The sequence below is a fragment of the Paenibacillus sp. B2(2019) genome, from assembly GCF_008370385.1.
GTDB lineage: Bacteria > Bacillota > Bacilli > Paenibacillales > Paenibacillaceae > Paenibacillus_AQ.
Genome location: NZ_VTZR01000001.1, coordinates 1 through 57671 on the forward strand (window position 1 = coordinate 1; position 57671 = coordinate 57671).

58 protein-coding genes and 1 riboswitch (1 of these 59 running past the window's edge) are annotated in these 57671 nt (G+C 45.5%); of the genes, 2 read left to right on the top strand and 56 right to left on the bottom strand.

Annotated elements, in window-relative coordinates; translation table 11 throughout:
- Nucleotides 1-452: 452 nt before the first annotated feature.
- The 36 genes from lysS to pth all read right to left on the bottom strand — a co-directional run bounded on the left by lysS (nucleotide 453) and on the right by pth (nucleotide 38570).
- Nucleotides 453-1973: a lysine--tRNA ligase gene (gene lysS, locus PAENI_RS00005; protein WP_149643854.1), complete on the bottom strand. Its 1521-nt coding sequence runs from the start codon at nucleotides 1971-1973 to the stop codon at nucleotides 453-455.
- 156 nt (nucleotides 1974-2129) lie between these two features.
- A complete protein-coding gene (gene greA / locus PAENI_RS00010; RefSeq protein WP_042183910.1) occupies nucleotides 2130-2609 on the bottom strand; it encodes a transcription elongation factor GreA in 480 nt (159 codons plus the stop codon).
- A 201-nt stretch (nucleotides 2610-2810) separates the two neighbouring features.
- Entirely contained in the window at nucleotides 2811-3827 is a 1017-nt protein-coding gene (gene dusB, locus PAENI_RS00015) for a tRNA dihydrouridine synthase DusB (RefSeq protein WP_149643855.1), read from the bottom strand.
- 40 nt (nucleotides 3828-3867) lie between these two features.
- Nucleotides 3868-4062: a helix-turn-helix domain-containing protein gene (locus PAENI_RS00020; RefSeq protein ID WP_234540301.1), complete on the bottom strand. Its 195-nt coding sequence runs from the start codon at nucleotides 4060-4062 to the stop codon at nucleotides 3868-3870.
- Nucleotides 4029-4580, bottom strand: coding sequence for a 2-amino-4-hydroxy-6-hydroxymethyldihydropteridine diphosphokinase (gene folK, locus PAENI_RS00025; RefSeq protein ID WP_076286864.1), 552 nt, complete (start codon nucleotides 4578-4580; stop codon nucleotides 4029-4031). The genes PAENI_RS00020 and folK overlap by 34 nt, the downstream gene beginning before the upstream one ends.
- An 11-nt stretch (nucleotides 4581-4591) precedes the next feature.
- A complete protein-coding gene (folB, locus tag PAENI_RS00030) occupies nucleotides 4592-4954 on the bottom strand; it encodes a dihydroneopterin aldolase (RefSeq protein WP_042183904.1) in 363 nt (120 codons plus the stop codon).
- A 30-nt stretch (nucleotides 4955-4984) separates the two neighbouring features.
- A complete protein-coding gene (gene folP / locus PAENI_RS00035; RefSeq protein WP_149643856.1) occupies nucleotides 4985-5842 on the bottom strand; it encodes a dihydropteroate synthase in 858 nt (285 codons plus the stop codon).
- Nucleotides 5839-6720 carry an aminotransferase class IV gene (locus PAENI_RS00040; RefSeq protein ID WP_149643857.1) on the bottom strand — a complete coding sequence of 294 codons (882 nt, stop codon included), beginning with the start codon at nucleotides 6718-6720 and terminating at the stop codon, nucleotides 5839-5841. The genes folP and PAENI_RS00040 overlap by 4 nt, the downstream gene beginning before the upstream one ends.
- Nucleotides 6717-7298 (bottom strand): aminodeoxychorismate/anthranilate synthase component II, encoded by a 582-nt coding sequence (pabA, locus tag PAENI_RS00045; RefSeq protein ID WP_042123170.1) that lies wholly within the window; start codon nucleotides 7296-7298, stop codon nucleotides 6717-6719. Before pabA ends, PAENI_RS00040 begins: the two co-directional genes overlap by 4 nt.
- Complete coding sequence (locus tag PAENI_RS00050) at nucleotides 7295-8902, bottom strand: anthranilate synthase component I family protein (RefSeq protein WP_149643858.1); 1608 nt, start codon at nucleotides 8900-8902, stop codon at nucleotides 7295-7297. Before PAENI_RS00050 ends, pabA begins: the two co-directional genes overlap by 4 nt.
- Before the next feature lie 421 nt (nucleotides 8903-9323).
- On the bottom strand, nucleotides 9324-10262 hold the full coding sequence (gene cysK / locus PAENI_RS00055) for a cysteine synthase A (protein ID WP_042123166.1): 939 nt from the start codon (nucleotides 10260-10262) through the stop codon (nucleotides 9324-9326).
- A 174-nt stretch (nucleotides 10263-10436) separates the two neighbouring features.
- Nucleotides 10437-11381 carry a peptidylprolyl isomerase gene (locus PAENI_RS00060; RefSeq protein WP_149643859.1) on the bottom strand — a complete coding sequence of 315 codons (945 nt, stop codon included), beginning with the start codon at nucleotides 11379-11381 and terminating at the stop codon, nucleotides 10437-10439.
- An 8-nt stretch (nucleotides 11382-11389) separates the two neighbouring features.
- Nucleotides 11390-12274, bottom strand: coding sequence for an Hsp33 family molecular chaperone HslO (gene hslO / locus PAENI_RS00065; RefSeq protein ID WP_042183894.1), 885 nt, complete (start codon nucleotides 12272-12274; stop codon nucleotides 11390-11392).
- A gap of 47 nt (nucleotides 12275-12321) precedes the next feature.
- On the bottom strand, nucleotides 12322-13089 hold the full coding sequence (locus tag PAENI_RS00070; protein ID WP_042183892.1) for a type III pantothenate kinase: 768 nt from the start codon (nucleotides 13087-13089) through the stop codon (nucleotides 12322-12324).
- Entirely contained in the window at nucleotides 13086-13961 is an 876-nt protein-coding gene (nadC, locus tag PAENI_RS00075; protein WP_042183890.1) for a carboxylating nicotinate-nucleotide diphosphorylase, read from the bottom strand. The genes PAENI_RS00070 and nadC overlap by 4 nt, the downstream gene beginning before the upstream one ends.
- Nucleotides 13951-15567 (bottom strand): L-aspartate oxidase, encoded by a 1617-nt coding sequence (gene nadB / locus PAENI_RS00080; RefSeq protein ID WP_076286871.1) that lies wholly within the window; start codon nucleotides 15565-15567, stop codon nucleotides 13951-13953. Before nadB ends, nadC begins: the two co-directional genes overlap by 11 nt.
- A 39-nt stretch (nucleotides 15568-15606) precedes the next feature.
- A complete protein-coding gene (gene nadA, locus PAENI_RS00085; protein ID WP_042183878.1) occupies nucleotides 15607-16545 on the bottom strand; it encodes a quinolinate synthase NadA in 939 nt (312 codons plus the stop codon).
- A gap of 258 nt (nucleotides 16546-16803) precedes the next feature.
- On the bottom strand, nucleotides 16804-18858 hold the full coding sequence (gene ftsH, locus PAENI_RS00090; RefSeq protein WP_149643860.1) for an ATP-dependent zinc metalloprotease FtsH: 2055 nt from the start codon (nucleotides 18856-18858) through the stop codon (nucleotides 16804-16806).
- Nucleotides 18859-18967: 109 nt separating this feature from the next.
- Nucleotides 18968-19507 (bottom strand): hypoxanthine phosphoribosyltransferase, encoded by a 540-nt coding sequence (hpt, locus tag PAENI_RS00095; protein ID WP_042183870.1) that lies wholly within the window; start codon nucleotides 19505-19507, stop codon nucleotides 18968-18970.
- 46 nt (nucleotides 19508-19553) lie between these two features.
- On the bottom strand, nucleotides 19554-20996 hold the full coding sequence (gene tilS, locus PAENI_RS00100) for a tRNA lysidine(34) synthetase TilS (protein ID WP_149643861.1): 1443 nt from the start codon (nucleotides 20994-20996) through the stop codon (nucleotides 19554-19556).
- Between the two features lie 36 nt (nucleotides 20997-21032).
- Nucleotides 21033-21971 carry a serine/threonine protein kinase gene (locus tag PAENI_RS00105; protein ID WP_188114442.1) on the bottom strand — a complete coding sequence of 313 codons (939 nt, stop codon included), beginning with the start codon at nucleotides 21969-21971 and terminating at the stop codon, nucleotides 21033-21035.
- On the bottom strand, nucleotides 21961-22707 hold the full coding sequence (locus PAENI_RS00110) for a vWA domain-containing protein (RefSeq protein ID WP_042183866.1): 747 nt from the start codon (nucleotides 22705-22707) through the stop codon (nucleotides 21961-21963). Before PAENI_RS00110 ends, PAENI_RS00105 begins: the two co-directional genes overlap by 11 nt.
- A 444-nt stretch (nucleotides 22708-23151) precedes the next feature.
- A complete protein-coding gene (gene spoIIE / locus PAENI_RS00115) occupies nucleotides 23152-25659 on the bottom strand; it encodes a stage II sporulation protein E (RefSeq protein ID WP_149643863.1) in 2508 nt (835 codons plus the stop codon).
- 343 nt (nucleotides 25660-26002) lie between these two features.
- On the bottom strand, nucleotides 26003-26503 hold the full coding sequence (locus tag PAENI_RS00120; protein ID WP_036678766.1) for a S1 domain-containing RNA-binding protein: 501 nt from the start codon (nucleotides 26501-26503) through the stop codon (nucleotides 26003-26005).
- 124 nt (nucleotides 26504-26627) lie between these two features.
- The gene (locus PAENI_RS00125) at nucleotides 26628-26963 is read right to left on the bottom strand and encodes an FtsB family cell division protein (protein ID WP_042183861.1); all 336 of its coding nucleotides are present in this window, start codon (nucleotides 26961-26963) and stop codon (nucleotides 26628-26630) included.
- Between the two features lie 23 nt (nucleotides 26964-26986).
- On the bottom strand, nucleotides 26987-27550 hold the full coding sequence (gene yabQ / locus PAENI_RS00130) for a spore cortex biosynthesis protein YabQ (RefSeq protein WP_076286874.1): 564 nt from the start codon (nucleotides 27548-27550) through the stop codon (nucleotides 26987-26989).
- On the bottom strand, nucleotides 27547-27831 hold the full coding sequence (yabP, locus tag PAENI_RS00135) for a sporulation protein YabP (protein ID WP_042123140.1): 285 nt from the start codon (nucleotides 27829-27831) through the stop codon (nucleotides 27547-27549). The genes yabQ and yabP overlap by 4 nt, the downstream gene beginning before the upstream one ends.
- Nucleotides 27832-27975: 144 nt before the next feature.
- A complete protein-coding gene (locus PAENI_RS00140; protein WP_042183857.1) occupies nucleotides 27976-28254 on the bottom strand; it encodes an RNA-binding S4 domain-containing protein in 279 nt (92 codons plus the stop codon).
- Nucleotides 28254-28526 carry an HU family DNA-binding protein gene (locus tag PAENI_RS00145; RefSeq protein WP_036678778.1) on the bottom strand — a complete coding sequence of 91 codons (273 nt, stop codon included), beginning with the start codon at nucleotides 28524-28526 and terminating at the stop codon, nucleotides 28254-28256. The genes PAENI_RS00140 and PAENI_RS00145 overlap by 1 nt, the downstream gene beginning before the upstream one ends.
- A 287-nt stretch (nucleotides 28527-28813) precedes the next feature.
- The gene (gene yabN, locus PAENI_RS00150) at nucleotides 28814-30313 is read right to left on the bottom strand and encodes a bifunctional methyltransferase/pyrophosphohydrolase YabN (RefSeq protein WP_149643864.1); all 1500 of its coding nucleotides are present in this window, start codon (nucleotides 30311-30313) and stop codon (nucleotides 28814-28816) included.
- A gap of 66 nt (nucleotides 30314-30379) precedes the next feature.
- Nucleotides 30380-32062: a putative polysaccharide biosynthesis protein gene (locus PAENI_RS00155; protein ID WP_149643865.1), complete on the bottom strand. Its 1683-nt coding sequence runs from the start codon at nucleotides 32060-32062 to the stop codon at nucleotides 30380-30382.
- Nucleotides 32063-32210: 148 nt separating this feature from the next.
- A complete protein-coding gene (gene spoVT, locus PAENI_RS00160) occupies nucleotides 32211-32753 on the bottom strand; it encodes a stage V sporulation protein T (protein ID WP_076286877.1) in 543 nt (180 codons plus the stop codon).
- A gap of 255 nt (nucleotides 32754-33008) precedes the next feature.
- Nucleotides 33009-34052, bottom strand: a complete 1044-nt coding sequence (locus PAENI_RS00165; RefSeq protein WP_042183851.1) for a peptidylprolyl isomerase — start codon at nucleotides 34050-34052, stop codon at nucleotides 33009-33011.
- Nucleotides 34039-37563, bottom strand: a complete 3525-nt coding sequence (gene mfd / locus PAENI_RS00170; RefSeq protein WP_149643866.1) for a transcription-repair coupling factor — start codon at nucleotides 37561-37563, stop codon at nucleotides 34039-34041. Before mfd ends, PAENI_RS00165 begins: the two co-directional genes overlap by 14 nt.
- Nucleotides 37564-37694: 131 nt before the next feature.
- Nucleotides 37695-37925 carry an anti-sigma-F factor Fin gene (gene fin, locus PAENI_RS00175; protein WP_042123127.1) on the bottom strand — a complete coding sequence of 77 codons (231 nt, stop codon included), beginning with the start codon at nucleotides 37923-37925 and terminating at the stop codon, nucleotides 37695-37697.
- Between the two features lie 84 nt (nucleotides 37926-38009).
- Entirely contained in the window at nucleotides 38010-38570 is a 561-nt protein-coding gene (gene pth, locus PAENI_RS00180; protein ID WP_042183849.1) for an aminoacyl-tRNA hydrolase, read from the bottom strand.
- Nucleotides 38571-38695: 125 nt separating this feature from the next.
- On the opposite strand from pth, the gene PAENI_RS00185 reads away from it, so the two are divergent.
- Nucleotides 38696-38896, top strand: a complete 201-nt coding sequence (locus PAENI_RS00185) for a hypothetical protein (RefSeq protein WP_042183847.1) — start codon at nucleotides 38696-38698, stop codon at nucleotides 38894-38896.
- Between the two features lie 185 nt (nucleotides 38897-39081).
- On the opposite strand, the gene PAENI_RS00190 is transcribed toward PAENI_RS00185, so the two are convergent.
- The 13 genes from PAENI_RS00190 to PAENI_RS00250 form a co-directional block, all read right to left on the bottom strand.
- Nucleotides 39082-40035 carry a ribose-phosphate diphosphokinase gene (locus PAENI_RS00190; protein WP_036678796.1) on the bottom strand — a complete coding sequence of 318 codons (954 nt, stop codon included), beginning with the start codon at nucleotides 40033-40035 and terminating at the stop codon, nucleotides 39082-39084.
- 87 nt (nucleotides 40036-40122) lie between these two features.
- Complete coding sequence (gene glmU, locus PAENI_RS00195; protein ID WP_042183845.1) at nucleotides 40123-41523, bottom strand: bifunctional UDP-N-acetylglucosamine diphosphorylase/glucosamine-1-phosphate N-acetyltransferase GlmU; 1401 nt, start codon at nucleotides 41521-41523, stop codon at nucleotides 40123-40125.
- Nucleotides 41524-41795: 272 nt separating this feature from the next.
- Complete coding sequence (gene spoVG / locus PAENI_RS00200) at nucleotides 41796-42086, bottom strand: septation regulator SpoVG (RefSeq protein ID WP_042123119.1); 291 nt, start codon at nucleotides 42084-42086, stop codon at nucleotides 41796-41798.
- Between the two features lie 210 nt (nucleotides 42087-42296).
- Nucleotides 42297-43124: a pur operon repressor gene (gene purR, locus PAENI_RS00205; RefSeq protein ID WP_042183840.1), complete on the bottom strand. Its 828-nt coding sequence runs from the start codon at nucleotides 43122-43124 to the stop codon at nucleotides 42297-42299.
- Nucleotides 43125-43200: 76 nt separating this feature from the next.
- Nucleotides 43201-44055, bottom strand: coding sequence for a 4-(cytidine 5'-diphospho)-2-C-methyl-D-erythritol kinase (ispE, locus tag PAENI_RS00210; protein WP_042183839.1), 855 nt, complete (start codon nucleotides 44053-44055; stop codon nucleotides 43201-43203).
- A 140-nt stretch (nucleotides 44056-44195) separates the two neighbouring features.
- Nucleotides 44196-44372: a small, acid-soluble spore protein, alpha/beta type gene (locus tag PAENI_RS00215; protein WP_042183837.1), complete on the bottom strand. Its 177-nt coding sequence runs from the start codon at nucleotides 44370-44372 to the stop codon at nucleotides 44196-44198.
- Between the two features lie 181 nt (nucleotides 44373-44553).
- Nucleotides 44554-44829, bottom strand: a complete 276-nt coding sequence (veg, locus tag PAENI_RS00220; protein WP_019914493.1) for a biofilm formation stimulator Veg — start codon at nucleotides 44827-44829, stop codon at nucleotides 44554-44556.
- A gap of 410 nt (nucleotides 44830-45239) precedes the next feature.
- Complete coding sequence (gene yabG / locus PAENI_RS00225) at nucleotides 45240-46142, bottom strand: sporulation peptidase YabG (protein ID WP_042183835.1); 903 nt, start codon at nucleotides 46140-46142, stop codon at nucleotides 45240-45242.
- 71 nt (nucleotides 46143-46213) lie between these two features.
- Complete coding sequence (rsmA, locus tag PAENI_RS00230; RefSeq protein ID WP_042183833.1) at nucleotides 46214-47098, bottom strand: 16S rRNA (adenine(1518)-N(6)/adenine(1519)-N(6))-dimethyltransferase RsmA; 885 nt, start codon at nucleotides 47096-47098, stop codon at nucleotides 46214-46216.
- Entirely contained in the window at nucleotides 47095-47646 is a 552-nt protein-coding gene (gene rnmV / locus PAENI_RS00235) for a ribonuclease M5 (protein WP_042183831.1), read from the bottom strand. The genes rsmA and rnmV overlap by 4 nt, the downstream gene beginning before the upstream one ends.
- 176 nt (nucleotides 47647-47822) lie before the next feature.
- Nucleotides 47823-48986 (bottom strand): resuscitation-promoting factor, encoded by a 1164-nt coding sequence (locus PAENI_RS00240; protein ID WP_149643867.1) that lies wholly within the window; start codon nucleotides 48984-48986, stop codon nucleotides 47823-47825.
- Nucleotides 48987-49267: 281 nt separating this feature from the next.
- A riboswitch (cyclic di-AMP (ydaO/yuaA leader) is annotated at nucleotides 49268-49497 on the bottom strand.
- 197 nt (nucleotides 49498-49694) lie between these two features.
- Nucleotides 49695-50465: a TatD family hydrolase gene (locus PAENI_RS00245; RefSeq protein WP_042183828.1), complete on the bottom strand. Its 771-nt coding sequence runs from the start codon at nucleotides 50463-50465 to the stop codon at nucleotides 49695-49697.
- A 111-nt stretch (nucleotides 50466-50576) separates the two neighbouring features.
- Entirely contained in the window at nucleotides 50577-51860 is a 1284-nt protein-coding gene (locus PAENI_RS00250) for an HD domain-containing protein (protein WP_042183826.1), read from the bottom strand.
- A gap of 304 nt (nucleotides 51861-52164) precedes the next feature.
- Here PAENI_RS00250 and PAENI_RS00255 point away from each other — a divergent pair, with 304 nt between their 5' ends.
- Nucleotides 52165-52419 (top strand): AbrB/MazE/SpoVT family DNA-binding domain-containing protein, encoded by a 255-nt coding sequence (locus tag PAENI_RS00255; protein ID WP_042123095.1) that lies wholly within the window; start codon nucleotides 52165-52167, stop codon nucleotides 52417-52419.
- Between the two features lie 324 nt (nucleotides 52420-52743).
- Here PAENI_RS00255 and rsmI read toward each other — a convergent pair whose 3' ends face one another.
- From rsmI to PAENI_RS00290, 7 genes are all read right to left on the bottom strand, one after another.
- A complete protein-coding gene (gene rsmI, locus PAENI_RS00260; RefSeq protein ID WP_094872031.1) occupies nucleotides 52744-53658 on the bottom strand; it encodes a 16S rRNA (cytidine(1402)-2'-O)-methyltransferase in 915 nt (304 codons plus the stop codon).
- Nucleotides 53655-54428 (bottom strand): tRNA1(Val) (adenine(37)-N6)-methyltransferase, encoded by a 774-nt coding sequence (locus tag PAENI_RS00265; RefSeq protein ID WP_042183822.1) that lies wholly within the window; start codon nucleotides 54426-54428, stop codon nucleotides 53655-53657. The genes rsmI and PAENI_RS00265 overlap by 4 nt, the downstream gene beginning before the upstream one ends.
- A gap of 77 nt (nucleotides 54429-54505) precedes the next feature.
- Nucleotides 54506-54871, bottom strand: coding sequence for a DNA replication initiation control protein YabA (yabA, locus tag PAENI_RS00270; RefSeq protein WP_042123089.1), 366 nt, complete (start codon nucleotides 54869-54871; stop codon nucleotides 54506-54508).
- Between the two features lie 31 nt (nucleotides 54872-54902).
- A complete protein-coding gene (locus tag PAENI_RS00275; RefSeq protein ID WP_042123087.1) occupies nucleotides 54903-55703 on the bottom strand; it encodes a PSP1 domain-containing protein in 801 nt (266 codons plus the stop codon).
- Between the two features lie 139 nt (nucleotides 55704-55842).
- Nucleotides 55843-56817, bottom strand: a complete 975-nt coding sequence (gene holB / locus PAENI_RS00280; RefSeq protein WP_042123085.1) for a DNA polymerase III subunit delta' — start codon at nucleotides 56815-56817, stop codon at nucleotides 55843-55845.
- 117 nt (nucleotides 56818-56934) lie between these two features.
- On the bottom strand, nucleotides 56935-57378 hold the full coding sequence (locus tag PAENI_RS00285) for a YaaR family protein (protein ID WP_042183820.1): 444 nt from the start codon (nucleotides 57376-57378) through the stop codon (nucleotides 56935-56937).
- Between the two features lie 49 nt (nucleotides 57379-57427).
- Nucleotides 57428-57671: the 3' portion of a cyclic-di-AMP receptor gene (locus PAENI_RS00290; RefSeq protein WP_042183817.1), read on the bottom strand. 86 nt of this gene lie beyond the right edge of the window; the window shows 244 of its 330 coding nt (coding positions 87-330); the start codon falls outside the window, past its right edge — the gene reads right to left on this strand; the stop codon is at nucleotides 57428-57430.

A 57671-nucleotide genomic window follows, 5' to 3' on the forward strand; every position in this document is an offset into this window, starting at 1 on the left:
CGCCGCCAGCGTTCGTCCTGAGCCAGGATCAAACTCTCCAATTAGTATTGAAAAGAGCGATATGCTCATTTTGAAACATCTGACGAGAAAATTAATTCTCTAATTTTGGATTTCACTTTCGTGATTTCCTACTCACTCGTTGTTCAGTTTTCAAAGATCAAGTTCTCGTTGGCGCCGTTTAATGTCTCAGCAGCAACTCTTATACTATATCATGTTCAGCCGTTTAATGTCAAGCTCTTTTTTTAACTTCTTTTTCGAGCTCGGCATGTGTGTTTCTCGGCCAGAAATAGAATATATCATGTATAGAGATTCATTGCAACACTTTTTTTTCAAACAAATTAGTATTAAGCTATATATCCTCATAACGATACCAGAATCTTTACTTTCTGATCAACAGTAGCCAAGGAGAACCGCCGCTAGACAGCTCCCCTGTGCTCATTGTTGTATAAATACTATTCGTTTGTACGGTTGCGCATATGCGGGAATAGCAGTACGTCACGAATAGATGCAGAATTGGTAAGCAACATGATCAAACGGTCTACACCGATTCCCAGTCCACCTGTAGGAGGCATACCATATTCCAAAGCACGGATAAAGTCATCGTCCATTTCATGGGCTTCGTCATTACCTTGCTCTTTCTCCTGGATTTGCGCTTCAAAGCGTTGACGCTGGTCGATCGGATCATTCAATTCACTAAATGCATTCGCATGTTCACGACCCACAATAAACAATTCAAAACGATCGGTGAAGCGTGGATCCTCATCGTTTTTCTTCGCGAGTGGTGAGATTTCAACCGGATGTCCCATTACAAAGGTAGGCTGAATCAGAGTTTCCTCTACAAATTGCTCGAAGAAAGCATTAAGGATATGACCGAAAGACATGTGCTTCTCTACAGGTACACGGTGCTCTTTTGCCAGAGCCTGTGCTTCCTCATCTGTCATATGAACACTGAAATCAACACCGGTTACTTCTTTAACGGCATCAACCATAGTTACACGACGCCATCCTGGTGACAGATCTACCGGCTTGCCTTGATAGTCGACCTGTTGAGTTCCTAATACCTCTTGGGCAATATGAGCGATCATATTCTCCGTAAGGTTCATGATGTCCTTGTAATCAGCATAAGCTTCATACAGCTCAATCATAGTAAACTCAGGATTGTGACGAGTCGAAATTCCTTCATTACGGTATACACGACCGATTTCGTATACTTTTTCCAGTCCACCAACAATAAGACGTTTCAAATGAAGCTCAATAGCAATACGCATATAAAGCTGCATTTCAAGCGTGTTGTGGTAAGTAATGAACGGACGCGCTGCAGCTCCACCGGCAATCGCATGAAGTGTAGGTGTCTCAACTTCAAGATAGCCAAGTGAATCTAAATAACGACGCATAGATTGAATGATTCTTGAACGAGCAATAAAGGTCTGTTGAACTTCTGGATTAATAATCAAATCAACATAGCGCTGACGGTAACGCAGCTCTACATCTTTAAGACCATGATATTTCTCAGGAAGTGGCAACAAGGACTTGGACAAGACTTCGAGATTATGCACTTTGATGGAGGTCTCGCCTGTTTTGGTTTTGAATACTGTTCCGCGAACGCCGATAATGTCTCCTAGATCGAGAACATTGAACGCTGCGTATTGCGTTTCAGGAATGCTGTCTTGACGAACATAAAGCTGAATTCTTCCACTGAGATCTTGGATATGCGCAAAACTGGCTTTACCCATAACACGTTTTGCCATAATGCGACCTGCTATGCTGACTTCAACAGATAACTCGTCCAATTCTTCTTTAGAAAGTCCATCATACTTCGATACTAGGTCGCCAGCGTTAGCTGTACGCTCATACTTTTTGCCGAAAGGATCGATACCAAGTCCTCTTAGCTCGTCCAATTTGGCACGGCGGATTTGCAAAAGCTCACTAAGTTCGTTCTCTGCATTCTCCACATTATTCGTTTCCTCGGTCATGCTATTCATCCCCTTGCAGATATAAATCCCTTATATTTTGAAAAAAAGCTTCCCTAAGGAAGCTTTCCCAAACAATGTTCCCTTATCTGCCTGCGTACAACAAAACTACTTATACATTCGGCAGCACATCTATTTACAGACTATAAGATCTGTACACTACTTCATTCTGATATCGAGAATTTTATATTGAATAACGCCTGCAGGTGTATTAACGTCAACAATCGTGCCTATTTTCTTGCCGATGATGGCTTTGCCTACTGGACTTTCGTTGGAGATCTTATTATTCAGTGGATCGGACTCCGCTGTACCTACGATCGTGTATTCCATAGTGTCACCATATTCCAAGTCTTCAACACTTACAGTAACACCGATACTTACCACATCAGTAACGATCTCGTCGCTATTAATGATGCGCGCGTTGCGAAGCATCTTCTCCAAGGTGATAACGCGTCCTTCGATAAAAGCCTGCTCATTCTTCGCGTCTTCATACTCCGAGTTCTCACTGATATCTCCGTAGCCAATCGCTACCTTAATCCGTTCAGCAACCTCGCGGCGTTTCACAGATTTGAGGAATTCCAGCTCATCTTCCAGACGCTTTAGCCCGTCCGGCGTAAGGATGACTTCTTTATCGCTCATCTCAACCGATTCTCCTGTCGTATACATTTATTGAAAACACCATACTATATGCTAATCTAGGAGGATAAGAACCCTCCCTGCTGCATTGCTCTTACTGTAACGGCGATTTTATACTGTGAAATTATATTGGAACCGCTACAAAATGTCAATGACACCACATATAAAGTGGGATGTGTTCAAAAAGCGTAAGGAAAACAACGTTTATACTGCGGGAGCAGACATTTCATTACCCTTATTCTCTTCTTCATGCTTTAGCTGAACGACAAAATCATTCAAAATCTTCACCATTCCATCACGTTCTGTCTCTAACATGAGCACATCCTTCACTCGTGCAGCAGACTTCAGGCCTTTTAAATACCAAGCCATATGCTTACGCATCTCCCGAACGGCTACTGCTTCTCCCTTAAGTGCAACCAGCCGATCCATATGAAGAATGGCAACCTTAATCTTCTCATCCAATCCAGGTTCAGGCATCAGTTCCCCGGTGCTTAAATACTGAATCGTACGATACAGCATCCATGGGTTACCTAGCGCACCACGCCCGATCATCACGCCATCACAACCGGTCTGATCAAGCATAGCCCGAGCATCTTCAGGTGTATTGACATCACCATTGCCGATAACCGGAATGGAGACCGCTTCTTTTGCCATCTTGATATAATTCCAATCCGCACGCCCCGTGTAGAGTTGCTCCCGTGTTCGTCCATGTACACTGACAGCCTTGCCACCGGCACGTTCTACTGCACGTGCATTATCTTCGACAAAAATATGCTCGCTATCCCAGCCAATCCGCATTTTCACGGTTACGGGTTTATCGACAACATCGACAACCGCAGAGACCATTTCATAGATTTTATCGGGATTCAAAAGCCAGCGGGCTCCCGCATCACATTTAGTTACTTTAGGCACTGGGCATCCCATATTGATATCGATAATATCAGCATTGGTTTCTTTATCAACCACTTTAGCTGCTTGCACCAGTGATTCTCTATCCCCGCCAAAAATCTGCAAACTAAGCGGTTTCTCCCGTTCATCTACAAACAACATTTCGCGAGTACGCGTATTCCCGTGAATAATAGCCTTGTCGCTCACCATTTCCGCACAGACTAAACCTGTACCAAACTCTTTAGCGATTAGACGAAAGGCCGGATTGCACACCCCAGCCATAGGTGCCAGAACAACTTGATTTTTCATCTCAATGTCGCCAATCTTCAGCATTCGTATCACTTCCATTATTCCTATTTAAATTGCTTAAAAATTATGAGTCAGGGTTTACCAATTCTTCGGTTGTAACCCCTAGGACATTCGCAATTTTATCTAAAATTTGATCTTCCAAACGTCTATTGCCCCTCTCGACTGCGCCAAGCACAGCCAAGGAAATCCCAGTGAGATCCGCAAGTTCCTGCTGAGTATAGCCTTTTAGCTTGCGGAATGCCCTGACCCTCCGTCCCATACGCTTGTTGTCCACAACCGAATTCCTTCCTTCCCGTCTATGTCTTGAAGCGCTGCTGTAATCAACTTGCGGAGTCCGGAAGACTGTTCATTCTGTGGAACGATATCACTGAGCGGAAGCATTACAAATGCACGCTCAAACATACGCGGATGCGGTAACGTTAAATGCGGAGTATCAAGTGTCTGGCCCTCTACCCACAATAAATCTAGATCTACCGTTCTCGGTCCATAGCGAATATCCCGGATACGACCCAGCTGCGTTTCGATCCCCAGCATTACTTCCAGCAAGGTCTCTGGCGCAAGCGTCGTGCGCAAAGCTGCTGCCATATTAAGAAACTGCGGCTGATCTAAATAACCTACTGGCTCTGTCTCGTAGACTTTGGAGCAGCGAACTACCGATATTTCATCATGATTATTCAGTCTGTTCAAAGCCTCTGACAGCGTGCCCTCACGGTCGCCCAAATTAGCCCCTAAAGCAATATAAGCCTCTGATTCTTCAGAGGTGGAATGTATATTCATGGACTTTGTTCTCACTTTCTAGTTCTGCGCAGCTCCACAGTCACTCCCTGAAAATGAATGTCGAATGGCGGATGCGGTTTAGTTACCTTTACCGTTACTGCATTGATAACAGTATAAGTGTCCAGTACGGAGGATGCAATATATTCTGCCAGAGCTTCAATTAACTTAAAGGACTTTATTTCGACAATGTTTTTGACCAGTTCATGCACTTCAGCATAGTTTACGGTTTGGTTCAAATCATCGTTCTGGCCCGCTCCCTGTAGATCAAGTTCCAGCTCCAAATCAATGTAAAAACGTTGGCCCAGCTTACGCTCTTCTTCAAACACACCATGATATCCGTAATATTCCATTCGATGCAGTGTCATTTTATCCATCTTTAAACCCGCCCTTTTTATAAAATATCTTTATTCACGCACCAATGGAGGTGCAGCATACAACATCGCATCACACATCTTGACCGTTCGTTTTATTAGGGACACATCATGCACTCGTACGATCTGGCAGCCCTGAGCAATACCAAAGGCTACTGTAGCTGCGGTACCTTCCACAATATCATCAGCGGGTAAATTAAGTACGGTCCGGATGAATTTTTTGCGTGAAGTCGCCAGTAACAGTGGATAGCCAAACTCAGTCAACCCATCCAAAAGCATCATCGCCTGCAAATTTTCATTAAAATCCTTCGCAAAGCCGATCCCTGGATCTAAGATGATATTTGCTGGCTTCACTCCTGCGGCTAAAGCAAGATCAATACTTTCCTTAAGGTCTGCCGACATATCCGCACTTAGATTCATATAATTACGGTCCTGCCGGTTATGCATCAAAATAATGGGACAGTCTGCAGCAGCTGCCACTGCCGCCATTTCCGGATCAGCTTTACAGCCCCATATATCATTAATGATATGGGCACCAGCAGCAATAGCTTGGCGTGCCACTTCAGCTTTGTAGGTATCTATAGATAACGGAATATGCGGTGCCGCTCGATGAATACTCTCGATGACAGGCAATACACGAGCTAATTCCTCTTCAAGCCCCACTGGTTTATGACCAGGACGGGTAGATTCTCCACCAATATCTATAATATCAGCACCGTCTGCGGCCATTTGTAGCGCATGTTCTACTGCTTTGTCCGGATCATCCCAAAGTCCTCCATCTGAAAAAGAATCCGGGGTTACATTCAGGATGCCCATAATCAGCGTTCGATTTCCCAATTCCAAATCAGTATTTCCACAGCGGTATGTCCGCTTGAATATGGCTGGTCTCATTTCGGTATTCCCGTCCTTTCTCTATAGAATGAAATCAAATCCGAAGTCATTCTGCCGAAAAGGCCATCGCCAACGGTAAATTTTTTATCTTTTTCCCAAAGCGTTGTGACCGGGACAATTTCTTGTACGGAATTAGTAAGAAATACTTCGTCGGCTATTTTTAACTGCTCCCAATGATATGCGCCCTCTTCTACCCTAATCCCAGCACTACGAGCCAGCTCCATTACCATTTCCCGGGTAATTCCCGGTAGAATTCCAGTTGAGATATCTGGAGTGTGGAGAATATTGTTTTTTATAAAAAAGATGTTGCTGACAATGCCCTCTGCTATGATCTCTTGTGCAGTCAACATCAGTCCTTCAGCACCATTCGCCGCAGAGGCATAGCCCCTAAGCTCACGCTTGGCCAAAATATTATTCATATAATGCAGAGACTTGAATCGCACTGCTCCCTCCGGAGTGTTACGCCGTAAGGACAACAGTTGCAGGTCTTTGCCTTCGCTATATATCTTTTCGGATACTTTCGGCAGCGCTTTGATGTACAGCAAATGATTGGGTTCGCAATAGTCGCCCGCAGGTAATCCGAGAATATCCTCACCAGCGGTCACGGTATAGCGTATATAAGCTTCTTTTAATTCATTTTTGTCCATAACACGCTGGATCCACTCCTGCAGCTGTTCAACATCCTGCGCAAATGGAATACCAAGCTCCTTGCAGCCCTCTGCCATACGCTTCAAATGACGCTCCAGCAGAAAAGGCACTCCCCCATACGTCCGAAAGGTCTCAAACAATCCTATGCCGTATAAAAAACCGTGATCCAGCGCGGAAACCACGGCTTGTCTTGCATCAATGACACCATTGTTAAATCCTATATATTTCATGCCGTTTCTCCGGCTCTCCGTTTCAAGAAATTACGCAGCATCGTATGACCATGATCCGTAATAATCGATTCCGGATGGAATTGCACACCTTCGATAGGGTATTCTTTATGGCGCAGTGCCATAATCTCCCCTTCTTCAGTCTCCGCTGTAATCTCCAGACAATCCGGCAGACTCTCGCGCTCTACAATCAAAGAATGATATCTCGTTGCCGTAAAAGGAGACTCCAGACCTTCAAAAACCGACGTGCCCTTATGATGAATCGGGGATGTCTTTCCATGCATCAAACGCTCTGCACGAATAACATTTCCACCAAATGCTTGGCCTATCGCCTGATGCCCAAGGCATACGCCGAAGATCGGAATAATACCTTTGAAATGATGTAACAATTCCAAACTGATCCCCGCTTCATTAGGTGTACATGGTCCTGGAGAAATTAAAATATGATCGGGAGCCATTTTTTCAATCTCTTCAATGGTAATTTCATCGTTGCGGTGTACTTTAACCTCTTCCCCAAGTTCACCCAAATACTGTACGAGGTTATACGTAAAGGAATCATAATTATCGATGACCAAGATCACAGTGTTTCTCCCCCTTCGGCGCCGCTGGTAGTTTGGGATTCCTGCTGTAACTCACTACAGAGTACTGCCTTCACTACCGCTTTGGCTTTATTATGGCATTCACGGTATTCACGGTATGGATCAGAGTCGATCACGATGCCCGCACCTGTCTGAATATATCCGACTCCATCCTTTACAGCCAGTGTTCTAATAATAATATTTAATTCCATATTTCCGTTATAGTCAATAAAGCCCATGGATCCTGTATACGGCCCACGCCGAACCGGTTCCAGCTCTTCAATGATTTCCATTGTTCTTACTTTGGGCGCGCCTGTAATCGTTCCCCCTGGGAACAATGCTGCGATTACAGCATAAGCATCCTTATCCGGTGCGACCTGGCCCTCTACCTGCGAAACGAGATGCATCACATGAGAGTAGTGCTCCACCGTCATTAGCTCAGGCACGCTGACGGATCCATACGCAGCGACACGCCCGATGTCGTTGCGCTCCAGATCGACAAGCATAATATGCTCGGCGATCTCCTTTTCGCTCCCGCGAAGCTCCGCCTCCATGGCGGCATCCTCCGCGGGAGTCAGGCCTCGCCGCCGGGTGCCTGCGATTGGCCGTGCGCTCACTTTGTCCCCGTGCAGCTTGACGAGCAGCTCCGGTGAAGCGCTGGATAGCGCGAAGCCGGGCGACCGCAAGAGCCCCATGTACGGGGACGGATTGAGCTTGCGCAGCCATTCGTAAACATCCTCCGGCGAGGACTTCAGCTGCGCCTCCTGGCGCAGCGAGAGGTTCACTTGAAATACATCGCCTTGGCGGATGTATTCCTGAACGTCCAGCACGGCCTGCTGGAACTTCTCAGGCGAGAAGGCCGAGGTCATACCCGGCCACTCTCCTGAGGAATCTGTGAGGGCCTCAATGCTACCTTTGACCTCTTCGTTCAATCCCGAAGCAGTGGATACCAACTGCCACTGCTCTACCATTCGCCCAGCCTGTTCTATAGCACCGAGATAAAGGTTCTGCAAATCTTCCACCCCACATTCTGCTGGAACCGGGACGTGAACAGCACAATAAAGCACATGCTCTTCGTGATCATAAATCCATACCTCATCCATCCTCATAAAGAGATAATCAGGAAAACCGGGATCATCTTGTGCGAGAGACGGTAAACGCTCCAATGAGCGAACCACATCGTACCCTATAAATCCAATACATCCACCGGTAAATGGAGGAATGCCCTGAACGTTTAGACTTGGCGAGGTGAAACCTGACATCCATTGCTGTAGCAGCTCTAGCGGCTGACCTAGCAGCGTTGTTGTCTCATGTGAACCCTCATCGGATGTATGACCCAATGATTCGGGAGAAAGGCTAAACACCTCAGCGCCTTCTCCCTTGCCTTTTAATATTGATACAGGATTTAAACCTAAGTACGTATAGCGGCCACCCTTGCCACTCTCCAACACTACGGAGTATTCGGAAGCTAGTTCCCAGGCCTTCTTCCAGGATGCGGGCAATTCCCCCGAGCACTTGGGTGATTTTATAATCAAGGGGAACATGCTCCAGTCTTCAGCTGCCCATTGTTCCCACTCATGCCATGTCGTTATGATTTCCAAAGCCATCCTCCTAAAAGTTTTATGAAGCCATTACATCTTAGACATCACCTCGCAATAAAACTTACTTCGTAAGCATTTGCTTAAGTTTTGTCTAGCATAATCCTACAGTTTAATCTTCGGGACAAAACTTACTTCGTAAGCATTCGCTTAGTTTTATCTAGCAATTACTTATTATTAATCATCAGTAGTATATTGCCTGTCAGTATACTGTACTTAAGGCATTATTGAAAAGCCCCCAGCTATAGGAAATTATTATGGCTTTTAAGTCTTCAGTAAAAACCATAGCATTTTTCAAAAATAATAAATTACCACGTCTAGGTCGTCATATATCCATAGAGCCTTTTGCCCATAAAATCAACGAAAAGAGTCTCCATCACCACCAGAAAAGTGGTATGAAGACTCTTATAAATTACGTTATTGCAAACAATTACGCTTCGAAATTGTAAAGTGGTGTACTCAGGTAACGTTCACCATTACTTGGGATGATGACAACTACCTTCTTGCCAGGACCGAGGTCTTTAGCAACCTTAAGTGCTGCAAATACTGCTGCACCGGAAGAAATGCCAGACAAGACGCCTTCTTCTTTAGCTACACGGCGTGCAGTTTCGAATGCTTCATCGTTCTCAACATGGATGATCTCATCATAAATGTCCTGGTTCAGGATTTCAGGAATGAAGTTTGCTCCGATACCCTGAATTTTGTGAGGGCCTGGTTTGCCTCCTGCCAAGATTGGAGAAGCAGCAGGTTCCACAGCATAGATCTTCACGTCAGGATATTTGCTCTTCAGCACTTCACCTGCACCCGTGATCGTTCCACCTGTTCCGATACCTGCAATAAAAGCATCCAGTGGGCCTCCGATGGACTCAATAGCTTCAACGATTTCAGGTCCAGTGGTCTCACGGTGGATCTTCACGTTCGCTTTATTCTTGAATTGCTCCGATGGGAAATAGCTTGGGTTCTCTTTCAGAATTTCTTCCGCTTTCTTAACCGCACCATTCATGCCTTCCGATCCTGGAGTCAGAACCAATTCTGCTCCGTATGCACGAAGTAGATTACGGCGTTCCAAGCTCATGGTTTCCGGCATTACGATAACTGCCTTATAACCTTTAGCCGCAGCCACAAGTGCCAAGCCAATACCAGTGTTACCACTGGTTGCTTCTACAATTGTACCTCCAGGCTTCAGTAGACCTTCACGTTCAGCTTCTTCAACGATGCTGATTGCGATACGGTCTTTTACGCTTGATCCCGGATTCTGATATTCCAATTTCAAATAAATATCTGCGGAGCCTTCCTGTGCCAGACGATTCAAACGAACGAGCGGAGTACCTCCGATCAATTCTGTTACGTTGTTAACGACTTTAGCCATGAGCAAAAACCTCCTTAGAATGATAAATGCGATATAAGAACGTAAATTGTGACTTTACTCTTCTGTATGTGTGTCCCTATTATGCAATAATAACTGCTATAAAGGGGTATAGATATTAGACCACCGTTAGTTATTTCCGACTAAAACGGTAGGTTTTACGTTAATATCATATTATCAATCTTGCAGGCTGTTGTCAATATTTATTGCCACATCATATTTCGTGCGCAAATCACTCTCTACTTGTTGTAAAGGGGGTGCTTGCTCCAACGCCAGCTCTTGACGTATCAGCGCTCGAATTTCCTTTTGATCAGGAATATTTTGTGTGTGAATACTCTCTAGTCGAATGATAGCGAAGTCGTCCTCCGCCTGAATCGGCCCCGCTATATCACCCTCATCCAAACTAGCAGCGGTCTTAAGCAGTCCCTCAGGCCAAAAAGGATCGTCTTCCTCTACTTTGCCCAAACGGCCTCCTTGCTGCCGACTCTCTGCATCAATGGAAACTTCCCTAGCTAAATCAGCAAAATTCTCGCCCTGCTCCAAGCGATCCATTACTTGCTCGCCTTCATCATAAGATGAAACCTTAATCATGGAGAGTTCCAATTCCCTTTTGGGAGTGAAACGTTCCGTATTTTGGTCTAAATAAGTATCGATATCAGCTTCCTTAATCGTAATACCATCAGTGGCTATTGCTTGTAAGGTCAGACGATAAGCCGTTTCTGCGAACACTTCCTGACGAGATAATCCCAGCTGAGACTGCATTTGTGCATAATACTGTTCTTCCGATCCGTATCCAACCATAGTTCGTGCAAGTTCTTGCTCAACCTCATCGTCGGTCACGGTAATCCCCAGAGCCTTTGCTTCCATCTCCACAACAATATGATTGATCATTCCAACCAGCACTTCGTGGCCATGCTTTTTTTTGAGCTCATCCATCCACTGCTTATCTGTTATCGGTTGTCCGCCTGCAGTCGCTGCATCCGGTGTTTCGTTTTCTGTTGTATCCCCTTTTAGAAGAGCCATGGCGCGTAAGCTCCAGAACAATAGGCCCCCGAGCATTAAAGTTGCAACAGCCAGAATAACTACCGTATTGCGAAGTGCACGTTCCTGTCTCGTCATCATCCCATGCCCTACGATTTCGCTTGTTCTAAAATGACCTGTAATTCGTCCTTATTAAAAACATAAGCCTCGTTGCAAAAATGACATACAACTTCAGCCTGCTCATCTTCTGCAATTAATCTCTCCAGTTCATCTTGCCCTAAGCTAACCAATGTCTGCTCTACCCGCTCACGCGAACATTGACAAGCAAAGTTAATATCCAGTTCATCCATAACTACGGCATCCGGCAAAAGAAAACGCAGCATTTCTTCTGGCTCTAGGCCCTGATCAAGAAGTGTTGTCACGGAAGGCATAGCCCCTAGAGCTTTTTCGATCTCCGTAATCTCCGCATCCGTCAGTCCTGGAAGAAGCTGCACGATAAACCCTCCGGCTACAATCACTGACTCATCGGTATCCACTAATACACCTAAGCCCACTGCAGCTGGGGTTTGTTCAGAAACAGCGAAATAATAAGTGAAATCTTCCGCAAGTTCTCCGGAGATGATAGGAATACTACCTCGATAAGGTTCCTTCAAACCTAAATCCTTTATAATATCAATGAACCCTTCAGTTCCTACGGCTCCAGCAACATCCAATTTGCCCATACTATTGCTAGGTAAGTGAATGTGAGGATGGTGTACATAACCGCACACTTCTCCCAACGCATTGGACTCCGCAACGATTTGCCCGATCGGTCCATCCCCTTTGACCATGATACATAGCTTCTCTCTTCCTTTGAGCATAGCGCCCATCATGGCTGCAGCGGTAACTGTACGTCCAAGTGCGGCTGTAGCCGTTGGATACGTATCATGTCTGCGCCGCAATTCCTCGACCAATTCTGTTGTGCGGACAGCAAACGCTCTCACTTTACCATTCATAGCCGTTCCACGGATAAGTCGATCCTTCTTTTTTTCCATTGGGTGCATAGCCCTCCTATCTCTTCGCCCGTTAGGCTTCTTTATCTTTATTGGTTACGGTCATAAATAATTCGTAATCCTTCTAGTGTTAACATAGGATTTACTTCATCGATACAATCCGTCTCCCCCGCAATTAGCGAAGCGAGGCCTCCAGTAGAAATAACCTTCAGTTCCGGAGCGTTCATCTCGATTTTGATACGCTTTACAATCCCCTCGACTTGGCCTGCATACCCAAAAATAATACCAGCCTGCATAGCGTGAACTGTATTACGTCCGATAACCTTTTTAGGCTTCTCCAACTCAATTCGTGGCAGTTTCGACGCCCGCTGGTATAAGGCCTCTGTAGAAATAACAAGACCCGGAACAATCGCTCCTCCAAGATAATTAGCCCCTGCATCGATACAGTCGAAGGTCGTAGCCGTACCAAAATCAACAACAACAAGCGGACATTTATATTGTTCAATCGCAGCCACAGCATTAACAATCCGGTCTGCGCCAATCTCACGCGGATTCTCATAGCGAAGATTAAGTCCCGTTTTTATCCCTGGTCCTACGAGTAACGGATCTTTGCCTATATACTTTATACACATATCCACGATAGTCTTAACCAAAGGTGGAACTACCGAGGATATAATTACACCTTCCACATCTTTGACAGAGATCCCTGACATCTGAAAAAGATTGTGTATCAGCACTCCATATTCGTCCACGGTGGATTGGCGCGCAGTACTTAGCCGAAAATGATGTAACAATTCGCGCTTTCTGTATACACCGAGAACAATATTGGTATTACCGACATCGACAGCAAGCATCATGATGAGGACCCTTCCTTCTTGGCATTAAGGTCTAGACTAATATCCAGACTGGAAAAGGAGTACGTAAGGCGTCCTACAGAAATCACATCCACACCTGTTTCTGCGATCCCACGAACCGTTTCTAACGATACATTGCCGGAGGCCTCTGTCTTGACATGTGGAGCTTTAGCTTTAATCCTAGCCACCGCTTGCTTCATCATCTCGTTAGACATATTATCAAGCATAATAATATCAGCACCTGCTGCCAGCGCCTCTTCGACTTGCTCTAAGTTCTCAGTCTCTACTTCAATGCTCATCGTATGTGGAATGTTCTTCCGCGCACGACCTACTGCCTGCCTAATACCACCTGCACCCTTGATATGATTGTCCTTGATCATAACCGCATCATATAGACCAAAGCGATGATTAAAGCCTCCACCAACACGAACTGCATATTTTTCCAGCATACGATGTCCTGGTGTAGTCTTACGTGTATCTACTAGACGAGTCGGTAATCCATCGAGCACCTGTACGAAAGATGATGTACGTGATGCTACACCGGAAAGACGCTGCATCAAGTTGAGTGCAAGCCGTTCACCCGTAAGAATTGCATGTGTGCTTCCCTCTACCTCAATAATTACAGTCCCTTTTGTCACTGCTTGACCTTCTTCTACAAGGGCTGTAAAGCTAAGCGTAGGATCAACAATTTCAAAAACCAACTCTGCAATCGGGATACCACAAATTACGCCATCTTCTTTAGCATGAATAATCCCTTTAGATTCATGGCCAACAGGTATTGTCATTTGTGTTGTTACATCACCGGAACCTACATCTTCCCGCAGCCAAGCCTTAATGGATTGTACTAGTTCTTCATTGTAACCATTAAACATCATCGCTTAATTCCTCCACTATTCCCAGATCGCGAATTTGAAGCAGGTGCTTGCGCCACTGATCATCACTTCGCTGCGGGTAATCCTCACGGTAATGTGCCCCGCGACTCTCTTCCCGTGCTAGAGCAGACTCTGTCACGAGCAAACAGCAGGTCAGCATATTAGCGAACTCGTATTCCTCACGTTTAGTCAATACGGATCCAAAGATGGGTAGCTGCCGTTTCAATTCTTCTATTCCCTTAGACAAGGTCTCTTCATTACGTCGTAATCCAGCATATCGAACCATTACCTTTTGTAGCTTCAAACGGCGTTCCACAATAGCTTGAGTTGGCGAATCAACACGCCCTTCGTTGCTACTAACTGATGTAACATCACGTCCAAGCGGAGACAATTGGCGAATCCGCTCAATAATACGATGTCCAAAAACAACTGCTTCTGATAATGAATTGCTTGCTAATCGATTAGCCCCATGTACGCCTGTGGAAGAAACCTCCCCGCAAGCAAACAAGCGAGGAATCGTACTCTCCCCATTTAGATCGGTCTTAATGCCCCCCATCATATAATGCGCAGCTGGAGCCACTGGAATCCAATCACTTGTAATATCCAGTCCATAGCCCATACAGGTCTCATGTATTGTAGGGAAACGATGCTTCACCATTTCTGGGGATTCATGCGTAATATCCAAATAGACAAACGTTGACTTTGTAAGCTCCATTTCACTTACAATAGCCCGAGCTACAATATCTCGTGGGGCTAGCTCAAGCAACTCATGATATCGTTCCATGAACCGCTCTCCATTAATATTGCGCAATACCGCTCCTTCCCCACGGACTGCTTCGGAGATTAGGAATCTAGGAGCTCCAGGATAACTCAATGCTGTAGGATGAAATTGAATAAATTCCATATCTCGTATATGAGCCCCGGCACGATAAGCAATGGCTACCCCGTCGCCTGTAGCTACTTCAGGGTTGGTAGTGTATCTAAATAATTGTCCTGCTCCACCAGAGCACAAAATAGTCGCATCCCCTTGCAGGAATAACCGTCCGCCGCCGGGACGCTGCAACAATGCGCCTACACATTCTCCACCTTCAGTGATGAGATCAATGACATAATGATCATCCCACACCTCAATGTTCTCATGTTCAGCTACCTGTTCAGCCAAGGCACGAACAATCTCATAACCTGTAGCATCTCCATTAGCATGCAAAATACGACGGTGACTATGCGCTCCTTCCTGCGTCAAAGCCAGTACCCCATCTTCCTTATCAAAAAGAGTACCTAAACGAATTAGCTCATGAACTCTATCTGGTCCTTCATTAACAAGTGCATCGACAGCTGTGGATGAGCACAGACCTGCTCCCGCCATTAATGTATCCTGCCGGTGGTAAGCAGGGGAATCGTCCTCAGCTATTACAGCTGCGATCCCCCCCTGTGCATAGCGAGTATTACTCTCCATTACTGATTTCTTTGTGATCATAATGACACGCCGATCTTCACTAGCTTTAATAGCCGTGAACAATCCGGCAATCCCTGAACCGATAACAATACAATCTGTCTTTACTTTAGGAATATCCCGAAGATCAAAATCAACCAAATATTGTGGAATCATGACCGCGTTTCACCTGTTTCAACGAAAGAGTAGCGCATACTACCGGACTTGTAGCATGCGCTCTAGGGAAGTTCTGGCTTTGTCGGCGACAGCAGGCGGTACATAGATTTGTGGCTTCATCGTCTCCAGGCATTTCACCAGTTTTTTTAGATTGTTAACTTTCATATTAGGACAAACAAGAAATTTTGTAGCAAAATGGAATTCTTTATCCGGACTATCTTTACGAAGCTGATATCCTGTACCATCCTCAGTTCCAACGATAAATTGCTTACGGTCAGATTTCCGGCAATACTCGAGAATGGATGTAGTACTACCTACATAATCACCCATGGCCACTACTTCCGGACGACATTCTGGATGAACTACAAATTCTGCTTCTGGGTATTTCGCTCTCATTTCTACTACATCTTTAACAGTCAACATATCATGAGTGTTGCAATAGCCTTCCCAGATAATCAGTTTTTTGCCGGTCTGATCTTGTACGTATTGACCAAGATTCTTATCGGGTACCCAGATAATTTCTTCGGCATCGAGGGATTCGATTACTTTCACGGCATTGGCAGAGGTACAACAGATATCAGTTTCCGCTTTAATCTCTGCAGACGAGTTGATATAAGTCACCACTTTAGCATTTGGATGTTGCGCTTTAAGCTTACGCAAACCGTCTACATTGACCATATCTGCCATTGGGCAGCCTGCACGTTCATCAGGAATAAGGACGGTTTTGTTTGGAGCCAGAATTTTAGCACTTTCCCCCATGAAATGAACACCGCAGAATACAATAACCTCTGCATCAGTCTCTGCAGCCTTCTGAGCGAGTAAAAAAGAGTCTCCCCGGAAATCGGCAACCTCCTGAATTTCATCACGTTGATAATAATGAGCTAAAATGATTGCGTTTCTTTCCTTCTTAAGCTGTTCAAGACGTATACGAAGTTCTCGATTCTGTTCCTGCTTACGCTCAAGTGCCAGAGCTTCCACCGATTGTTCTCCCCCTTAAATCTTCGCGGCTTTACGCCGGTGCGATGTTATCAAATGGCATGAGCCATCATCCGAAAAAATGAATAAGCTGATGTTAATAGTAAGTAATATTAATCACTAATGTACACAACGTTCCAGCCCCTGTCAATGTGACTAGACAGGCTTCCAAGCATGAAATTACCTAAAAATTAAAATAAAAAATCCGGAGAGCAATTACGCTCTCCGGATTAATTTACATCTTATGAATAGTGATCCTGCTTAGGTAAGGCTAGTTCCGCCGCCTTTATTGTCATCATCAGATCCGTCATTACCCTCAGATTCAGGTTTGTTCGGGATTTCCTTTGATAGGTTCGGAGGCGTGGAATCAGTATCTTCAGACTTGCCTTGAATGCGGACACGCACATCACCGATATTATCAATGACAGGTTCGCCAACTTCAAGCGCAACGCCTTCGCCACCCTCGGCCTTGCCATCTTCAGAAAGGAATCCTTGTTCAATCAGCTCTTTAATCTGATCAAGCTCAAGTGTTTCCTTCTCAAGTAACGTATTGGCAATCAGGTGCATTTCTTTAGAGTGTTTGAGCAACAGTTCTTTACAACGTTCGTAGCTCGAAGTAATAAAGTTCTGCATTTCTTGATCAATCTCATAAGCGATTGAATCGCTATAATTCTGTTCATGCCCAATATCACGGCCCAAGAATACTTGGCCTTGAGAAGAGCCGAACTGCATAGGTCCAAGCTTATCGCTCATACCGTACTCCATGATCATGGCACGCACGATACGCGTAGCCTGTTGGAAGTCACTGTATGCGCCCGTACCGATCTCACCAATAAACAATTCTTCGGCAACACGTCCACCAAGTAATCCAGTAACCTTATCCAAAAGCTCCTGCTTGGTAACGATCATCCGATCTTCCTTCGGAAGCATAATAACATATCCGCCGGCACGTCCGCGTGGGATAATTGTAACTTTATGCACCATATCAGCATGCTCAAGGAAATAACCAGCAATAGTATGGCCTGCTTCATGGTAAGCAACAATGCGTTTCTCACGGTCACTGATAACCCGACTACGTTTCTCAGTACCCACGATAACACGGTCAATGGCTTCATCCACTTCAATCATGGAAATATCTTTGCGGTTACGACGTGCAGCTAGCAATGCTGCCTCATTTAGCAGATTCTCTAGATCAGCACCCGTGAATCCAGTTGTACGTTTAGCGACAACATCCAGTCTTACATCTTTCGTAAGCGGCTTGTTACGGGCATGAACCTTAAGTACAGCTTCACGGCCTTTTACGTCAGGGCGGTCAACCGTAATTTGACGGTCAAAACGTCCTGGACGAAGTAATGCAGGATCAAGTATATCAGCGCGGTTAGTTGCCGCAACAATAATAATGCCTTCGTTACCACCGAATCCATCCATCTCAACCAGCAATTGGTTAAGTGTCTGCTCGCGCTCGTCATGTCCGCCGCCGAGTCCGGCGCCGCGTTGACGACCCACAGCATCAATTTCATCAATGAAGATAATACATGGCGCGTTCTTCTTAGCGTTCTCGAACAAATCACGTACCCGAGAAGCACCGACACCCACGAACATTTCTACAAAATCGGAACCGGAAATACTAAAGAAAGGAACACCGGCTTCACCTGCTACTGCACGTGCAAGCAATGTTTTACCTGTTCCCGGAGGGCCTACAAGCAGTACGCCTTTAGGGATACGTGCACCGACAGCTGCAAATTTGCGCGGATCTTTCAGGAACTCAACGACTTCGACAAGCTCTTGCTTCTCTTCGTCCGCCCCTGCAACATCCTCGAAGCTGATTTTCTTCTTCTCTTCATTATATAACCGAGCCTTGCTCTTGCCGAAATTCATGACTTTACCGCCGCCACCTTGCGCCTGGTTAAACAGGAAGAAGAACAAGATGAACATAATGACTAGCGGGATAATGGAAGAAAGGAATGTCAGCCAAATGCTGGTACCTTCCATTTTCTTCTGAGTTAATTCAATCCCATTAACATCACTGGCTTGAATCAGTTCATTAATAGCAGCATCTGTTGGAGGAATATATGTGGAGAAGCTTTTCGATTTAGTATCGGCAGGCAACTCTCTATATTCGCCTGTAACTAAAAAGGCATTACCCTCAAACTGAACCGTCAAATCCTTCACATTGTTGCTCTTGATCTCCTGCCGTAACTCGTCGTATCTAGGGAAATCGGCGGCTTCATTTCCATTGCTCACAAACTGGACAATACCCACCACGACTAAAAATAAAATCAAATAAAAACCAGAATTCCGGATGAACCGATTCATCCCCTACCTCCTCTCGCAACACTCAAGTTATTGTACCATAGCCTCTTGGGACACCTCAAATAAAGGAAGCCAAGGGTGCCCGATCCGTATGATCAAGGCAATCAATAGTTCAATTGGAATAAATCTCAGGCTTCAGTACTCCAACATATGGGAGGTTCCGATACCGCTCGGCATAATCCAATCCGTAGCCTACTACAAATTCGTCTGGCAACACGAAGCCTGTATAGCTGGCTTCCAGATTAACCGTACGACCTGAGGGCTTATCAAACAAGGTAACCACATTGATAGAAGCAGCATTGCGGTTGCGGAGTAGCTCAATCAAATAGCTGAGCGTAAGGCCACTGTCAATAATATCTTCAACGATCAAGATATCGCGGCCTTCTACCGATACATCTAAATCCTTAATAATTTTGACAACACCAGAGGACTTGGTGGATGCTCCATAGCTAGATACTGCCATGAAATCCATCTCAACAGGTACTGTAATGGCTTTAACCAGATCTGCCATAAATATAAACGCGCCTTTTAGTACACAAATGACTAAAGGGGTACGTCCTGCGTATTCTTCGCTCAGTGTTCGACCGAGCTCCTTAATTTTCTGCTGAAGTTCCTCTTCGGTGATCAAGACTTCTTGAATATCATTTTGCAACTTGCGAAACCTCCTAAGTTATACTATGAAAGACTTACATCGACCATTACGTTTCTTCACGGTCATCCAGCTCTGCTAGAGACAATAGAAGTACCGAGGTCGTTTGCCGCCCTACTGCGGCATGCATCGAGCGTCTTACGCCCGGAATCCAGACGATATTGCCCAAACCATCACAAACGAGGGGGATCATTGAGCGTTCAGCAGCAGGTATTTTATCATCAATATAAATATCTTTTACCTTTTTGCTTCCGTTTAATCCCATGACTCTTATGGTATCTCCAGGCAATCGGGAACGTATCGTTAGTGGAAAGACCAGTTCATCACGGTCAAACCAAGCCGACATCTTCCCATAATCCTCCCCCTGTACAAAAAAGTTTTCTCTCTCCAGCACCGCCATCGACATCACCTTACCTATTTCCTCCAGCTTAAGCTTGGAATCCGGTAAAAACAGACGATATGTATAGCTTGCCTGTTGCTGCGCGGGCTTGGACGAGAACAAGATGATATCATATTGCCGCACACAAGTCAGGCCTCCACCTAAATCCAAACTCCAGGTGGTGGGATAGCTCTGCAGCGTTCCCCGACGTACAGATTCAATCTTGGAGAAATCAAGGGCAGATAGATCCGCCGACAGATAATTTAATATTAGTTTAATCAAACGCCGTTGTAAAGCGGAGGGTATGGCCGCAAATGAAGCTCTGTTAAAGGTATATTTCCCTTCCCCTTCCGAAACCAGCTCCTCAAAGCATTTTACCGCAGATGCCTCCATATATTCATCCTCAGCTCCTGCAATTTCCGCAAGCTGCACAAGTGACTGTCTCACTCTGCCGTTATACCTTTCCAGAAAAGGAAGAACTTCCAATCGAACAGCATTCCGCTTGTATTTCGTCAGCAGATTAGTTGCATCCTCGGCATAGGTGAAACCTTCATTCTGACATAACCCAAGAAGAGCCGTTTTGTTAATACGTAGGAATGGACGAATGAGTTCCACCTTTTTTTCTGTTCTTTTCCACTTGATACCGGACAGCCCCGATAAACCGCTTCCTCGCAATAGACGCATAATCACCGTTTCTGCCTGATCATCCGCATGATGAGCCAGAGCAACGGAGCGCGCCCCATAACGGTGTGCGGTATCAATCAGAAATTCGTATCGCTTCTCGCGTGCTGTCCCCTCAGGGCCGAGTCCACTCTCTTTAGCCAAAGAGGGAATATCGAATTCTGCCAACTCAAAGGGCAGTCCCAATTGTTCAGCCATACCACGTACTAGCTCTGCCTCTTCCTTAGACTCCGCTCTAAATCCGTGATTCACATGAGCGCATATTAAGGTAAGTGGCATAACGTTTAAAGCTATTTCATGCAAAACATGCAAAAGAGCCACAGAATCCGGGCCGCCGGAAACTGCGACTACAATGGTGTCATGGGGCGCCCACAGCTCGTGCTCGGCTGCTGACTCCAATACTGACTCCACCAGTCCATTCATTTGCTCCATATGCGGCCCCCCTTTTCTCTAACTATATGTATAAGTTCAAAACCGAAATACCCAATAAATTGTAAAGGCAAGCACAAACAAGGATAACCCAAAAGCATTTTTGAGCCAGCGAGGTGTGTCCATACTATCAGGACGCTTTCTACGCGAATTGTAAATATGGTTTCGCCAGAGCTCTGTAGCATCTGCGGAACCGGTGAAACCTCCTTTTAACGCCAAACAAATCCAAGAGGATAGTTTCTTGTCGGGTAGATTTCTAGCCAGCTTAAACAGCTCATCTACACTTCTTGTCTGCGGCAGCTGTAGCGCAGCTTTCTTGAGCCCCTCTTCATTCAAAAGACGGAGGCACAGTACAGCAAAAGCGAATAGATCATAACCCTCATCACTCGTGCGGCTGCCTGCATTCCAAAAGCCACGGTCATGCCATTCGGTAAACTGCTTCACACTGCGACCAATAGGACTTGTGCCCCCAAAGTCGATCAGCTCCACTTCGCCGTACTTTGATACCATGACGTTCTCCGGCTTCAAATCCCCGAACACAAAACCGCATTCATGCAGCGTGCGCAGCTTATCAAGCAGACCAAGCCCTACCAGGCCTAACCAGTCGGGACCGTTTTTCGATAAAAAATGATGCAGAGGTTTGCCTTCAACATACCTCATTACATAGAAGGGGACATTATCCCCATTCGCAAAATCATCCGCTTCCAAAAAATAAGAAGACAATGGATTCTCACGACGAGCACGATGCTCATTCCGCTTTCGCCGTGATTGCAGCGAGGTTAGTACATTGATCTCCGATTGAAGTTCAAGTGTATCGTATCCGATTTTTAGCGCGTACCTTTCCCGTCTGCCTTCTCTTTGCACAAGATATACGGTTCCGTTCGCGCCCCTTCCCAGCATCCGCTCAACGACATAACGGTTACCCCGCCATTTGCCGTTAATTAAGGTACCAGTAGGATAGGACGGATTAGACGACATACCCACCAATCATCCCTTCTCTTTCGTCGTGGTCATCACTTAGTCGGCGTCCACGATGTTCATCCAGTGTATCATAACGATAATGTTCAAGCACCTTGAAAATAGCTGGACCCGTCGGTGTCGCGCCTCTCATGTGTAATTTAGAGAATAACGTACGAATACCTGACATGTCATGGGTCCAATCTAGATCAAGCTTGGCATCTTCGCTGCTGTTATTTCCAGGATAATGGAACACAGCAATCTCACTCTTACCTTCCCGTGCTTCCAAACTGAGCGCCAAATCGCGGATAGCATCTTCCACTGCACCCAGTTTAGGTTTCATACTAGCACTGGCATCGATAAGAAGTGCAATGCGCAGCGGTGTTGTTTCTGTCAGTTCATCTACAACTGTAACAACCTGTGAACGTTGAACAGGAGGTAACTGATCCAGTGAGCCATCGCCTAGTATCTTTTTTACCTCTTTATTAACCGCCTGCTGGATCGTCTGAACCACGGTCTTGCGTGTCATCATCTGAATCGTCTGCGCCAGTTGTGGCGTTCCGACTATTCGGCTAAGGCCTCCCCCGGCCTTGGCAATGTCGGCAATCTCCCGGCTTCCGAGTTCGCCGATCGTACCATAATCAACTACACCAACCACATTTACGGTGATTCCCTCCTGCAGGGCATGCGCCGCTGCCAACACCGGACTTTCTCCTACATTCGAACAACCGTCAGTAATGAGCATAATTTGCTTCATAACCCTCAACTCCCCCTTTGTTTGAACCTCTGTTTCTAGCATATCCAGAAATGAGAGATTTCAAACGGTCGCTTTTGTTGGGGAAATTTGTGATCTGAACTACGGGGATAGTGAATAGGGGAACTGCGAGAAATGTTTGGGCTTTCGATCGCTGTTATTATTTGATTTCTCTATTAAAACCGCCCTCTGCGGTTGAAATCAAATAATAAAGGCGAACGCTCCGCTTCTACAGCTCCAAACTTTCTCTCCGTTCCGTACCTTCACTAGTAAACAGTTTAGATCTAAAAAATTACGCTCCAAAGTCAGCGAACCTTTGAAACGTAAATAGTAGAGGCCGGCGAGTTACACATCACAGACTCGCCTCGACTACCATTCAAGCACGGCACTGTGCCCGTGCTTCAAACCTTTAACATGCAGCACGACGCTTCGCGCGTGCCCAACCATCTAACTCACCGTACGCGGACGCTCCATTCGGCCGACACCAGGCATATGCAGGCTGGACCACTCTGGGTGGAAATGATCTACACGACTGACGACAATTGTCATGTCATCATGGATCTCATTGCCCTGATAACGAATTACCTTATCTAACAGGCTATCCGCCAAATCTTGAGGATCATCCCCCTCAAGCTCTTGGATCAACCGTTTCATCCATATCTCCTTATTAACGGCATATCCTGGCGCATCATAAATACCATCCGTCATCATAATCAAAATATCACCGGCCCGAAGCTGCATGCTAATCAGATCCACATCGATATCTTTAATGATTCCTATAGGCAGATTGCTAGAGGTTATTGGAATGACCTCACTACCCCTCCGGATAAAGCTCGGTGCGGAAGCAATCTTCATAAAAGTTGTCTGTGCGGAATACTGATCGATCAAAGCCATGTCAACGGTAGCGTAGAACTCGTCAGGAGAACGTAATAAGAGAATAGAGTTTACCGACTTTACAGCCAGCTTCTCATCCATACCGGATTGCAGTAGCTTTTCTAACATACCGAGGGCGGCACTACTCTCCATTCTCGCCCGCTCACCATTTCCCATTCCATCGCTAATGGATACTGCAAAGGTGCCGTTTCCAAGCTCTACGGTACTGAAGCTATCGCCAGATAACATATCTCCTCCTTTAGAAACAACGGCCACTCCTGTGTTTATCTCAAAGGCTTTGGCTGAACCGAAGGTAACCATCGACAATCCTTCCCGAGGATGGACTGCCGTCTCGCTCATGACAGCAATATTCTCATCCAGTATGTCGGAAAGGAGCGGAGCGATCATTTTACGGCATTCATCAAAACCACGAGTATAGGCATGCACCACCTCTATTTCTACACGCCCAGGATCTAAACTTAGGATTTCGATACTATGAATAGACAGCCCTAATTTCTCCAATGTCTCACGGATTTGAGCTTCCTGACGATACATTGCCTGTCCCTCACGTTTTATTTCACGCGCCAGGTCCTCCATAACCTGTGACACGCCCGATAACTGCTCGGCAACAAATTGACGACTATCGTATATTTGTCTTTTCCATCGCATATCATGTTGGTAAAGATCATATTGTCCTTTCATGACTTCAAGCACTTCGCCAGTTTTACCGCAAATCCGGCTCCATTCCGGAGGCAGCTGAGCTGCCGTAATATCAGGGCATTCCTCAACAGTAGTCATCATATCTGTCATGTATCTATACGTCTGATAGAATTTTGCATCCCAGCAGTGGGAACGCCGAATGCATCCTGCACAGGCACCCTCTGTCACCGTACTCATGAAATCCTCCATCTCACGGTCTGACTTCCCTACTTCTCCGGCACGTGGAATCTGCCCAAAGCTGCTCGACAGCTGCTGGAATACCTGTGAGAATTGCGTCACCCGTTCTGCCGTTAAATCCCTGACCCTTCGCGCATATTCGTGTTGAGATCGGCTATGATCTGACGTGCCAGGAACATATTTAGCAATGGCAGATATCATCGCCTTAGGCGTTATAAGAAATAGCACTACCGCTACGCAGGTTTCCCATGTTGAGGCCATCATATCACCCGGACCCGTAAAATAGACGGAAAGGATCGTGGATCCTAGTAACATCCCGATAGATACTGCACCTTTTCGACCACCCTGCATCATTCCCGCTAGCATTCCAGAAAAAGCAAGCAGGCTCATCTGATAGATAGCACTAATGTCCGCCAAACTGAGAATCAATCCGGTCACCACTCCAACAGCAGCCCCAAGAGGAGCCCCCCCTGCCATGGCGAAGAGTAGAATCAAATATCGTGACAATATATGCTCCAAAGACAAACCATTAAGGGTCCAGCCCACAAGGCCCGTCATTACTGAGGCAAGTAAGATAATAAGGCACAGAATCTCCTCGTTCCTGAGCGCTCTACTCTTTTGCTTATAGGTTAGTAAAGGCAGCGCTTGAATGAACACCAGTGTAAGCACAAAACCTAGTAAAGCATCTAGTGTTGTCATCATAAGCGGATACCAAGAAAGAGAAGGTCCAATAACAATCTGGAACAAGCCAACCATAAACGAAGACACGAACACCATAAGTGGTGCATAGGATAAATCTATTCGTTCATAACTTTCCAAGCCTTTATAAACTAAAAAGAAAATAATCAGCTCAGCAGTAGTAACCAAAGCTCCAGGGAATGGAGTAAAGAGACTTCCAGCTATAATGGCTGCAGCTACAGGTAGAATAGAGTCGCGACGCATAAACACAATGACGGCAAAGTATGCGACAGCAAAAGGGGATAGTTCGTCCAGAATCATGGCTCTACCCAGCAGAAACCCCATGAAACTGAGCAATAGCATCCATTTCTTCGCTGCTATTAGCTGAACATACCGCTGCTTCTGACCCCAAGCTGTAATACGCGTGCGCAATGCTTGTCTCTGCTTCTTATCTTCACTTCCCACTCTTGTCCACTCTGGCAAATTTACCACGTTGCTTTTACTCATTCCCCTACACCACCCGTTTAAGAATTTATGGTACTCATTATATAACCGGGGAATTGAGAAAGTTTGTCAGAAATGGAGGGACACACACAAGAAATTTCCGACAAAAAAGCCTTCATTCATGATCTGTAAAAAAGCGGTTCTATCCCTTGCGGGACGGTAGGTTGATTGGTTTCAAGATTGTTTACAACGTAATTTCACGCGCTGACGCGGCGGTTATTCGTCAGCGATTGCCCTAGAGTTATGTGAGAATGACATGGATGCTGTCGGCAATTTTATATGACATGACAAAAAAACCGCAAGGGCGAAATGCCCCTGCGGTTATTTATGATGTACAGGTATTGGATTATACGCGTTTAGCTCCACGGCCTCCGCGCTTTCCTTCTGTGTTCTTCTTAATCGAAGATATCCGTTCTTCGCTGTCTTTCAGGAATCGCGACATTTTATCCTCGAATGAAGGTTTACCGGCTGCAGGCTTAAATGGACGCCCACCCCGTTCACGATTGAATCCACCGCCGCCTCCACCACTGCCGCCTCCACCGCCGAAACGGTCTCCGCCGCTAGGACGTTCTGGTCTTGGAGCTCTAGGCGGACGTACTTCCGATGCTGGCTTGTCAACAGCCTGCTTAATGGAAAGTCCGATCTTGCCGTCCTTATCGACGTTGATCACCTTGACTGTTACTACATCACTAATCTTCAGATGATCGTTAACATCCTTGACATAATTATCGGCGATTTCCGAGATGTGAACGAGACCTGTGACACCTCCTGACAGATCCACAAATGCTCCGAAATGCGTGATGCCTGTCACTTTGCCTTCTAACTTGGTGCCCACTTCAATTGCCATAGAATAAAATGATCCTCCCTTAAAAATATACAGACGAATATTAAGGTCATCCTGTCTGCGGTGATTTGATTATACAGTAAAGAGCAAAGCAAGGCAACAGAGTAAAAGCCTCTTTTCGCCGCTATTATTGCTCTGATTGCTCTGTTCGAATAGGAGTTTCCCCTTGAGGATAGATATTGTACCATTTACGTGCTAATTGGCCAATATACTCGTCATCATTAAGTCTGGATAATTCATATTTTAATTGAGTTAAAGATGCCATGACATCCTCACTAGTCTCCTGTTTCTTTGCAAGTTCCTCACCCTTGTCCGCAATGACCGCACTTTGAGCGAAGTAAGTATAACCCGCCCAACCAAAAAATACTGCCACAAAGACAATCCACATAAATCTTCTTCTCTTCGCGCCTGCGGCCGAATTTTTGCTATGATTACTTTTCTCTTCCGCAGTAAATCTGTTCATGCAACGTACCCCCTAATTCAAGGTCAGCGTTTCCGCCATTTGGTAATCCATTCAGTGATCTTCACAATCCAGGCGCTATGTGTCAGCCGCGATAACTGTGGAGAGATCCACCTAACAGGTAATACCCAAATTGGTTTGGTCAGACGCAGCAGAAGCTTAAAGATGAACCGCAGAATACGACCTAGTAGCTTTAGCAGCCCTAAAATAAATCGCCAAAGCCAGAGAAGAGGTGTACCTATCAGGATCTCCACAAGTCTCCACAGCAACCTGCACATATACTGAACCGATTGAATTAACCTTAACACAAAACGCCGCACCGTAACACTGAAGATTAAAAAATAGATCCATACTCCTAGAAACAAACCTAGAAAGACATAAAACCGCAATTGTCCTTGATTTCCGGCATACAGCATACGAAAAACAAGCAAGGCGGCCCAAAGCCAATACAGTAGATCTAGCATGGCATTCAGCCATTTGGGAAAATTGAACTTCAGCGACAGCACCCGGTAGCTGTCATAGGCCAGTCCCATTGCCAGCCCGGCCATGATCATGTAGAACAGCGTCACCCACTGGACTGCAGGATTCATTTAAATAGCTTACCGAGCAGACCTTTATTTTTGCCCTGCGATCCGGGATCGAGATAAATCAGGGAATGTACATTGCCCTCTAAGGACAACATTCCGTTCTCCAGACTTAAATTTTTGATATGTAAATGATTCCCGCGAATGGTGAGATGGCCGAGTTCTGTACGAAGCAAAAATTCCTCGCTGTCGAAGCTCTCCACATTTTGCACGCCCGTCAACTCCAGCTGCTTCCGACTGCGCATGTGCAGATCATGCTGTTTGTTTACCTTTCCTGGCTCGATCATAGCATGTACCCCTCCTTCTTACCTCTAATCTATGGCAGAGGCAGAAGTTATAGAACATCCCGTCCCACTAAAAATAATAGAAACAAAAAGAAAAAAGAAGGCACAACTCTACAAAATGTAAAGTTATGCCTTCTTCTATTACTCTTACCAGTCCAGTCCGCTGCTTTTGGCAACAGGCTCTTCCCGAACTAGAGTATACATACCAGCGGCCTCGTCCTTGCGAGTCGTTTCGACCAGCTTTTCTACTTTGACCGTTACAAGCTTTTGTCCAAATTGTACAGTAATCTCGTCACCGATCTTAACTGCACTACTAGGTTTAGATTCCCGCCCGTTAATTAGTACCCGGCCTTGTTCGGACACATCCTTGGCCACTGTACGGCGCTTAATTAAACGGGACACTTTCAGGAATTTGTCAAGACGCATTAGTTAACGGCTTCTTTAAGCTTGTTACCAGCTTTGAAAGCCGGTACAGTCGATTCTGGAATTTCAATCGTTGTGCCCGTTTGCGGGTTGCGACCAGTACGTCCTGCACGTTTGCGAGTTTCAAAAGTTCCGAAACCGATCAGTTGGACTTTATCACCTTTTGCCAAAGCTTCTGTAATCTCACCCAAGAATCCGTTCAATACTGCTTCTACATCTTTTTTTGCCAATCCGTTTTTCTCGGAAATGTTGTTTACCAAATCTGTCTTGTTCATAATTTAAAGTTCCTCCTAGGATACGAAAAAATAAATGAAACGAGAATCACCACCATAATATGGGGCGAATCGCATTTCGTCTTTATGTTATTCTTGATGTCACCTTAAAATCCTGCCACGATTCGTCGTTTTTTTAAAAAAGAAGCAGTTATTTCTCAGAAATCGTCGCAGAATCTATTCTATAGCACTATTAAACTACTGACCACATTCTAAATCAGAAAATAAAAGCTACATCCACAGCATTGCCCCATTTTTGAGTCCATATACCGTAAAGAGGCTGTGAATTACTAGACTTTTCGCTCCTCAGCCTTAGCCTCTTGCCATAGTTCTTCCATCTCTTCCAAACTACTATCCTTTACGCTCGTTCCCTTGCGCTGCAAGCTTTGCTCAATATATTGAAACCGGCGCACAAATTTGCGGTTAGTCCGGGTTAATGCCTCTTCCGGATCTGCACCGATAAAACGAGCGACATTCGTAACTGCAAACAACAAATCCCCAAGTTCCAGAATTTGATCATCTGTTGCAGCATCTGTGTCAATCGCCTCCTGCAGCTCATCGATCTCCTCACGAATCTTGGCTATGCAATCCGTAACGTTGTCCCAGTCAAACCCCACCTTGGATGCTTTTTTCTGAAGCTTGTATGCCTTCATAAGAGCAGGCAGGTCACGCGGAACACCACTAAGAACGGATAATTCCTCTGGCTTCACACCTTTACGCCGCTTCTCTTCTGCCTTCATGCCCTCCCAGTTCTTCAGCGCTTCTTCGGCATCATTCGCATTGGTATCCCCAAATACGTGAGGGTGACGGAAGATAAGCTTATCATTCAGCCCTTCAATGACGTCATACACGTTGAACATGCCAAGCTCCTCCTCCATTTGAGAGTGAAGCATAATTTGCAGCAAAAGGTCGCCCAGCTCCTCTTTCATATGATCGGGGTCATCCTCATCAATCGTTTCAAGGACTTCATAGGTTTCTTCGATTAAATTTTTGCGCAGGGATTCATGTGTCTGCTCCCGATCCCATGGACAACCTTCCGGGCTTCGAAGAATATCGACAATCTCATGCAGACGGGCAAAGGTACGATTTCTTAGATTCTCGTCACGATTCGCAGGTACATAAACTAACGACAGGTTGCCATAACCGTCGAGTCGATCCAATTCGTACAGTGGGACTCTTACAATACTTTCTTCGTTCTCGACACCGAGTGCATGCCCCACAACAACTTCATATTCAGGCGGGTACAGCTCCATCAAACATAATTTTGTCTCCGAGGCTGTAAAGCTATCGTACACCTGACCAATCAGAGTATGTAGTTCAGGCTGAAGCTGAGCACTGCGAATGCCTGAAGCATCTAGTAACTGAAACCCTTCAATGGGGTCAAACCCCAGTCGAACAAACGCCTCGTCGAGAAAGCTCTCCCCACCCAATATTTGCAGTTCAATGCCTTCCTCAGGACACCGCTCGCGCAACTGCGATACCGCTGATTCCGCAACCATAGGATGACCCGGAACCGCGTAAACAATATCTGTACCGTCTGCTGCTGCTTGAGCCTCTTCAATCAGTTTTGAAGTAATCGCTGCATACACCTCTGGAAACGAAGATAAAGATTCATACAATCCATCAAAGGACTGGGAAGTTATTTCAAGCTCGGAGAGGGCAGCCATGACTGGATGCTCTTTTGTGCGGACATAGACAACGGATGCTGCCTTCAGCTTCTTTATAATTCCTAGCGTCAAACGATCAGGGTTGCCTGAACCCAGACCGACGACCGTTAATGTTGCACTCATGTCTGTTCCTCCTCTTAAGCGGCTGTCTCAGCAGACCGCATTTTTATATTGTGATGTAAACGTTGATTAAGGGAATAAGCGCAGCTTCTTCAGCTTGTCCGCCAGGGACGGGCCGAAGCCTGGAAGCTGGCGAAGCTCGCTCTCGCTAAGGAGCCGAAGGACTATAGCCCCTACGGCAAAGACAGCGCAGCCTGCGAGCACCCCGAGCAGGCTCTGCGCCAAGCTGGCAGTGCGCCCGCCGCCGATGCCAGCGGCCGTAGCCGCAGCGTCCACGCCCCAGCTGGTGGCTGCAGCGGCAAGAGCCAGGCCCGCTGTGAGCAGCGCGGGCCGTGCCAGGGCATCTGCGAGGCGAAGCCGCAGATGGCCCTGGCGGTAGAGCAGCAGCACGTTGAGCGCTGCTGCGAACGAATGCGCGGCCACGCCAGCGATGGCTGCGCCGGTAATGCCCTGCTGCGGAACCAGCAGCAGGTTCAGGGCCGCCTTGAGCAGCGCGGCGGCCAAAAGGTGCAGGGCCGGGGCGCGCACGTAGCCGAGGCCCTGCAGGAGTGCAGCCGAGATGATGCTGACCGTACCGCCAACAGCGGTTAAGGCCAGCCAAGTCATAGTGCTGCTACCGGCGGTGTCGCCATAAAGAGCCATATTAATCGGCTCAGCAAGCACTGCAAGGCCCGCTGACGCTGCTAGCCCTAGCAGCCAGAACCAACGCAGCGACAAGCTGCAACGGTTCTCGATCAGCTTCATGTCTCCCTTGTACTTCGCCTCTGCTAAGGCTGGTATAAACACGACAGACAAAGAAGTGGCAATCATCGTTACAATCTGCACTAGTGGCAAACCACGATTGTATATACCAAACTGTGTCATTGCCTCCACTTCGCTTCCTAGAGAGGATAGCAAGCGAGGTACAGTGAATACATCTACAAGACCGATAAGAGGCATTGCCAGCGCGCCAAGCATCACGGGAATTCCATAAGCCAGCAAGGCCCCTGCTTTAACGCCCATAATCCGTTGATTTGAACGCCCCTCATTATCTGCATTGGGCAGCTTTAAACCCTGACTTTCGACAGAAGCGGCAGCATCTAAAGGGGACCCTTGTCTTAACACCCGCCGATGACGTCGCAAAAATAGCAGCATAATCACAAGCCCTGCTGCCCCTCCCCCGGCTGAGCCAAGCAATGCGCCAGCAGCAATGCTCTCAGCGCCTGCACCCAGTGAGGTCAGGTATAAGAGCAGTACAATCATTACTGTAACACGTACGAACTGCTCAACAATTTGTGACACAGCCGTCGGAACCATATTATGAAGACCCTGAAAATAACCCCGAAGAGCTGACATGATTGGAACAACCGCAAGTCCCCAAGCACTTGTCCGTAAAGCGGGCATCACATGCGAGTTTCCGACCCACCCAGCTATAATCGGTGCACCTGCATAGGTGATTGCTCCGATAACCAAACCGCTTATGGCTGTTATAATCGTAGATAACCGCAGAATCCGCCGACCCTCGTCATCCCGCCTTCCTGCAGAGGCTTCAGCGACAAATTTGGATATGGCCGCTGGCAGACCCAGCATCGCTACCGTCAACAACATCGTGTACAAAGGATAAACCGTGTTGTATATACCAAATACCGCATCTCCGCCTAGATTTTGCAGCGGGATTTTTTGGAGTGTACCTATAAGCTTTGAAATAATCGCTGCCGCACTTAGAATAAATGCCCCTTGCAGCAATCGTGATGTTTGTGAGTTAGATTTCATAAAGTACCTGCTTCTACAACTTTAATGGGATGAATTTCTATATTATAACGTATGTATACCCACAAGTAGAAACGGTTTTGTAAGAACGACAAAACCCCGTTTGCCCTTTGTATATCTTACCAAAAGGAAAGCGGGGTCTACATTACGGTTATTGCTCCATTTGCTTGCCAAGGAATGCGGCGGCGGTTTCGGCCATTTTCACTTCCATTGACGACATTTTCACTGAATCATCCTTACTTACCATCACTACACAACCAATAGGATCTCCACCGGAAATGATCGGTGAGGCTACATATGAGGACACCAAATCCGGATGATCTTTAGCGATTTCATAACTGCCTTCGTTGGTTTCCAGTACAGTCTTACGACTATCCATGACCTTCTCCAAAAGAATTCCTACTTGTTTTTCCAAATAGTCTTTCTTGGAGCCACCAGCCAGTGCAATAAAGGTATCACGATCAGCAATCATCGTAATATGCCCAGTACCTTCGAACAAGGACTCCGCGTACTCTTTTGCAAAGTCACCAAGCTCGCCAATCGGGGAATATTTCTTGAGTATGACTTCACCGTCCCGATCGACGAAAATTTCCAGTGGGTCGCCTTCTCTAATCCGTAGAGTACGTCTAATTTCTTTGGGAATAACCACTCGTCCGAGATCATCAATACGCCGAACAATTCCAGTAGCTTTCATTTCACATGTGCCCCGCTTTCTTAAGAAGTATGGTCTTACTACTGTCCATTATGGGAAAGGATAATCCCAGTGATTTATCGTAATATCTGACCATAGTATTCATCTCTTCCCAGATCCTTATACATAAGCTGACATGTATTAATATCTGCATCAAGATAAAGGCCGTTCTGAAGATGTTTCTTCGAAATAAAAAGCCATCTTCACATTAAGTGAGGATGGCTTTTCTAAGGTAAGCTTGTCCATTTTTACCGATGTTTATTCAGCAGCTTTTGTAGCACTTGGGGATGCGCTTGGCGCAGTAGTGGCTTCTGTTCCGCTATTTTTTGTTCCGGATTCATCTGCGGCAGCAGAGCTCTTCGGCAGATTGATGCTCTCAATAATGCCTTCCAGATCTTTCTCCATGAACGCTTCTAGGTTCTTGGACACAATGGAGCTCTTAATGCCTTCTTTTTGTTCATCCGTTAACTGATCAAAGGTTTTGTCGGTACGGGACTCCACTTTGATAATGTGGTAACCATAAGAAGTCTCTACAGGATCACTAATGGTATTCAAAGGCAAGGTTTGAGCAGCCTTCTTAAACTCGTCTACATACGTTCCTACAGCTTTATCTTTATATTCTCCGCCTGTTTCCTTAGAGCTTGTATCGTCAGTGTATTCCTTAGCGATTGCTGCAAAATCAGCTCCGCCGTCCAGCTTTGCCTTAACTTCCTTCGCGATTTTCAGTGCTTCTTCACTAGTGCGCTCTTTGTTGTTAGCATCTGTGAGACCGATTAGCACATGGCGCAAAGTCGCTACCGTAAAGTCACCTTTTGTAGCTTCAAATTCTTTGACAACCTGATCATCTGTCACTTTAAGCAGCATATCCTGATAAACCGTCAGCACACGCTCCATATAACTATGGATATCGCCCTCTGTAACGTCAGCGTCTTTAAGTGTTTTCTTATAAGTGTCGCCCAGAGCTTTCTTCAAGTCAGCGATTTGGCTATCAGCCTCTTTCTTCGCCTGCTTCTTCGCTTCATCCGTTGCTTTGGAAGCCAAATATTCAAAGCCTACTTCCTGCTTCAAAATAGACTCCTTAAACGCCTCAATCTCTAAATATTGCGCTTGCTGCGGGGAGAGGAATTTCATGATTTTTTGATCCATCGCAAATTCCTTCTCTGTGATTGTTCCACCTTTATAAGTCGCAACTGCCTTGCTATCATCAGCACTACTACCGCATGCTGCTAGCATAGAAAAGGAAACCGCTGCTACCAATGAAACGAGCAGTACTTTCCATGATTTTTTTTTATTTAACGACATTGTGTAGTTCTCCCTTCGATTTAAAAGACTGTTTAGCTTCCTTAAGAAACTGTTCAAGCAAGTCAAGCAGCTGTTTATCACTTAAGTCTTTCGACTTTACTCGGATACTGGCTTTAGCATCTCTATCGAATTGTACACGTCTTTCGAAGCTATTTCCAACTTTGGCGAGTTTCGCCGTATCCAGAGCACCAAGACTTCCCTCATAGAAATTCAGGGTAACATCATCACCACGTCTGATCATGGAATCAATGCCATACATTTTTCCATACACTTTTAGACGAGCTACAGTTAATAGATTAACAACTGCTTCAGGCAATTCTCCGAACCGATCCAAGAGCTCATCCTCAAGCTCAGAAGCATCATCGAAGGATGTTACTGCCGCAACTTTTTTGTAGATTTCAATTTTCTGAATACTGTCGTAAATATACTCGGATGGCAGATATGCGTCAATCGACAAATCAATGACGGTATTGCCCTCTTTGAACGAGGTATCTTCCTCTCCAAGCACAGTAACCTTACGCTTGCGGATCTCCTCCGCCAGCATTTGTGAGTATAGATCAAATCCTACGGATGCAATAAAACCATGCTGTTCTGCACCAAGTAAGTTACCGGCACCACGAATAGATAAATCCCGCATCGCTATTTTGAAACCAGAACCCAGTTCCGTAAATTCCTTAATAGATTGCAGCCGCTTCTCTGCCACTTCAGTCAGAACCTTGTCCCGCTGGTAGGTAAAATAGGCGTACGCAATCCGGTTGGACCGGCCTACACGTCCACGTAATTGATAGAGCTGAGACAAACCCATCTTATCCGCATCATGCACAATAAGTGTATTTACGTTAGGAATATCTACACCCGTCTCAATAATACTTGTGCTGACCAGCACATCGTACTCTCCATCAAGAAAATCAAGGATCGTCTTCTCCAGCTCCGCTTCCGACATTTGGCCATGTCCGATGCCTACCCGAGCCTCAGGAACAAGCATAGAAATTTGAGCGGCCATTTCTTGAATGCCCTGCACACGATTATAGAGATAGTAGACTTGACCGCCACGAGCCAATTCACGCTCTACAGCTTCCCGCGTAAGCGTCTGACTATGCTCAACAACATAAGTCTGCACGGGGAAACGGTTCTCCGGCGGCGTCTCAATGACAGACAAATCACGCACTCCCAGCATCGACATATGCAATGTACGAGGAATTGGAGTTGCTGTCAGGGTAAGAACATCTACATTCGTTTTTAACTTCTTCAGCTTCTCTTTATGAGTCACGCCAAATCGCTGTTCCTCATCCACGATCAATAAACCTAAGTCCTTAAATACAAGGTCCTGAGACAACAAACGGTGGGTACCAATAACCACGTCAACCGTTCCTGCCCGAACGCCTTTAATCGTCTCATTCTGCTCCTTACGGCTGCGGAAACGACTTAGGACTTGAATATTTAGCGGATAATTTGCGAAGCGTTCCCGGAAGGTCTCATAATGCTGCTGAGCTAGAATCGTTGTCGGTACCAGCACAGCCACCTGTTTACCTTCAATCGCTGATTTAAAGGCTGCTCGTATAGCTACCTCCGTCTTACCATATCCAACGTCTCCACAAAGGAGCCGATCCATTGGACGATTCTGTTCCATATCCTTCTTAATCTCTTCAATCGCTCGAAGCTGATCCCGAGTCTCCTCGTAAGGGAACATTTCTTCAAATTCACGCTGTTCCTGTGTGTCCTTCTCAAAACCATACCCTGCTGCACTTTGGCGTTCAGCGTACAGTTTAATTAGATCATCAGCAATATCCTGAACGGAAGAGCGGACCTTATTGGTCACCCGCGTCCATTCATTACCGCCTAATTTATATACTTTCGGCTCTTTATCTTCTGAACCGACATATTTCTGAATCAAGTCAATTTGCTCAATCGGAACCGAGAGCTTATCGCCACCCGCATATAAAATATGCATATAGTCGCGATGAATACCGCTGACCTCCAGCGTGCCGATCCCCATATACTTACCGATACCATGGTTCTGGTGAACAACATAATCACCAATTTTCAGCTCAGTATAACTCTTGATACGTTCAGCATTATCTATCCCTTTGGAGATCTTCCGTGCCTTCCGCTGCTTCTGAGAGAACATCTCTCCTTCAGTGATAACGGCTAAATGAATAGAAGGCAGCTCAAAGCCTGAACCCAGGTTTCCTTGTACGATCGTTGGCTCATCAATGCCGTAGTCATAAAGGACTCTGCGCACACGTTCAATCCGTTCTTCACTGCTCGCAAGCATCATTACCTTTACACCAGACTTCTGCCAACGCTCCATTTCCGATTTAAGCACATTCATCTGACCATGGAAATCCTGCATCCCACGACTAATAAACCCAAGAATGTTCTGTGGTTGAATGTGTGGGACCTGGCGCAAAAAGATCGACATAAACAGGCTTTGGAACGGACGTTTGTACATCACAACATCTGTCTCGACAGAGAGATCCAGATCCGGCAATGTTTTGCCGTTTTGCATCAGATGGAGGTTCCATTCCGATTCATCTCTTTCGAGCTGTTTCGCCGTTTCAAGCAGTCTTGTCGGCTCATCGAGAATAAGAATCGTATCCTGGGCCATGTAATCAAATAAATGAGAGCGTTCAGGGTATAAAAGACTGATATATTTATAGATTTCAGGAAAATAGGTTCCTTCGCGCAGCATTTCTAGCTCGCGTCCAATTTCTTCTTTTAGACGCAACTTAGCCTGCCGGTCCGCCATTTTCTCGAGCTGTCGTTCCAGCATAACCGATGCTTCAGCAGAAGCAGATTCCTGGCGAAACCTGCTCGCTATAATCTCTTTAGCCGGTGTAATCTTCACACTTCGTACTTTATCAATAGAACGCTGATCGACTGGATCAAAAGTTCTGATGGAATCAACCTCATCATCAAATAACTCAACACGATATGCCAAAGGAGAAGTCATTGGATAAAAATCAATAATTCCACCTCTTACACTCAGTTCACCGCGATTCTCAACCCGCTCTACTCTTTCATAACCCATTTCGATCATGGACATCAAGAATTCATCCAGAGCAAGCGTTCCATCCTGAGAAACCGTAACCTGTGCCTCTGCCATAACCTCTGGTGCAGGGAGCAGTCTGCGCACTCCCGAGTAGGGAACTACAACAATACCACGGAAGCCCTGAGCACATTTGGTCAGTACATCAATACGCTGGGCTAATGTCTCTGGACTTGAGACAGCCGCTTCCGCAGCCACAAGTTCATTAGCAGGATAGAGCAATACTCGTTCCGGGGAAAGCGCTTCCTGTAAATCATCGGCCATTTTCTGAGCCGAAAACATATTATGAGTCACCACAAGCAAGGGACGAGCTGTCTCTTCATGCAGTGCTGCAAGCATGATCTGTCTAGCTGAACCTGTAAGCCCCGATATGAGCTGCTCTTTCATACCTGCAGCTACACCCTGGGTGATAGACTGGAAATCGGGATCCTTGGAAAAAGCTTCTATAATACCTTGTAACAACAGGCGCACCTCTCTTACTAAACAGGCTAACGGAAGCCAAAGCCACCGTCACCTATTATGATTGGAATCGAAAAGAAGCCTCAGCTGTAACGCCAAGGCTTGCGGATGACGATAGAGACAGGCGCTATCACCTACTGAAGCGGACTCGTCAGCAGGCTAAGCTCCGGATTATGCTCTAAAGCCTCCTTGCAATAGTCGCAAGTCACCTTTACCGTGATCTCACCTTCTGAATTATACGCTATTATATCTCTGCGCTCCGCAGGGGTCAAGGAATGAAGGCCCAACTGCATTTCTGTTACATCACTTCTATTAATGCTGCCTAGAGATGTCTTGCAGTGCCTACATACATAGTTTATTGCCATCTATATGCCTCCTGAAGGTACTATATACCTTCAGTATGTCCGGGGAGCATCATCTTTAGCCTCATAACCAACAGAGTTTACAGATCAACCATTGAATTTAGCCATCGTCTGTTCGAATGAATTCTGTAAGCTGAACTCCAGTGCATCACAAGTATTAAGGATCATCTGCTTCAGAGGATCGCCTTCCTTTTTAGGAAAAGAAGAGAGAACATAATCCACTATTGCAAAACCCGGTTCAGGGCGAGAAATACCCATGCGTACCCGATTAAAGCTTTGTGTACCTACATGCTGAATGATCGATTTAATTCCGTTATGCCCACCAGCACTACCTTGATAACGCAAGCGAATTTTTCCGATTTCGGTATCCAGATCATCGTAGACGACGATCATATCTTCTAGTTTAACTTTGTAATAATCCATATAAGCGCGAACGGCCTCACCGGACAAATTCATAAAGGTCATCGGTTTAATCAATACGGTTTTGACTCCCCCGATAACCCCTTCACCGATCACGGATTTACATTTGCTTTGGTTGAAGGAAATCCCGTTCTGAGCCGCAAGCTCATCCAATGCCATAAAACCAACATTATGCCTTGTTTTCGCATATTGTGTTCCCGGATTTCCCAATCCGACAATCCATTTCATTATCGAACCTTTCCTTTCCATTCGGGCTCTCCGGCAAGAGAAGTCCGTTTTTGGTACAATAGATCTTATCTACATATCTCTGTGCAACCAGAGCGAAATTATACTCCGAAGACAGGTGATAACCTATGCTACATCAAAGTGGAATCTTAACACATCAGCGCGATTTTCAGTACCATATCCAATATGCTGTGCCTGTGGAAATATACAGAGGCGACGTGCACATTGACATTGGTGTATTGACAGCAGTGGACGAAGGATTCGTGGAGCTGCAAGGGACACTCTATAACCGCAGCATATTCACCTTCGTCTCCCGCGCCGGGTATTGAAGCTAGCGCTTCTACCTGCATCACGCCGATAAGGGTTACATCTCCGAGAGCGGAGGTGTAACCCTTTTGTACAATATAAGAATGTATAAGTTTCACGCTATACATCATCCTTATATTTCTCGCATAAACGCTTACCGTCCTTTTGGGACGCCGAAGGCGTTTTTGCTTGCTATTATTGATTATATTTATTCAATTTCAAACAATTTACTAATCGACAACTCTTCATGAACGCGGATAATTGCCTCACCCATAAGTGGAGCCACGGACAACACTTTGAGTTTAGAAGTTGGGTTCGCGCTGCGAATTGGAATCGTATCTGTCACGATAATCTCTTTAATTGGAGAATTCTCCAGACGTTCATGTGCAGGACCAGACAATACTGGGTGTGTACAGCAAGCGTATACTTCCTTCACGCCGCCTTCCATCAAAGCATTAGCACCAAGTACAATGGTTCCAGCAGTATCGATAATATCATCGATCAGAATGGCTGTTTTACCTTCAATATTTCCGATAATGTTCATGACTTCGCTGACATTCGGCTCTGGACGACGCTTGTCTATAATTGCAAGCGGAGCGTTCAGGAAATCAGCAAGCTTTCTTGCACGTACTACACCGCCGTGATCTGGCGATACGACAACTGGGTTCTCGATTTGTTTGGAACGGAAATACTGAGCCAGGATGGGAACTCCCAGCAAGTGATCCACTGGAATATCAAAGAATCCCTGAATCTGCATAGCATGGAGGTCCATCGTAATTACACGGTGGGCGCCGGCTTTTTCAATCAAATTTGCTACCAGCTTGGCCGTAATAGGGTCACGGGAACGAGCTTTCCGATCTTGACGAGCGTAACCATAGTAAGGAATAACCACATTGATGCTTTTTGCGGAGGCGCGTTTGAGTGCGTCCACCATAACTAAAAGCTCCATTAGGTTGTCATTAACCGGGCCGCAGGTGGATTGAACAATATACACATGACAACCCCGAACGCTCTCTGACAGCTTGACCTGAATTTCTCCATCGCTAAAACTTGTAGTATGCGATTCACCCATCGGAATTCCGATGTAATCAGCGATTTGACTAGCAAGCTTTGGGTTGGAGTTACAGGTGAAAATCTTTAATTTGGAATCACAATAAGTCATAAAATTTAAACCCTCCGTGACGGAATTTAGCTTTCCAAAGGCGCCGGCGCGGAAATATAAGTCCGTCCGGCGCTTCTTAGCAACGCTTTACGATGGACTCGAGTGGTCTTTCTTCGCTTTTGCACGGGAACGGATCTTCTCTGCATATCCCGGTTTATTCTCCTGCCGCACTCTGGCAACAGCCAGATCGTTCTCTGAAACGGAACGCGTAATTGTCGAACCAGCTACAACAAAAGCCCCCTTGCCCACAGAAACCGGTGCAATAAGGTTAACGTTACTGCCGATAAAGGCATCGTCTTCAATTGTTGTCGTAAATTTATTATACCCGTCGTAGTTAACAGTAATCGCACCGCAACCGACGTTTACATTCTTACCCACAGATGCGTCGCCAATATAGCTAAGATGCGACACCTTAGAACCGTCACCAATCGTAGCATTCTTGATCTCGACGAAATCTCCAACCTTCACTTCTTCTCCAAGTATAGAACCTGGACGCAAATAGGCAAAAGGCCCAACGGTAGTCCGTGCGCCAACTTGTGCTTGATTCAATACGGACTGCTTAATCGTCGCGTCGTCCATGATCTGACAATCTTCGATTTCACTTGCCGGTCCGATCACACAGTTCTCACCGATTACAGTTTTACCCTTCAAGATGGTTCCTGGATAGATCGTTGTATCTGACCCAATGACTACATCTGCTCCGATATATGTGGAGGCAGGATCGATTATGGTTACGCCACCCAGCATATGTTTGCGGTTGATACGTTGACGCATAATACCTTCCGCATCAGATAAAGCTAAACGGTCATTAACACCAATAGACTCGTTAGCATCCTCAGTCTGGAATGCTAGAACAAGATCACCTTGCTCACGCAGAATACTGATAACATCTGTCAAATAATATTCCTGTTGATTATTGCTGTTAGTAACCTTCTCTAAAGCCGAAAATAACTTGATGTTATCAAAGCAATAAATTCCTGTGTTGATTTCATGAATAGCTGCCTGTTCGGCATTACAATCTTTCTGTTCTACGATCTTCATTAAGCCGCCATCTTCACTACGTATAATCCGTCCTAATCCAGATGGATCATCCATTACTGCGGTTAATACAGTCGCTGCCGCCTGACGCTCCTCATGCAGAGCCATCAATCCTATCAGCGTCTCCGATGTAATAAGCGGAGTGTCACCATAAGCAACAATCGTCGTTCCTTCTTCACCACCGAGCAAATCCTTAGCTTGTTTGACAGCGTGACCAGTACCGAGCTGAGTTTCCTGCAGCACGTATTCCGCACTTTGCCCTACATAGGCCTTAACCTTCTCTGCGCCATGCCCAACAACAACAACGGTGCGCTGGCATCCGGTCGCTTCTACTGTATCAAGCACGTGCCCTACCATTGGCTTACCGCAAACGGGGTGCAGCACCTTATATAATTTAGATTTCATTCGCTTGCCTTGACCTGCGGCAAGAACTACAGCCATTCTTTTCAAGAATGCCAACCTCCTACTCTTGAACTCACTACTGAATATATCTCATTCCGGGCAAAAAGAAAAGAGAACCATGAAGTCATGGTTCTCTTTTCTATAAACCCCATGTTAGAAAAGCATTTATCGCTGCCTTTCGAAGATGTCGTCAAATCCTTCACTAGCGCTAGCTTTTCTTGCAAGATCAAGCTGCTTAAGTCATGAAGTATATTCGGTATGATCTTATCAAAAACGGCGGATCCTACGCCACCCAAAAGGTAGCCGTCTTCCGAGGCAGCCTAAGCTCCCTCTTCAATAACTTCTTCTTCTTCTTCAGTAGCGGCGCGATCGTACTCGGCCAGAACCGCGGATTGAATCTTCTCGCGTGTTCCCGAAGAGATCGGGTGAGCGATATCGCGGAATTCGCCATCCGGTGTACGCTTGCTGGGCATTGCAACAAACATCCCGTTATTACCATCGATGACGCGAATGTCATGAACAACAAACTCGTTATCGATTGTAATGGATGCGATTGCTTTCATTCTCCCCTCAGAGTTAACGCGGCGGAGTCTGACATCCGTAATTTGCATGTGTGTGTTCACCACCTTTTTCCATCAGAGACTTGGTGTATAATTCCACACAGCAAAGCGAATTCCTTCTTTTTGATTCCATAAAATACCTAAAAAAGAAATATATTTTTTAGGATCTGTTGTTTTCGACACGCATCGGGTGATTTTCTTAATATCCCTTACGTTTTCGACAATTTCCACGCTTTTTGAAAACAAAGAAACGCCAATCTATCAAGAGGAAAAGTAGTTACCCGGATGCGCGGAAATCCGCCGCTCTTTCGAGTCTACCTCGCTTAGTTTCACTAAAGAAACATAGTCATGCAACAGACGCTCTTCCGTCTCTACTGCACCTGATTCGACCAACACACCCACTCCAGCAACTTCGGCATTGAACTCACCGAGTAAATCAACCATCCCTCGAACGGTCCCGCCTGCCTTCATGAAGTCATCTACAATGAGTACCCGTGATTTCTCCTTGAGTGCTCGTCTAGAAAGAGACATGGTATGTATGCTCTTATGTGATCCAGATACATAATTAATGCTTACTGCTGAGCCTTCTGTAACCTGATGATCACGTCGTACCAGCACTACTGGCAAGCCGAGCTGTGCTGCCGTTGCATAGGCTAGCGGAATCCCTTTAGTTTCTACTGTCATCACCACATCGATTTCCGATCCATAAAAGGCCGTTGCGATGATCTTCCCTGCTTGCTCCATCAAAGATGGCAGTCCAAGCAGGTCCGACATATACAAATAACCACCAGGCAATATCCGATCTGTCTGTTCCAGCTGCACACATAAACGTTTAACAAAAGAGAGCGCCATTTCTTTAGGCATCACAGGAATATAACGTACTCCACCTGCTGCACCGGCTAAGGTCTGAAGCTCTCCAATACCCTCACCTTCAAATACTTCTTTTATGATCGCCAAATCTTCACTGATGGAGGACTTAGCCGCTCCATACCGATCGGCAAATATAGACAGCGGCAGTAGGTCATGTGGCCGCTCAAGTAAAAACTGAGTCATGTCTACCAAACGTTGGCTTCTTTTTAATTTCTTCACGGAATGCTCCTCGCCAAAACCGAATATTTTATGAAAAATATATCACTTTTGTACGGGTTTACACAAGAGAAGCATACTAATTGAGTGATCTCACTGCATAGACTTCCTTGCAGAACCCTCGCAGTCCATTATAAATTCTTGCTACTTTAGACTGCTTGGACACTAAACCGAACACTGTAGGACCGCTGCCGGACATTAACACTCCGTCTGCTCCGAGCTTAACCATCGCCTCTTTGAGCTGCTGGACCTCTGGATGCAGCTTTAGGGTAACGTCCTCAAGCACATTGCCCAGATGATTACACACGCCCCCAAAATCTCCAGCTTCGATCGCGTCCTGCATCTTTCGAGCCGAAGGATGAACAGCTATATTATTGCTCCGCACACGTCCGTATACTTCCGCAGTCGATACATTGATAGGTGGCTTAGCCAATACTACCCAGCATTGCGGAGGATTCTTAATCGGCGTCAGCTTCTCGCCACGACCTGTTGCCAAGGCAGTGCCACCTGTAACGCAGAAAGGCACATCTGAGCCAAGCTCAGCGCCAAGCTCCTGCAGCTCCTGCGCAGGTATACCTAGGCGCCACAGTCGGTTCAGGCCACGTAGGGTAGCCGCTGCATCACTGCTGCCGCCAGCCAGGCCAGCTGCCACAGGTATTCTTTTATCCAGATGGATATGTACACCACTCTTCACGTTATAACGCTCTTTAATAAGCCTAGCCGCTTGAAAGGCCAGGTTCTTCTCATCTAGGGGAATATAACCCGCTTGACTTGATATTATAATAGTATCCCTTGGCAGCTCAGACAGCTCTAAACGGTCTGCTAGATCTACCATGGTCATAATCATTTCCACCTCATGAAAACCGTCAGCACGCTTGTGCAGCACATCCAGCATCAAATTAATTTTAGCTGGTGCCTTCTCATACATTTTCAAGGCGTTCACCCACCTTCAGCTTTTCCCGTAAAAACAACTTAACATATTATATGAAAAACTTCTAATGAAGTCCAATAATAAAAGGGTGTCGCCAGTTGGACGCACCCTTTTTCGTTAAATAATTGTTCACACGCTAAAGATTAAGATTTCCGGGCAGCCTCTTCAGCGAGCTGAATCGCTCTTTTTACCATATTACCTGCATCCTTCGCCCGTATTCCTCCCCAGCCTTCACGTTCCACAGTTTCGTAAAAACCAAGCTCCTTGGCTAACTCTGTCTTTAGTTCTTCCGACATCATGCCTCGTTTTCTGCGGCTCATTACGAAATTCCTCCCTTATGAAAGAAAATGATAAACCGATTGCTCGATTAGTATGCTTGCTTAGAACAAGGATCATTCACTGAATATTAACCGCCAAAAAAGAAACGGTCGTCCTTTATGAAGGACAACCGTTTCTGATACAAATAAAAAACAGCCTCCAAAGGAAGCTGCCCGTGAAACATTAAGCTTTAATATACATAATCCGCATCTGCCCATCGTCTTCACATACTGTGATTTCCACAGATTCAGTAAGGATATCGGCATAGCTATAGGAGACTCGCTTGAATGTTTGCTGCTCCTGATCCAGTTTGACAATAAATACAGAAGGGTACGTTTCTTCCAGGACACCGGTGCGTTCTACGGTTTTACGACGACCTCCGTTTGCACGCAACGTGATCTTATGACCGACGTGAGCTTCGAGACTGCGTTTGATTTCCAACAGCGCGTTATTAGCCATTGCCTGACGACCACCTCTTTTCTTGTCCATTATACAACTTCCCCAGGTGTTTGTCAAAGCAAATAAATAATTATAGATGATGAATATTTGGTTGTCAACGGAATTTTTTTGCGGAGAATCAGAGGCGAACTAATAGCCTTGTTATCTGTAATAGGTTTACCACAAAGCAAGAAAAATAACATTGTCGATCTTTAAAGATAACTACCATTTCACACAAGCATAATCGCCTTTGGCGTCCCTATAAGGACGATTAGCGTTTATGCGAGAATATAAGGATAATGTATAGCGTGAAACTTATACTTTCTTATATAAAAAAAGGGTTAAGCTCATCGCTCAACCTTTCTTCGCGTTACTTTATTCGGCCACTCCAAATTACCTATTAGCTTTGAAAATAGACCAGTGCCTGTCGATTAAATTGCGGAAGGTGTCACTTTTAGTGCTGACAGGTTCTGCAGACGCGGCATCCCAATACGGAAGCTGCCACGGGTCTCAATACCGCCGATTCCCTGATTACCACTAATGGTGTTGTTCAAAACCTCACTCAGATTCACCGTATCCCTAATGGGCGTGAACGACGATTTTGCCGCTACATAAACTGGGTCTAAGGCATGGATCAATATCCGTCCAGGAGAACTGGCGAAGTTCGCCCCTGCCCCCAGCAGTGCCTCAAAATGTGACTGACAAGCACCTGCAACAATCGTCAACGCATCAAAATTTCGCTCATAATCCCTAGCTACCCTAATAGCAGCTACGAAGTTTTGCGAATTTTTATAGCTGCTCAGACTGTGAAGATCGTAAGTATGCTGTTGCTTCAGCACCCCGTCATGACCGGTAATCACCACAATATCTGGACGCACGCGGGGCAGCAGTCGGTATAAAGTGTCAGCCATTGCGGACTCATGAACATGATGACCTTCAGCAGGGATTCGCAATTGCTCGTATAAGCTAAGGCTCTTATTCAAATACGCTGGATCGCCATCCAGATGCAGTACTTTCCCCGGTACTTCAAAATAAGCAGCTTCCTTGGGCGATGGAGCCCATGCTCCTTCTGATAGAGCGCTCCCGCTCCGCTGACTTTGCTCCTGTCGGTCTTTCCGCAGCTGTGTCAGTGATTCATTCGCTTTAATCTGTGCCTGCTGTCCTCGTTCCGTAATTCGGGTAGGAGGCACTTGAACCAAGTCATTCAGAGGAGAATCCGCCAACAGACGGAAATCTGTGCCTTTAATGACGGCTCTGTCCTGCACAATATGATCTACACGAAAAGTCAAATCTCCGCCATAAGATTTACGAACGACCAAGTCTCCTAAATTCATTACAACCACCACCTCTACCCCATCGTATGGGCAAAGGCCTCAGTTGGTTCATAACTAGCTATGTTTTTAGCTTATTCAATTCCAGCAGCTAACAGAACACCGCTCAATCGGGCGTATTCTTCTAGACTTAACGTTTCTCCACGACGGGTTGGTTCAATACCAGCTTCTGCGAGTAAAGCCTCCAGACGCTCACGTCCCTCTTCAGGGAAGTAACGAGCCTTGAGATTGTTAGCAATCGTCTTGCGACGCTGTGTGAAAGAAGCTTGGACGACCTCAAAGAAGTGCTTCTCACTCTCAACTTCTACCGGTGGACGCTCTCTTACCTTTAGACGGATTACAGCGGACTCCACATTAGGTTGAGGAATGAACACCGTACGCGGCACAATGCAGACGAGCTCAGGCTCGCTGTAGTACTGCACGGCAATGCTAAGGCTCCCGTATTCCTTTCCTCCCGGAGAAGCGGCCATACGCTCCGCAACCTCTTTCTGAATCATTACAACGATGTTATCAAGCGGAAGCTTCTCTTCGAGCAGCTTCATCAGAATCGGAGTAGTTACATAATACGGCAGATTGGCAACTACGCTTACCTTGTTCACGGATGCAAAATCTTCTTTGAACAGCTCCTGCAGATTTACATTCAGAACATCATCATTACGAACCTTAACATGCGGATAAGGGGAAAGTACGTCCCTTAAAATAGGAATCAGCCTACGGTCGATCTCCACAGCGGTCACCGCACCAGCGGTTAGCGCCAAACGCTCCGTCAGGGCACCAATCCCAGGACCGATTTCCAATGCCCCTGATTCGCTATCTAGCCCAGCAGCGTCAACAATCTTGTCCAATATATTTTGATCAATCAAAAAATTCTGTCCTAAGCTCTTCTTGAACTTGAATCCATAACGTTGAATAATTTCTTTCGTCCGTTTTGGAGTCGAAATTTCCTCTCTACCACTCATGAAGTAATGCCCCCCTGATCAATTTGGGCGAGAGCTCCGGCAAATTCCTCCCGCGTAATTCCAAACATCGCCAGCCGCTTGTACAGCTGCTTGCCATTACAATATCCGATTCCAAGCAAATTACCAAGTGCCATACGTCTTTCAGCTGCCCGAGGATGTACAAGCATTCCAGCGGCCATTAGATCATCAAGTCCAATTAAAGCAGGTGCACCTTCAAAAGAGGTATGTACATTCCGCAGCGCATGACGAATCGCCTCTGGAGAAGCGTTCTCCACACCAATATCTCCCTTGCGGGTTGCGTCCTTCTCCGGAATGAAGGCATGCTTACAGCCCGGCACCTTTGCGGACACAATCTTACGAATTCGTTCACCCGCGTGATCCGGGTCAGTAAGGATAATCACTCCTCTACGCTCCATAGCAAGCGCGATCTTCGCAATTACGGTCCGGTCTACAGCCGAGCCCCCTGTTTCGATCGTATCTGCTTCTACAGCGCGTTTAACAGCGACGGTATCACTCTTACCTTCAACGACAATTAATTCCTTAATCATATCTCTTGACTCCTTCCAAAAAAAGCAAAAAAGAAGAGGTTTCGCTCCTCTTCTTTTGGTTAAAGAATGTATAAGTGATGAGCGGTTGCTCTGCGATCAACGAAATGATCATCTGGCGTTCCTTAACGGTTATCATCACTATAGCTTATCAAAGAATAATTTGCAAAAGCTTCAGCCTAGTTTAACTCCGGCTTCACAGGTCCAATCACATAAACGGTACGTGATTTACGACCGAAATTACGGACATGGCTCAGTGAATCGTAATAGACATCTACTTTATTGCCTTTAATGGCACCGCCAGTATCTTCTGCTCGGCGGAATCCAAGCCCCTCGATATATACCCACCAGCCAATAGGGATTACATTCGGGTCTACCGCAATTGTACGACCTTCCGTTACGCGTGTTCCGGAGGCAGTTTTGGTACCAATACCTGGCTCTTCTGATGAATAAGCTGTCATGGAGACGTTCTTAATCATCTTCTTGTACTCAAAGTCTACGCCAGCCTTGCTTGTGACGTTATTAGTCTTGGCGCTAACCTTAGCCGTTTTTGAAGTGGTGTTTGATTTGGAAGTTGTTGTAGTCTTAGCTACAGCCGGCTTAGGAAGTGCTTTGGTACCAACGGCAATAATCTTATCTTTCGTTACCGTTTGTACTTCCTTACCAATCATGCGCATAGAGGCCAGTTCTCCGTCTTGGTAGATCTTTTCAATATGCTGAATCATGACGCCTGGTTTGCCTGCCTGTGCCACTCTAACTGTTCCCACAGTAAGGGAGGGGTCTGCTGTCTTAATGACTCTGAAGGGTAAGTTAGTTGTTCGCTGTACAGTCTGTTTGTTGATGCGAACAATCTTAACCTCCATGTTTGCAGAAATGGTGGTGTCTAACGAAGGGAAAATCTTATCATGACCTTCTAGGGTAATGCCCATTTTCTCAATTGCTTTACCAATTGTGTCTTCGGTCGTATATAACGTTTTTGTTGCTCCATCCGCAGTAAGACTAATTTTCTGCGCACGATTGATAACGACACGGTCACCGTCTTTTATTTCATCACTCAGTCCTAAAGATAGTTCATCATGCGGCTGCAGCGAAATTTGCTCTTTCTCCAACACATCACCAAGAAGCGCTTCCCGCGTTTCAAGCGTCTGTGTTTGCCCGTCTATTACTAAAAATAATTGTTTGTTACTTTGACCGTGTACGTACAGCAGAATAAGTAGCGCGATAGCGACTGAAATCACGCCTGCAAGTAAAAGTACGCGAGTATTTACTTGCTCCCACCGTAATGCGAAAGACCTGCTGGATGACTGCGAATCATGGGATACTTCTGGTTGGAATACGCCCATTCTCTCCATCCTCCTTACATAGCCCCGTCGTCAATTGTATATCATGAGGACTGAATTCCTTTGACGAAACTATTTGAGATTGTCACAGGACACGCACGTAATAACTTAGCGTCTCCTGCTCATGGATCGCCTGCTCGGCACAGCTACTCCCACCCCTGTTATATAACAGTATGTGGGCAACATTCTATTTATTCAAAAATAAAAAAGCCTAAAAAGAGTTCAACTGAGGACTCTTTCGTGGCTTCTCCAATATCAGAATAGAGAATGCTTGTGCACGAGGTTGCCTCTCTTACTTGCGCTTACGGGGTTAGCTGTCGGGTTCGGACGAAAGAGAGACGCCCTATTTCAGGTCACCCGCTCATGGCGGTTGCCCTTAAATTCACCCCAAAGACCACGTGAAGAAATCAAATACTGTCCTACGGCACGTCTAAACCGTATTTAAAATACAGGCATGCGGCAGGTCAATATTGGTTCCCCCGTTCTCCATACGGAGACTCAGCGAGACGATCCATGAATCAATGGCTGTCACTATAACACAGCTCACATCACTGAAAAGATGATATCCTGTTTTGATGCATGTTGTAAAGGACGATTCAACCACGTTTACGCAAAAATATGGTTAAAATATTGTAATATTCAGCCGTTTTTATATTAAAAAAGTTTAATATATCGGCCATTCTCTATTTTTCGCCTGTTTTGCTCCCGTTTTCACTCAATCCCAAATCGTTCCAGTGCGTTCGCATACGTTATTTTAGCCAATTCTTCCCATGTTAACCCTTTAATTTCAGCTGCTGCCTCTGCTACAAGCTTCACATGAGCGCTCTCATTTCGCTTCCCGCGGAAGGGGTGTGGAGTCAAATATGGAGCATCGGTTTCGATCAATAATCGGTCTAGTGGGGTCTGCGCAAGCACTTCTTTTGGCACTCTTGCATTTTTGAACGTAATGGGTCCTCCAAAGGATAAATGAAAACCAAGATTCAAGCACATTTTAGCTGTTTCCCAGCTTCCTGAGAACGAGTGCATCACGCCTCCAACCTCATTTGCTTTTTCCTCCCGTAAAATCCGTACAACATCCTCATGGGCATCACGATCATGAATACAAATCGGCATATTTAGTTCACGGGCTAGTCCAATTTGCTTGCGAAAAACTTCATGTTGCACATCCTTGGGAGAAGTATCCCAGTAATAATCCAGTCCGATTTCACCAATAGCCACTACTTTTTTATGACTGCATAGAGAAGCGATCCAATCGAGATCTCCTTCTTTCATATCAATTGCATCCTGAGGATGCCAACCCACTGCCGCATAAATATAATCATAAGATTCCGCCAGCTTCATCGTTGAGGGAATCGTCTCCCGATTAAATCCGATATTAATCATCTTGCTAACTCCTGCTTCTACAGCACGAGCGATAACTTCTTCGCGATCCTCGTCGAATTGAGGTGCATCCAGATGCGTATGTGTGTCAAACAGAAACATTTTAACCCTCACTCCTTGTTCTTTTTTAAATATAAGACAATATAAGTTTCAAGCTATCCGTTATATCTTATATTTCTACTCTTCTTGTCATAAATCCCATATTTTCTTGTATTATTTTGCAAAAATCTCTGCAATAGAAGCAGGCAATCGCGTAAGCGCATTTCTCAACTTATCCTGAGGAAAATAAAGATGATATCTGCCACGGTGAATGCCGCTAATAGAACGCACAATATCCGACACCTCTGAAATTTCCCGCAGATGATCATGCCGATCAAGCAGCAGAATTTGTTTATTGTCAAAAGCTTCTCCCGGACGGAACACATCATAGGGCAGATCTGTCGGAAAATCAATCTCCAAATCATATTCTGGGTGAAGTCCGGCTGCCGCAAAACTGCTGCGAATTTCAGTAATCATATCTGTATCGAGATTCTCCACCTCAACATATTTATACAGTTTACGATGAATAAAACGGGTACACAAGTCACTTAGTAGCTCATCTTTCTCAAGTGTCCACTGCATAAAAGCCGTCTGTACCAGTGCTTCATCTAGCATTAAATATTGCTTCACTGTCACCTCACCACGGAACAAATCCTCCAGCGGATTAATCATGAAACTAAAATTGTACCCCTCTTGGAAAAGCTCCTTGGCTCTACGGAAAATTTGTCGCAAAATAATCTCTGAGCTACGTGTCACCGGATGAAAATAGACTTGCCAGTACATTTGATAACGCGACATTAAATAATCTTCAATGGCATGCATTCCCGATTCTTTTACAACAATTCGACCATTATAAGGACGCAGCATTCTTAAAATCCGATCAATGTCGATCGTCCCATAGTTTACACCTGTATAGTACGCATCACGCAGCAAATAATCCATGCGATCGGCATCTAGCGGACTGGAAACCAGATTTACAACAATTTCATGCTCATAAGTTTTAGCGATTACAGAGGCTACTTTACGAGGAAAATCCTCCTCCACATCACGCAAGATCTCAGTAATCTCTGTGTCCTCCAGAATAATTCGACAAGTCCAATCCTCATGATTCATTTCAAAAGCTTCTTCTATAGAATGGGAAAATGGACCGTGTCCCAGATCATGCAGCAAGGCCGCACACAAGGTGAGCAGACTTTCTTCAGGAATCCAATCCTTATACCCGCTTCGTTCAAATTGCGAAATAATTCTACGTGTAATTTCGTACACCCCTAGGGAATGAGAAAACCGACTATGCTCTGCGCCATGAAAAGTGAGATACGAGGTACCCAGCTGGCGAATTCGGCGTAAACGCTGAAATTCCTTTGTATTTATTAGTCGCCAAATAATAGTATCCTGCACGTGGATATAATTGTGAACCGGATCTTTGAAAACCTTTTCTTCTGTGAGCGGCTGCTTCATGAGATCAACTCCTTTATTAAATTTAATATGATATTAACCAATATAAGTATATAATAAGTAATTATGTCGTACTTTGTCGAATAGTGACGTTTTTAGTCTTGGTAAATCGACAAAGTTTATTTTTTCACTTTTTTTAGAATTCGTGATTGTTATAGGGAATTCAAAGTTTTCGTGAAAAAGCACTTATTTAACAGATGAAAAAAGGTTGACTGTTTTGGGAATCGTTGGTATTATAAATATCATAAAACAGTGAACAATGTCGAATAATGACGTTTTTGGAACATTGAGAGGAGTAACGATTGTTATGATGAAATCAACAGGAATTGTAAGAAAAGTAGACGAACTTGGGCGGGTAGTTATTCCCATTGAATTGCGCCGTACTCTTGGCATTGGTGAAAAAGACGCACTTGAAATTTACGTTGATGGTGAGCGCATTATGCTTAAGAAATATGAGCCTGCCTGCATTTTCTGCGGCAACGCTGAGAACGTAACTTACTTCAAAGGAAAAATAGTTTGTCATGAATGCATTTCTACTATCCCTACCCCTGTGACAAACTAAAATAAATAGTATATAATAGAACTAATCAAATTGTTAATTCTAACCTTTTCATATCTCCTTGACCTCCCGTGACCGCGGGAGGTATTTTTTTTCTGCAATCACCTGTGTTTCCCGCCCCAAAAGGTGTCTATAAGGATTTACTCCCCCATGACACCTAATAATGATGGGTAATGTGGTGAGAGCATGAAGTAAAACGAGTTTTTACCATGATCTGGTCTATCTTGGGCTTCCTTTTGGGAACCACCTTCAGGCTAGAATCTCGTCAGCTTTGTAATATCCTTCGCACCTTGTTAACCTCTTAGAATTAGAATCCGTCAATAACACTTACTGCTGCTCCGCTTTATCCAGAAGTGCGTTATAAATATCCCGCTTTGACACACCACGATCAGAGGCTGCTTTTTTCATAGCTTCTTTACGCGGCATATCTGCTGCTTCGTAATGAGCAACATGTTCTTCAATACTTAACTGGCGCCACCAAGCCGATTCTGCCATTTCAGCATCTTCCTTGCTCTCGCCTTCAACGACGATAACATACTCACCAAGCGGTGGATGTTCAGCGAGCCAATCCGTACATTCCTCGATCGTCCCACGAAGAAACTCCTCATATCTCTTCGTCAGTTCACGAGCAAGCACAATTCGTCGATTGCCAAATGCTTCATGGAGATGAGCCAGTGTCTTCACCACGCGATGTGGAGATTCGTAGAACAGTATAGTCCCTTGCGCCGAACGAAGTGGACTTAATACCGCACGGATATCTTTCCGTTCTCGAGGTAAGAAGCCGATAAAAGTGAAAGTAGTCGTAGGCAGACCGGAGGCAATTAATGCTGACAAAGCTGCGTTAGCTCCTGGTATAGGAATTACTGGTATACCGTGACTTATGGCAAGGGCTACAAGGTCTGCACCAGGGTCGGAAATGGCTGGTAAACCGGCATCGCTGACGAGTGCCAAATTTTTTCCTTCTATTATATAGCGGATAAGTTCAGGTCCACTGGCAGCCTTATTATGCTCATGATAACTGAACAGCATAGAGGGTGTAATTTCAAAATGGCTCAATAATTTCCGAGTTTGTCTTGTATCCTCAGCTGCAATAATATCGCATTCCTGCAATGTACGGACAGCACGATAAGTCATATCCTCTAAATTACCGATGGGTGTTGCCACCAAAAAGAGTGAACCGGTTGATTCCTGCTTATGTGTATTGTTATTGTTCTGAAAACTGCTTTGGCATGATATCGTCATGATTTACCCTCTTTAGCACCATAGTAGATGTCCATAATTTCTGGACAGTATTGATTGTCCTCATTATATACAATGAGTGGTGGATGTAAACGAACCTCCGGCTTACCATCACGTATCGCTTCAATTAAAACCATATTCGCTTCCAGATGCGCACGTGGATGTACAAAGCGAATAATCTTAGGCTCGAGCCTATATTTTCTCATAAGACTAATAATATCGACCAATCGTTGTGGCTTGTGAACCATACTTACCTTTCCACCGGTGCGAACCAGTCTCACACAGGCTTGAATGACCTCCTCCAGCGTACACCCGATTTCATGACGAGCCATAGCCTGATGAGTGTTCAGCTTGAGGTCACTGCCGTTAAGCGGCATATAAGGAGGATTGACTGTTATTGCATCATATACGCCATGTCCTGCTACTTTATATAACTCACGTAAATCGCCTTCATGGATCACAACCTGATCCTGTAGCCCATTTAGAGCCACGCTACGCCGAGCCATATCCGCTAAACGGGGCTGAATTTCAATCCCTTCTATAGAAGCTTTAGTTCGGGTCGTCATCAAAATAGGAATTACACCATTCCCAGTACAAAGATCCAGGACTCTCCCACGAGGCGGAACGCTGGCGAAACGCGCAAGCAGTACAGCATCCATAGAAAAGCTAAATACTTCGTCACTTTGAATAATTCGCAAGTCATGCGTTAATAAATCATCCACCCGCTCCGTCGGCAACAAAGGAACAGATATATCGTTAAAAGAATTTGTCATGTAGTAATCTCCTAAATGTTTTGTTGAGCTAAAATTCAAAAAAAACCGTAGGATCAATCTCCTACGGCTGGATATCCTCATTTATTAAGAAAAGAAAGACAGAACAGACAATCACCTTCCGTGCGTAAATGTCCAAAATAAACATTACAGATGTGAAAGCCTTCATGGTAAAGCCGGGCCAAGTTGTCATAACCTTCCCCGACAACCTCTTCTGTTCCCTCTCCGGCAGCTAAAAGAGCTTCCGCCTCCGCAGAATCTACGGTAGGATCCAAAGGTGCATCCCGCTTTAAAATTTTGCGAAGCTGTTCATTCTCCAGAGTTAACCTCTGATTAGCTTCCATCAGTTCTTTTACCGTCTGTTTCCATTCTCCAAGATTGGCGCGCATCGTTTCCATCTGTGCTTCCATATCCTGCATGTGTGCAAATATATTTTTCTTCTCCAAGTTTCCACCCCGAAAGTAACCTTATAATGGTTTACTTGACGACAACATCATCCATTGGAAGTTCCTTAACTTTGCCCACTTCAAACAACTGTACATGAACCGTACGGCTTCCGGCATTAAGTCCTACTACTTTGCCATCACCCAATGAGGTCACGACAATCTTGCCGACCGCTGGCATTTCTTCCTTTACACTCTCATAATTGTCATGCTCAAATTTCAAACAACACATCAGACGTCCACAAAGTCCTGAAATCTTCGTCGGATTAAGTGACAGGTTCTGATCCTTCGCCATTTTAATGGATACGGGTTCAAAATCCCCTAACCAGGATGAACAACAAAGTACTCGCCCACAAGGTCCAAGTCCACCTAGCATTTTAGCCTCATCACGCACCCCAATTTGCCGTAGCTCAATGCGGGTCCGGAAAATACTTGCTAGATCTTTAACCAATTCTCTAAAGTCGACCCGTCCTTCGGCCGTAAAGTAAAATATAATCTTATTACGGTCAAAAGTAAACTCTACATCGACGAGCTTCATTTTGAGACCATGGTCGCGTATTTTATTTAAACAGGTGGTAAAAGCCTCTTTAGCGGCCCCTTTGTTCTCTTCAACTACGCGTGCGTCGGTTTCTCCGGCAATACGCATCACTTTTTTGAGGGGCAAAACTACGTCGGATTCTTCCACCTCTTTTTTGCCTACGACAACTTTACCGTATTCAACCCCACGTGCTGTCTCCACAATAACATATTGATCCCGTTCAATCGGAAAATCAAGTGGATCGAAATAATATATTTTACCCGCTTTTTTAAAACGGACACCTACTACGCTGTACAAAAATTAACCCCCTTGTTTGCCGGTAAAAGGAACCTATGGGCATGTCCGCTCCCTGATGATCCATGCTTGTCCTTCCTCGTCTGTTAAAACGATATTTCCAGGTAAAGCGACATCCGGAGGATATATCATAACTAATCCTTTAACTTTCCAGTCGGATTAAAAACTGCTCCAGACACAACTGGGCATTGGCATTGGATCGCAGCTTCTTAGTGCTCTCTGCAGCAAATCCCATATAAGCCACCCATTGTTCCGCACTCCGCTCACGGGCATGCCTGGAAATAAAGTCTAACTGATCTATGAAAACGATACTCTCATGCTTACGATACAGGAAGTAAAGCATATCTTTAAACCACAGATGGAACATGCTGAAGAAGATATCCAAATGTTCAGCGAGTCCGGTCTTGAACAGCTTCTGCCCAGCAGTTGCTACAGCGGAGCTGCCCTTGCCTAAGGACTCCTTAGCTAATTGTAACATTACATTTCTCATTTCTGCAAACCAATTCTGTTCCAAAAGTTTCCTGCAACCATCAAGTCCTGAACTAAGTGATACTGCACATCGAGCTAAGGGTATGGGAACGCCCTCACTTGCCAGAGCTTGGAGCATAATATCCGGGTTTAACGGACTAAATGGAATCCGCTGAGTCCGCGACTGAATGGTTGGCAATAAGGAACGGCTATTATCAGAAATTAAGATTCCAACAGCCGGAGCTGGTGGTTCCTCCAGAAATTTCAGCAGACTATTGGCAGCTTGTACCGTCATTTTGTCTGCTCCATCTATAATATAAACTTTCGGATTCACACCCTCTGACCGATAGGAAAAGACGCGCTGCAGCTCACGGATTTGATCTATTTTAATACTTGCTCCATCTGGCTGCAGCAGTGACAAATCAGGGTGGTTTCCATGCTCTACTTTGCGGCACTCCAGGCATTCCCCACAGGCATCGTCCTTGCTCTGGGTACAAAATATAGCTTGGGCAAACATCAGCGCCGTTTTCATTTGTCCACTGCCTGCCGGCCCTGTAAATAAATAAGCATGACTCACAGCTTCTTTGCGCAAGGCATTTTGGAGTAGCCGCTTGGCGTTCTCCTGGCCTACTATATCATGAAAAGGCATAATTTCCTCCCAAATCTTTCAAACATAAACGCCTTTAGCGTCCTTATAAGGACGGTAAGTGTTTAATCGAGAACTATAAGGCTAAAGTATAGTGTAAAGCATATACTTTCTTATATTTTAAAAAGAAAGGTTGATTAACAACCCACGGATTTCTCCAACGCGTCCTAACAGATCGATCCGGCCTTGCTCACTATTCAGCAAATCATCTGCCATTGATAGCAAAGCCGAATCAATTTCCTCAAGCAGCTTGTAACGCTTGCCACGTCCACGTCGATCCCATCCGCGTGTTTCCTTCAGAATGACGCCTCTTCGAGCCGTTTCCTCCAGAAATCTTTTGATCATCATCCGGTAGATGGTAAGCTCACGAATCGTCATAGACTTAGATAAACGATCGCCTTGAGACTGTATTTCTTTGATCTGGCGATTCAGTTCATCTTTGGTTTTCTGCTCACTTTGCTGCTGAAAAACATCAGAGAACGTTTTTTGCTGAACGGGTTTGTTAGCCCCTTCTGCATTTGGCATCTCACTCTTCAAGGGCCTATACCCCGGATTGATCTTCAAAGGTTATCTACCGCCCTTTTTATAAATGGCTTGCTAATCTATATTATACTTAATAATGTTCAAAACGATCTACAGGAAGTACGAATACAGTAGCTCCACCCACTTGTACCTCAACAGGAAGTGGCAAATACGAATCCGTTGTTCCACTCATCGGTGTTACAGGAGTGACTAACTGCTCACGCACTTTACAGCTGTTTCGGATTACGGTCAATACGGATTCAATCTGACTGTCTTCTACCCCGATCATAAATGTCGTATTCCCCGCCCGTAGAAATCCACCTGTACTTGCAAGT

Excerpts from the sequence above, each read along its gene's own strand:
- PAENI_RS00215 (WP_042183837.1), bottom strand. The coding sequence starts at position 44,372 with ATGAGCCGCAGAAAACGAGGCATGATGTCGGAAGAACTAAAGACAGAG.
- PAENI_RS00165 (WP_042183851.1), bottom strand. The coding sequence starts at position 34,052 with ATGTCGTTAAATAAAAAAAAATCATGGAAAGTACTGCTCGTTTCATTG.
- yabG (WP_042183835.1), bottom strand. The coding sequence starts at position 46,142 with ATGAATTTAGGAGACTTGGTCGTTCGTAAATCTTATGGCGGAGATTTG.
- PAENI_RS00020 (WP_234540301.1), bottom strand. The coding sequence starts at position 4,062 with ATGGGACGGAGGGTCAGGGCATTCCGCAAGCTAAAAGGCTATACTCAG.
- rnmV (WP_042183831.1), bottom strand. The coding sequence starts at position 47,646 with ATGATTAAGGAATTAATTGTCGTTGAAGGTAAGAGTGATACCGTCGCT.
- greA (WP_042183910.1), bottom strand. The coding sequence starts at position 2,609 with ATGAGCGATAAAGAAGTCATCCTTACGCCGGACGGGCTAAAGCGTCTG.
- PAENI_RS00110 (WP_042183866.1), bottom strand. The coding sequence starts at position 22,707 with ATGAAGCAAATTATGCTCATTACTGACGGTTGTTCGAATGTAGGAGAA.
- cysK (WP_042123166.1), bottom strand. The coding sequence starts at position 10,262 with ATGGCTAAAGTCGTTAACAACGTAACAGAATTGATCGGAGGTACTCCG.
- PAENI_RS00105 (WP_188114442.1), bottom strand. The coding sequence starts at position 21,971 with ATGTCGTCTAATCCGTCCTATCCTACTGGTACCTTAATTAACGGCAAA.
- spoVG (WP_042123119.1), bottom strand. The coding sequence starts at position 42,086 with ATGCAAATTACGGATGTCAGACTCCGCCGCGTTAACTCTGAGGGGAGA.
- lysS (WP_149643854.1), bottom strand. The coding sequence starts at position 1,973 with ATGACCGAGGAAACGAATAATGTGGAGAATGCAGAGAACGAACTTAGT.
- PAENI_RS00240 (WP_149643867.1), bottom strand. The coding sequence starts at position 48,986 with ATGGGCGTATTCCAACCAGAAGTATCCCATGATTCGCAGTCATCCAGC.
- spoVT (WP_076286877.1), bottom strand. The coding sequence starts at position 32,753 with ATGAAAGCTACTGGAATTGTTCGGCGTATTGATGATCTCGGACGAGTG.
- PAENI_RS00040 (WP_149643857.1), bottom strand. The coding sequence starts at position 6,720 with ATGAAATATATAGGATTTAACAATGGTGTCATTGATGCAAGACAAGCC.
- folP (WP_149643856.1), bottom strand. The coding sequence starts at position 5,842 with ATGAGACCAGCCATATTCAAGCGGACATACCGCTGTGGAAATACTGAT.
- spoIIE (WP_149643863.1), bottom strand. The coding sequence starts at position 25,659 with ATGAGTAAAAGCAACGTGGTAAATTTGCCAGAGTGGACAAGAGTGGGA.
- PAENI_RS00250 (WP_042183826.1), bottom strand. The coding sequence starts at position 51,860 with ATGAAGCAGCCGCTCACAGAAGAAAAGGTTTTCAAAGATCCGGTTCAC.
- PAENI_RS00145 (WP_036678778.1), bottom strand. The coding sequence starts at position 28,526 with ATGAACAAGACAGATTTGGTAAACAACATTTCCGAGAAAAACGGATTG.
- yabQ (WP_076286874.1), bottom strand. The coding sequence starts at position 27,550 with ATGAATCCTGCAGTCCAGTGGGTGACGCTGTTCTACATGATCATGGCC.
- PAENI_RS00140 (WP_042183857.1), bottom strand. The coding sequence starts at position 28,254 with ATGCGTCTTGACAAATTCCTGAAAGTGTCCCGTTTAATTAAGCGCCGT.
- ftsH (WP_149643860.1), bottom strand. The coding sequence starts at position 18,858 with ATGAATCGGTTCATCCGGAATTCTGGTTTTTATTTGATTTTATTTTTA.
- PAENI_RS00190 (WP_036678796.1), bottom strand. The coding sequence starts at position 40,035 with ATGACTTATTGTGATTCCAAATTAAAGATTTTCACCTGTAACTCCAAC.
- hslO (WP_042183894.1), bottom strand. The coding sequence starts at position 12,274 with ATGGAAAAAAAGAAGGATCGACTTATCCGTGGAACGGCTATGAATGGT.
- tilS (WP_149643861.1), bottom strand. The coding sequence starts at position 20,996 with ATGGAGCAAATGAATGGACTGGTGGAGTCAGTATTGGAGTCAGCAGCC.
- yabP (WP_042123140.1), bottom strand. The coding sequence starts at position 27,831 with ATGATCGAGCCAGGAAAGGTAAACAAACAGCATGATCTGCACATGCGC.
- PAENI_RS00050 (WP_149643858.1), bottom strand. The coding sequence starts at position 8,902 with ATGGCTTTGGAAATCATAACGACATGGCATGAGTGGGAACAATGGGCA.
- folK (WP_076286864.1), bottom strand. The coding sequence starts at position 4,580 with ATGAATATACATTCCACCTCTGAAGAATCAGAGGCTTATATTGCTTTA.
- PAENI_RS00255 (WP_042123095.1), top strand. The coding sequence starts at position 52,165 with ATGATGAAATCAACAGGAATTGTAAGAAAAGTAGACGAACTTGGGCGG.
- folB (WP_042183904.1), bottom strand. The coding sequence starts at position 4,954 with ATGGATAAAATGACACTGCATCGAATGGAATATTACGGATATCATGGT.
- PAENI_RS00060 (WP_149643859.1), bottom strand. The coding sequence starts at position 11,381 with ATGATGACGAGACAGGAACGTGCACTTCGCAATACGGTAGTTATTCTG.
- fin (WP_042123127.1), bottom strand. The coding sequence starts at position 37,925 with ATGGCAATAAACTATGTATGTAGGCACTGCAAGACATCTCTAGGCAGC.
- PAENI_RS00265 (WP_042183822.1), bottom strand. The coding sequence starts at position 54,428 with ATGACAAATTCTTTTAACGATATATCTGTTCCTTTGTTGCCGACGGAG.
- PAENI_RS00070 (WP_042183892.1), bottom strand. The coding sequence starts at position 13,089 with ATGATGCTTGCTGTCGATGTCGGTAATACCAATATTGTTCTCGGTGTA.
- PAENI_RS00120 (WP_036678766.1), bottom strand. The coding sequence starts at position 26,503 with ATGGCAATTGAAGTGGGCACCAAGTTAGAAGGCAAAGTGACAGGCATC.
- nadC (WP_042183890.1), bottom strand. The coding sequence starts at position 13,961 with ATGATGTTTAATGGTTACAATGAAGAACTAGTACAATCCATTAAGGCT.
- PAENI_RS00185 (WP_042183847.1), top strand. The coding sequence starts at position 38,696 with ATGCTACATCAAAGTGGAATCTTAACACATCAGCGCGATTTTCAGTAC.
- PAENI_RS00245 (WP_042183828.1), bottom strand. The coding sequence starts at position 50,465 with ATGTTTCTGTTTGACACACATACGCATCTGGATGCACCTCAATTCGAC.
- nadB (WP_076286871.1), bottom strand. The coding sequence starts at position 15,567 with ATGATTCCACAATATTTGGTTGATTTTGATCTTCGGGATATTCCTAAA.
- pth (WP_042183849.1), bottom strand. The coding sequence starts at position 38,570 with ATGAAATGGATTGTCGGATTGGGAAATCCGGGAACACAATATGCGAAA.
- yabN (WP_149643864.1), bottom strand. The coding sequence starts at position 30,313 with ATGAGTGCAACATTAACGGTCGTCGGTCTGGGTTCAGGCAACCCTGAT.
- rsmI (WP_094872031.1), bottom strand. The coding sequence starts at position 53,658 with ATGACGATATCATGCCAAAGCAGTTTTCAGAACAATAACAATACACAT.
- PAENI_RS00125 (WP_042183861.1), bottom strand. The coding sequence starts at position 26,963 with ATGAACAGATTTACTGCGGAAGAGAAAAGTAATCATAGCAAAAATTCG.
- holB (WP_042123085.1), bottom strand. The coding sequence starts at position 56,817 with ATGCCTTTTCATGATATAGTAGGCCAGGAGAACGCCAAGCGGCTACTC.
- veg (WP_019914493.1), bottom strand. The coding sequence starts at position 44,829 with ATGGCTAATAACGCGCTGTTGGAAATCAAACGCAGTCTCGAAGCTCAC.
- PAENI_RS00155 (WP_149643865.1), bottom strand. The coding sequence starts at position 32,062 with ATGAAATCTAACTCACAAACATCACGATTGCTGCAAGGGGCATTTATT.
- rsmA (WP_042183833.1), bottom strand. The coding sequence starts at position 47,098 with ATGAGTGGTAGAGAGGAAATTTCGACTCCAAAACGGACGAAAGAAATT.
- dusB (WP_149643855.1), bottom strand. The coding sequence starts at position 3,827 with ATGCTGAAGATTGGCGACATTGAGATGAAAAATCAAGTTGTTCTGGCA.